This is a genomic window from Tautonia rosea, from assembly GCF_012958305.1.
GTDB lineage: Bacteria > Planctomycetota > Planctomycetia > Isosphaerales > Isosphaeraceae > Tautonia > Tautonia rosea.
The window spans coordinates 288,357-346,027 of record NZ_JABBYO010000004.1 but is presented as its reverse complement, the minus strand read 5'-3'; the positions used below and the strand labels follow the sequence as shown (position 1 = coordinate 346,027).

The 57,671-nt window shown below is 63.9% G+C and carries 47 protein-coding genes (2 of these 47 cut by a window edge); 19 read left to right on the top strand and 28 right to left on the bottom strand.

Annotated features, from left to right (window positions below; translation table 11 throughout):
• Positions 1 to 1,763 carry the 5' portion of a hypothetical protein gene (locus tag HG800_RS08980; RefSeq protein ID WP_169975497.1) on the bottom strand. The gene continues 490 nt to the left of window position 1, outside the view, so the window shows 1,763 of its 2,253 coding nt (coding positions 1–1,763); it begins with the start codon at positions 1,761 to 1,763; the stop codon falls past the left edge of the window.
• Between the two features lie 161 nt (positions 1,764 to 1,924).
• Positions 1,925 to 4,162, bottom strand: coding sequence for a hypothetical protein (locus tag HG800_RS08975; RefSeq protein ID WP_169975989.1), 2,238 nt, complete (start codon positions 4,160 to 4,162; stop codon positions 1,925 to 1,927).
• A gap of 198 nt (positions 4,163 to 4,360) precedes the next feature.
• On the opposite strand from HG800_RS08975, the gene HG800_RS08970 reads away from it, so the two are divergent.
• The 8 genes from HG800_RS08970 to HG800_RS08935 all read left to right on the top strand — a co-directional run bounded on the left by HG800_RS08970 (position 4,361) and on the right by HG800_RS08935 (position 15,794).
• Entirely contained in the window at positions 4,361 to 5,002 is a 642-nt protein-coding gene (locus HG800_RS08970; protein ID WP_169975987.1) for a response regulator, read from the top strand.
• Entirely contained in the window at positions 4,999 to 6,396 is a 1,398-nt protein-coding gene (locus tag HG800_RS08965) for a bifunctional folylpolyglutamate synthase/dihydrofolate synthase (protein ID WP_169975985.1), read from the top strand. The genes HG800_RS08970 and HG800_RS08965 overlap by 4 nt, the downstream gene beginning before the upstream one ends.
• A 147-nt stretch (positions 6,397 to 6,543) precedes the next feature.
• Positions 6,544 to 7,710: a 3-keto-disaccharide hydrolase gene (locus HG800_RS08960; RefSeq protein WP_169975983.1), complete on the top strand. Its 1,167-nt coding sequence runs from the start codon at positions 6,544 to 6,546 to the stop codon at positions 7,708 to 7,710.
• A gap of 159 nt (positions 7,711 to 7,869) precedes the next feature.
• The gene (locus tag HG800_RS08955; RefSeq protein ID WP_169975981.1) at positions 7,870 to 8,325 is read left to right on the top strand and encodes a DUF423 domain-containing protein; all 456 of its coding nucleotides are present in this window, start codon (positions 7,870 to 7,872) and stop codon (positions 8,323 to 8,325) included.
• A 102-nt stretch (positions 8,326 to 8,427) separates the two neighbouring features.
• Entirely contained in the window at positions 8,428 to 9,027 is a 600-nt protein-coding gene (locus tag HG800_RS08950; protein ID WP_169975979.1) for a glycine cleavage system protein R, read from the top strand.
• On the top strand, positions 9,014 to 10,390 hold the full coding sequence (locus HG800_RS08945) for a PFL family protein (protein WP_169975977.1): 1,377 nt from the start codon (positions 9,014 to 9,016) through the stop codon (positions 10,388 to 10,390). The genes HG800_RS08950 and HG800_RS08945 overlap by 14 nt, the downstream gene beginning before the upstream one ends.
• A 117-nt stretch (positions 10,391 to 10,507) precedes the next feature.
• Positions 10,508 to 14,275: a DPP IV N-terminal domain-containing protein gene (locus HG800_RS08940; protein ID WP_169975975.1), complete on the top strand. Its 3,768-nt coding sequence runs from the start codon at positions 10,508 to 10,510 to the stop codon at positions 14,273 to 14,275.
• Between the two features lie 97 nt (positions 14,276 to 14,372).
• On the top strand, positions 14,373 to 15,794 hold the full coding sequence (locus HG800_RS08935) for a DUF1501 domain-containing protein (RefSeq protein WP_169975973.1): 1,422 nt from the start codon (positions 14,373 to 14,375) through the stop codon (positions 15,792 to 15,794).
• On the opposite strand, the gene HG800_RS08930 is transcribed toward HG800_RS08935, so the two are convergent.
• From HG800_RS08930 to ispF, 5 genes are all read right to left on the bottom strand, one after another.
• Positions 15,791 to 18,592 carry a tetratricopeptide repeat protein gene (locus HG800_RS08930; protein WP_169975971.1) on the bottom strand — a complete coding sequence of 934 codons (2,802 nt, stop codon included), beginning with the start codon at positions 18,590 to 18,592 and terminating at the stop codon, positions 15,791 to 15,793. The two genes, HG800_RS08935 and HG800_RS08930, sit on opposite strands and share 4 nt — an antisense overlap.
• Positions 18,593 to 18,756: 164 nt before the next feature.
• On the bottom strand, positions 18,757 to 19,341 hold the full coding sequence (gene ruvC / locus HG800_RS08925) for a crossover junction endodeoxyribonuclease RuvC (RefSeq protein ID WP_169975969.1): 585 nt from the start codon (positions 19,339 to 19,341) through the stop codon (positions 18,757 to 18,759).
• Between the two features lie 172 nt (positions 19,342 to 19,513).
• Positions 19,514 to 21,007, bottom strand: a complete 1,494-nt coding sequence (cysS, locus tag HG800_RS08920; RefSeq protein WP_169975966.1) for a cysteine--tRNA ligase — start codon at positions 21,005 to 21,007, stop codon at positions 19,514 to 19,516.
• 60 nt (positions 21,008 to 21,067) lie between these two features.
• On the bottom strand, positions 21,068 to 21,397 hold the full coding sequence (locus HG800_RS08915) for a hypothetical protein (protein ID WP_169975963.1): 330 nt from the start codon (positions 21,395 to 21,397) through the stop codon (positions 21,068 to 21,070).
• The gene (ispF, locus tag HG800_RS08910) at positions 21,394 to 21,882 is read right to left on the bottom strand and encodes a 2-C-methyl-D-erythritol 2,4-cyclodiphosphate synthase (protein ID WP_315852002.1); all 489 of its coding nucleotides are present in this window, start codon (positions 21,880 to 21,882) and stop codon (positions 21,394 to 21,396) included. The genes HG800_RS08915 and ispF overlap by 4 nt, the downstream gene beginning before the upstream one ends.
• A gap of 204 nt (positions 21,883 to 22,086) precedes the next feature.
• On the opposite strand from ispF, the gene HG800_RS08905 reads away from it, so the two are divergent.
• Positions 22,087 to 24,483: a hypothetical protein gene (locus tag HG800_RS08905; protein ID WP_169975959.1), complete on the top strand. Its 2,397-nt coding sequence runs from the start codon at positions 22,087 to 22,089 to the stop codon at positions 24,481 to 24,483.
• 113 nt (positions 24,484 to 24,596) lie between these two features.
• Here HG800_RS08905 and HG800_RS08900 read toward each other — a convergent pair whose 3' ends face one another.
• Complete coding sequence (locus tag HG800_RS08900; protein ID WP_169975957.1) at positions 24,597 to 25,121, bottom strand: hypothetical protein; 525 nt, start codon at positions 25,119 to 25,121, stop codon at positions 24,597 to 24,599.
• A gap of 250 nt (positions 25,122 to 25,371) precedes the next feature.
• Between HG800_RS08900 and HG800_RS08895 the strand changes: the two genes are divergently transcribed.
• On the top strand, positions 25,372 to 26,154 hold the full coding sequence (locus tag HG800_RS08895) for a dienelactone hydrolase family protein (RefSeq protein ID WP_169975954.1): 783 nt from the start codon (positions 25,372 to 25,374) through the stop codon (positions 26,152 to 26,154).
• 114 nt (positions 26,155 to 26,268) lie between these two features.
• Here the strand turns inward: HG800_RS08895 and HG800_RS08890 are convergent, their stop codons facing one another.
• The 6 genes from HG800_RS08890 to HG800_RS08865 form a co-directional block, all read right to left on the bottom strand.
• Positions 26,269 to 27,612: a di-heme oxidoredictase family protein gene (locus HG800_RS08890; RefSeq protein ID WP_169975952.1), complete on the bottom strand. Its 1,344-nt coding sequence runs from the start codon at positions 27,610 to 27,612 to the stop codon at positions 26,269 to 26,271.
• 232 nt (positions 27,613 to 27,844) lie between these two features.
• Complete coding sequence (locus HG800_RS08885) at positions 27,845 to 28,756, bottom strand: sugar phosphate isomerase/epimerase family protein (protein WP_169975950.1); 912 nt, start codon at positions 28,754 to 28,756, stop codon at positions 27,845 to 27,847.
• A gap of 90 nt (positions 28,757 to 28,846) precedes the next feature.
• Positions 28,847 to 30,415 carry an SDR family oxidoreductase gene (locus HG800_RS08880; RefSeq protein ID WP_169975948.1) on the bottom strand — a complete coding sequence of 523 codons (1,569 nt, stop codon included), beginning with the start codon at positions 30,413 to 30,415 and terminating at the stop codon, positions 28,847 to 28,849.
• Positions 30,416 to 30,461: 46 nt separating this feature from the next.
• Positions 30,462 to 30,890 carry a hypothetical protein gene (locus HG800_RS08875; protein WP_169975946.1) on the bottom strand — a complete coding sequence of 143 codons (429 nt, stop codon included), beginning with the start codon at positions 30,888 to 30,890 and terminating at the stop codon, positions 30,462 to 30,464.
• A gap of 4 nt (positions 30,891 to 30,894) precedes the next feature.
• A complete protein-coding gene (locus tag HG800_RS28395; protein ID WP_169976338.1) occupies positions 30,895 to 31,104 on the bottom strand; it encodes a hypothetical protein in 210 nt (69 codons plus the stop codon).
• A 165-nt stretch (positions 31,105 to 31,269) separates the two neighbouring features.
• Positions 31,270 to 31,776 (bottom strand): FxsA family protein, encoded by a 507-nt coding sequence (locus HG800_RS08865; RefSeq protein WP_169975944.1) that lies wholly within the window; start codon positions 31,774 to 31,776, stop codon positions 31,270 to 31,272.
• Between the two features lie 200 nt (positions 31,777 to 31,976).
• On the opposite strand from HG800_RS08865, the gene HG800_RS08860 reads away from it, so the two are divergent.
• Entirely contained in the window at positions 31,977 to 33,476 is a 1,500-nt protein-coding gene (locus HG800_RS08860; protein ID WP_169975942.1) for a carotenoid oxygenase family protein, read from the top strand.
• Positions 33,477 to 33,484: 8 nt separating this feature from the next.
• Here HG800_RS08860 and HG800_RS08855 read toward each other — a convergent pair whose 3' ends face one another.
• Positions 33,485 to 35,176 carry a potassium channel family protein gene (locus HG800_RS08855; RefSeq protein ID WP_169975940.1) on the bottom strand — a complete coding sequence of 564 codons (1,692 nt, stop codon included), beginning with the start codon at positions 35,174 to 35,176 and terminating at the stop codon, positions 33,485 to 33,487.
• Between the two features lie 109 nt (positions 35,177 to 35,285).
• Positions 35,286 to 36,305 (bottom strand): twin-arginine translocase subunit TatC, encoded by a 1,020-nt coding sequence (tatC, locus tag HG800_RS08850; RefSeq protein WP_169975938.1) that lies wholly within the window; start codon positions 36,303 to 36,305, stop codon positions 35,286 to 35,288.
• 343 nt (positions 36,306 to 36,648) lie between these two features.
• On the opposite strand from tatC, the gene dprA reads away from it, so the two are divergent.
• Positions 36,649 to 37,782 carry a DNA-processing protein DprA gene (gene dprA, locus HG800_RS08845; protein WP_315852001.1) on the top strand — a complete coding sequence of 378 codons (1,134 nt, stop codon included), beginning with the start codon at positions 36,649 to 36,651 and terminating at the stop codon, positions 37,780 to 37,782.
• Here the strand turns inward: dprA and HG800_RS08840 are convergent.
• Positions 37,769 to 38,980 (bottom strand): PEP-CTERM sorting domain-containing protein, encoded by a 1,212-nt coding sequence (locus HG800_RS08840; protein ID WP_169975936.1) that lies wholly within the window; start codon positions 38,978 to 38,980, stop codon positions 37,769 to 37,771. The two genes, dprA and HG800_RS08840, sit on opposite strands and share 14 nt — an antisense overlap.
• Positions 38,981 to 39,395: 415 nt before the next feature.
• Between HG800_RS08840 and HG800_RS08835 the strand changes: the two genes are divergently transcribed.
• The 4 genes from HG800_RS08835 to HG800_RS08820 all read left to right on the top strand — a co-directional run bounded on the left by HG800_RS08835 (position 39,396) and on the right by HG800_RS08820 (position 43,150).
• Positions 39,396 to 40,265 carry a hypothetical protein gene (locus HG800_RS08835; protein ID WP_169975934.1) on the top strand — a complete coding sequence of 290 codons (870 nt, stop codon included), beginning with the start codon at positions 39,396 to 39,398 and terminating at the stop codon, positions 40,263 to 40,265.
• Complete coding sequence (locus HG800_RS08830) at positions 40,265 to 41,068, top strand: ABC transporter ATP-binding protein (protein ID WP_169975932.1); 804 nt, start codon at positions 40,265 to 40,267, stop codon at positions 41,066 to 41,068. Before HG800_RS08835 ends, HG800_RS08830 begins: the two co-directional genes overlap by 1 nt.
• A gap of 50 nt (positions 41,069 to 41,118) precedes the next feature.
• Positions 41,119 to 42,831, top strand: coding sequence for a putative ABC transporter permease subunit (locus tag HG800_RS08825; protein WP_169975930.1), 1,713 nt, complete (start codon positions 41,119 to 41,121; stop codon positions 42,829 to 42,831).
• Positions 42,832 to 43,018: 187 nt separating this feature from the next.
• Positions 43,019 to 43,150, top strand: a complete 132-nt coding sequence (locus HG800_RS08820) for a 30S ribosomal protein THX (RefSeq protein ID WP_169975928.1) — start codon at positions 43,019 to 43,021, stop codon at positions 43,148 to 43,150.
• 55 nt (positions 43,151 to 43,205) lie between these two features.
• Here the strand turns inward: HG800_RS08820 and HG800_RS08815 are convergent, their stop codons facing one another.
• The 8 genes from HG800_RS08815 to HG800_RS08780 form a co-directional block, all read right to left on the bottom strand.
• Positions 43,206 to 43,478, bottom strand: a complete 273-nt coding sequence (locus tag HG800_RS08815) for a hypothetical protein (RefSeq protein WP_169975926.1) — start codon at positions 43,476 to 43,478, stop codon at positions 43,206 to 43,208.
• Between the two features lie 107 nt (positions 43,479 to 43,585).
• Entirely contained in the window at positions 43,586 to 44,884 is a 1,299-nt protein-coding gene (locus HG800_RS08810) for an amidohydrolase family protein (RefSeq protein ID WP_169975924.1), read from the bottom strand.
• Entirely contained in the window at positions 44,884 to 47,109 is a 2,226-nt protein-coding gene (locus tag HG800_RS08805) for an ABC transporter permease subunit/CPBP intramembrane protease (protein WP_169975922.1), read from the bottom strand. The genes HG800_RS08810 and HG800_RS08805 overlap by 1 nt, the downstream gene beginning before the upstream one ends.
• 50 nt (positions 47,110 to 47,159) lie before the next feature.
• Complete coding sequence (locus tag HG800_RS08800) at positions 47,160 to 47,918, bottom strand: ABC transporter ATP-binding protein (RefSeq protein WP_169975920.1); 759 nt, start codon at positions 47,916 to 47,918, stop codon at positions 47,160 to 47,162.
• Between the two features lie 272 nt (positions 47,919 to 48,190).
• Complete coding sequence (gene mqnC / locus HG800_RS08795; RefSeq protein WP_169975918.1) at positions 48,191 to 49,324, bottom strand: cyclic dehypoxanthinyl futalosine synthase; 1,134 nt, start codon at positions 49,322 to 49,324, stop codon at positions 48,191 to 48,193.
• Entirely contained in the window at positions 49,266 to 50,120 is an 855-nt protein-coding gene (locus tag HG800_RS08790; RefSeq protein WP_169975916.1) for a menaquinone biosynthetic enzyme MqnA/MqnD family protein, read from the bottom strand. Before HG800_RS08790 ends, mqnC begins: the two co-directional genes overlap by 59 nt.
• A 146-nt stretch (positions 50,121 to 50,266) precedes the next feature.
• Entirely contained in the window at positions 50,267 to 51,439 is a 1,173-nt protein-coding gene (locus HG800_RS08785; RefSeq protein WP_169975913.1) for a hypothetical protein, read from the bottom strand.
• 74 nt (positions 51,440 to 51,513) lie between these two features.
• Entirely contained in the window at positions 51,514 to 52,512 is a 999-nt protein-coding gene (locus tag HG800_RS08780; protein ID WP_169975911.1) for a type I phosphomannose isomerase catalytic subunit, read from the bottom strand.
• A 234-nt stretch (positions 52,513 to 52,746) separates the two neighbouring features.
• Between HG800_RS08780 and HG800_RS08775 the strand changes: the two genes are divergently transcribed.
• The 3 genes from HG800_RS08775 (at position 52,747) to HG800_RS08765 (ending at position 56,001) form a co-directional block, all read left to right on the top strand.
• Positions 52,747 to 54,285, top strand: a complete 1,539-nt coding sequence (locus HG800_RS08775; protein ID WP_169975909.1) for a c-type cytochrome domain-containing protein — start codon at positions 52,747 to 52,749, stop codon at positions 54,283 to 54,285.
• Positions 54,286 to 54,289: 4 nt separating this feature from the next.
• Positions 54,290 to 54,646, top strand: a complete 357-nt coding sequence (locus HG800_RS08770) for a cupin domain-containing protein (RefSeq protein WP_169975907.1) — start codon at positions 54,290 to 54,292, stop codon at positions 54,644 to 54,646.
• Positions 54,647 to 54,945: 299 nt separating this feature from the next.
• Positions 54,946 to 56,001, top strand: coding sequence for a class I SAM-dependent methyltransferase (locus HG800_RS08765; protein ID WP_169975905.1), 1,056 nt, complete (start codon positions 54,946 to 54,948; stop codon positions 55,999 to 56,001).
• Between the two features lie 182 nt (positions 56,002 to 56,183).
• Here HG800_RS08765 and HG800_RS08760 read toward each other — a convergent pair whose 3' ends face one another.
• The 3 genes from HG800_RS08760 to aroF all read right to left on the bottom strand — a co-directional run.
• Positions 56,184 to 56,645 (bottom strand): universal stress protein, encoded by a 462-nt coding sequence (locus HG800_RS08760; RefSeq protein ID WP_169975903.1) that lies wholly within the window; start codon positions 56,643 to 56,645, stop codon positions 56,184 to 56,186.
• Between the two features lie 190 nt (positions 56,646 to 56,835).
• The gene (locus HG800_RS08755) at positions 56,836 to 57,402 is read right to left on the bottom strand and encodes a DUF421 domain-containing protein (protein WP_206352186.1); all 567 of its coding nucleotides are present in this window, start codon (positions 57,400 to 57,402) and stop codon (positions 56,836 to 56,838) included.
• A 143-nt stretch (positions 57,403 to 57,545) separates the two neighbouring features.
• Positions 57,546 to 57,671, bottom strand: partial view of a 3-deoxy-7-phosphoheptulonate synthase gene (aroF, locus tag HG800_RS08750; RefSeq protein ID WP_169975901.1) — the final stretch only. Its footprint extends 888 nt past the window's final position; 126 of the gene's 1,014 nt are visible here — the last part of the coding sequence; its start codon lies beyond the right edge, outside the window; it ends in the stop codon at positions 57,546 to 57,548.

The window sequence follows — 57,671 nt, the reverse complement described above, 5'->3', positions numbered from 1 at the left end:
CCGGCTCCCGAGCCGATCGGATCGCCCAACGCGGCCCCCGCCTCTCCGTCGGCTCGGCCTTCGGCCTGACCGCCGAAGCCAAGCAGTTCCTCAAGGCCTGGTACCGGAAGGCCCGGCCGACCGGCTCCCGGCTCGCCGTCCTGCCAGCCAAGGCCGGTCCCGCCTCCTCCTCCCGGCACTCCTCGCCCTCCGATCGCCGCAGCCGATCCCCGGCCTCCGATCCCCGGACGACCCGCCAGTCCAGACCCAGCCGCGATGCGGGAATCCACCCCACCCGTCTCGCCTCCCGGCATCCCGTCGAGGCCCGGCACTTCCGGCTCGACGATGCTCGACCAGGTTCCTCGGGAGCGGGTCCCTTCCGCGATCAACTCCTCCAGTTCGGCAGGGCTGATGGACGACTGCCCCCCCGGAGAAGCGGCCCCCGAGCCTCCTGAACCAAACCCTGGATCGCCCGATCGCCCACCGGCCCCGGGTCCTCGACGGCCGAGTCCCGAACCGATCCCAGGATCACCGGGAAGCCCGATCGGCCCCTCCGGCATCAGATCGGCCAGGCTGCGCATGTCCTCGGCGATCGCGGCCCCACCGGGATACGAGGGGACACCCAGGGACCCCGATCGTCCCAGGCCATCCTGATCTCCGAATCCGCCGAAGCCGCCATCTCCTACAAACCCGGCCAGACCAGGATCGCCCCCAGTCGCGGTGTCCTCGATGGGCGGATCGGCCTGAAGCGAGGCATCAAGGGAAGCCCAGATGGTCGGGTCATCCCAGGCCGGATACTCGATCTCCCAGTCCTGATCGACCAGTTCGTACCCATAAGGAATTCCAATTGCGTCGAGCGACGATCGAGCCTCGTAGAACGGCCGGATGCCGTCGGGTCGGACCACGAACAGGACGTACGGCTCGACCCGCTCTCCCCCGGGTGCCCCTTCCCGTTCGAGCAGGAACGCCAGCCGCTTGACCGCCGCGCCGAACGGGCCGGATCGCCCCGGCATCGCGGCCAGCTCGATCATCGAGAAGCTCATGCCTCCCGGCTCCATCACGGCCATGCCGTTGCGGCACTCGACCGGGATCGGCCGCCGCCAGGTGCCCGACGGTCCTCGGTAGGGGAGGATTGCATAACCCGGCCGCTCGATCTTCTGGCGGCGAGCGGCTTCGGCCTGATCTTTCTGCCGTTCGAGCACATCCCGTTCCAGGGCCACCAGTTGCAGTTCGGCCTCCAGCTGCTCGGCCTCGGCCGCCAGCCGAAGTCGACGGCGATCCGCCTCCCTTGCCTCGGCCAGGAACGCCTCGATCTGCCGCCCCGCCTCCTTCAGGCTCCCGCCGATCGCCGCCACCCGCTGCGAGACCCGATCGACCTGCTCGGCCAGCCGGGCTCGTCTCGCGTCCAGCTCTGCCAGAGCTTCGGCCGTCAGATCGACCTGGGGCACGGCGGGTTCTGGCTCCGGCTCGGGTTCCGGGACCGGTTCCGGCTCAGGTTCCGGGACAAGGGCAACCTCAGGGGGTGGTGCCTCCTCGTCTGAGCCGTTCGCGGTGCCAGTGCCGGAGGCGGGCATCGCCACGACGGCCGCAGGCGGCTCGTCCTTCCCAACCCTCCAGTGCGCGGCAATCAGGAGGGCGCACGTCCCCCCCACTCCCAGCACAAACATGAGCAGGCTCAGGACTTCCAGCAGCACGACAGGCACACACCGAGCGCGGCCTTCGCCCTGGCCGACGCCCTCGCCCTGTCTCGGTTTCCGCTCCCTGTCGGGTCCGTCGCGATCCATCGCGCCTCACCCTCCTGGTTCACTCCGACCGGTCGGTCGATCCGGACCGCCCGTCTTCAACGATCGGAAGGTGCGGAGGATACCTTGAGCAGAGAGCCGAGGGAACCACGGGAATATGGCAAGTGCAAGGAAAACCAGAGAGTCTGGGTAGTTTTCCAGTTTCAGGCAAGGCGACGGATCACCGTCGGAACGACCAGGGCCAGGCCCAGAGCCAGGCCGAGGCTCACGCTGATCGGCAGGCCGAAGTCGGGGCCGAAGAGGGCGACAACTGTCGCACCGAGCGAGGCCAGGGCCACGGATCGCCGGGCGGAAAGGCAGGACGACAGAAGGATCAGTGCGGCCAGCCCAGCGCCGACGTGGCGAAAGAGCAGGGCGAGGAGTCCGGGCGCGATCTCGGCTCGAAGCGGTTCGGCCCGCTCGGCCTCCGCCTGGAGGGCCTGGCGGCGAGCGTCGAGCGACTGGCCAAGTTCGGTCAGGTCGAGGTTTTCGGGTGATCGGGCAGCCTCGATCAGCTCGGCAGGGGTTTCCTGAGGAATCAGCCGGTTCTGATGCATCCAGGCCAGGAATCCGGCCAGCAAGGCGAGTCCGACGAGCAGCCGGACCCGAGGGCCGGTGAGGGTGTCGAGCAGGGTGAGCGATCGGCGGCAGAGGCGGTCGAAGGGGTTCTCGGCCTCGACCTCGACCAGGACGGTCTCGGGGTTCCGAATCGCGTCGGCCAGTGAAGCGGCCAGGCTGCCGCCGGACAAGTGATCACCCCGCTCGAAGGCTCGGGCGCGGGCGATCAAGGCCGGGGCGATCCGCCACGACCGCCGCCGGGCGGTCAGCTCCGGCACCCCGGCGGCCTTGAGGCGGATCTCTTCAAGGTCGGTCAGAACTCCCCGGTCGCGTTCATTGCGACGCATTATCAGGCGGGAGTCGAAGAACCGCGTCATCCGGCCGAGCAGCTCGACCCGGAGCCATCGGTCGGGCCAGGGTACCGCCCGTCGCGTCGAGGCGGCCCGGTAGGCGTCCGCTCCGAAGAGGGCGAGGAACAATGGCCCCCAGTGCTCGCCACCGTGGTCGATGGCGAAGGCGCGGACGGCCGGTTCCGTCAGACCGTGGACGCGGAGATCCCGGAGCACGGTCGAGGCCCGATCGAGGGGCTCGCGGCGCTCTTGGGCCAGGCGATCGTCGATCAACACCTCGCGGACCCCGGCCAGAATCGCCGCGACGATCCCGAGCGCGATCATGATGCCGAGCAAGCCCGCCGCCTTCAGGCCGAGCAGGCCCAGCACCACCGCTGCCGCGACCGTCGCCAGATCGCGCCCCCGACCTCCGAGGACGAACCGCCGGACCCGGTCGAACAGGGCTCCCCCGCGCCGGACCCCGCCCACGACGAAGCCGAACAGGGCCGTCAAGAACATCAGGTGGAGCAGGCCCAGGGCCAGGCTTGGAAGGGCGAGCAGCAGGGCGAGCAGGACGAGGGCACCCGTGCCGCCGTAGAAGCCGAGCGTCACCGTTTTCCCAAGGCGATCAGTCGGTGCATTGGCATACGACGAGGCAAACGAGCGGTACGCCTCGACCAGTGATTGCCGGGGAAGAAAGGTCTCTGGGGTCGGAGCGCCGACGATCCGCTCCAGTTCGGCGACGGCCGGGGCGATCGACGCGAAGCCACCGTCCTCGACCGGGAGCCGGAGCCTCCGGATCAGGGTGGAGACACTTGCGGGAACCCGGCGGTTGAGCGACTCGGGCGGGGGGGTCTCGGAGGGATGGGAGGAGGGGCCGGGCGGGGTGCCGGTGAGTCGTTCGTAGAGCACGCAGCCGAGGGCGTTGAGGTCTGATCGCTCGGCCGAAGGGTCGGGAAACGCGGGAGGATCGGTCGCTTCGGGGTCTTCCGGAGGGGGCGGGATACGGCCGAGGCCGGTCAGGATCACCCGACCATCGGCCAGCTCGACCAGCGACTCGGGCCGGAGGTTCCCGTGACTCAGGCCCAAGTCATGGAGGGCCTGAATCGCTCGGCTCGCCTGGAGCGCCTCGCCGACGGCGCGTCGGACCGACGAGGGACCGGGCCGGCGTCCGGGTTCGTGTTCGGAGTCAACCGGCTCCTGCGATTCGGCCCGAACGAGTCCGCCAGGGCGTTCGATGAGTGCCAGCCGGCCGCCGAGCGATTCGAAGCGCAGGACTTCGGCCAGGTTCGGATGACGGACCCGCTCCAGGGCAAACGCCTGTCGGGCAAGGCGCTCGGCCCGGACCGGGTCGTCCTCAACGCGTGCCCCGTCGATCCAAAGGGTTACGGCGTCTCCTTCACCGGGGGACCAGGCGCGGTACGAAACCCCCGAGCCTTCCGGCCCGATCGGCCCGAGCACGGCCAGGCCCGCTCGAGCGGCCGGAATCTGGGTGAATCGAGGAAGGCGGATCATGGCATGAAGGGGCTCACCAATCGGGTTCGATCCGGTCCAGAGACCAGGAACGGAGCCAAGAGCTTCGTCTCGAATTGGCACTGCGTCTGCACCGTTTGACACGATACGAGCACGGAGGCCCGGCGAACAGTCATTGCTCCCATCAATCCACAATCGACCGGAACCGGCATGGCGGCCCAGACGGGAGTCGGGGTATGCTTGAGGCTTAAGAGTCGCCACCGAAGCCATGCCACACCGGACGATCCAAAGGCAGACCGGGGCACGTTCATCGAGCGATCAACCCCGCCGATCGTGAGCGTTGCCGAGCAGAAGGGGGTGACGACCGTGGCCCATTCCGACCGATTTGCGATCGTGGTGGCCGACGACGATCAGGCCTTGCGCACCGTAACCGCCAATTGCCTGCGAGACGCCGGCATGACCGTCTGGGAGGCCGCCGACGGGAATGAGGCCATCGCCCTGGTGCGAAAGCATCACCCGCGCGTCCTTGTCCTCGACCTCTGGATGCCCCACCGAGACGGTTTGCAGGTGCTCGAGGTCTTGCGGTTCGATCCGCTGGCAACCGGCTTGCAGGTCGTGGTACTGACCGGAGACGGCCAGGCGGATGGTCGATTGCTCGCCCTCGCGGGAGGAGCGTCGCGGATCCTGCTCAAAGGCGGACCGTTCGAGGAACTGCTGGAAACCGTCCGCTCGTGTGCCGAGCACACCCTCAGCACACCCTTCGACCTCGACGTGCTCGACGATAACGAGAACGATGACGACGATCGGGAAGGGCCGGGAGCCGTGCCCGTGTCTCACGATCCTCAACGCGACCTTCACCCCACCAGGCCCGACCTGCCTTGAGCACCGACGCCTACCGGGATTGCCTCGACCGCCTTTACGCGCGGCTCGACTACGAACGAGTCGGCATGCCGGCCTCGGCTTCCTCGACCGAGCTTCGCCTCGGCCGAATGCGACGCTTGCTTCGCCGGCTGGGCGACCCGCATCAACGCTTGCGGATCGTCCACGTCGCCGGGACGAAGGGCAAGGGGTCGACCTCGACCATGATTGCCTCGGCTCTTTCGGCCGGCGGGATCAGGACCGGCCTGTTCACGTCGCCGCACCTGCACCGGCTGGAAGAGCGGTTCGTGATTGACGGCGCCATGATGGCTCCGGCGGACTTGATTGACCTGTTCGAAACGGTGCTCCCGAGCGTCGAAGCGGTTGAGCGGCAATGGTCTGCTCCGACCGGCCTGACGTTCTTCGAGGTCACGACGGCGATGGGCCTGCTCCACTTCGCCCGATCCGGCTGCCGAGCCGTGGCGCTGGAGGTAGGCATGGGAGGTCGGCTCGATTCGACCAACGTGGTGCGGCCGGCCGTGTCGGTCATCACGTCGATCTCGCTCGACCACGTCCGGCAGCTCGGGCCGACGCTCGGCCACATTGCGGCCGAGAAGGCGGGCATCCTGAAGCGGCGGACCCCGGCAGTGATCGGCGTGGCTGAGCCGGAGCCCCGAGACGTCATCCACGCCATCGCCAGGGCGAGACGCTGTCCTGTCCATCAGATCGGTCGTGATTTCGATTGCTCGTATGAAACTCCGGCACATCCCCTGATCCGTCCCGATCACGGTCGGGTGTCCGTCCGGACCTGGCGGCGTAACTGGGGATCGCTCCGCTGTCCCTTGCCGGGAGAACACCAGGCGAGGAACCTCGCCGTGGCACTGGCGGCGCTCGATGCCCTCGGCGAGGCGGAGCCGGAGCTTGATCTGTCGGTCGAAGCCGTCGTTCGGGGGCTCTCGAGCCTGAGCTGGCCGGCTCGGGTCGAGGTGGTGAGAGAGGCCCCCTGGCTGGTCATCGACGGGGCGCACAATGTGGCCTCGGCCGGGGCTCTGGCCGAAACGCTCCAATCGTGCTTTCCGAAGGTTCCCCGAACGCTCGTCTTCGGGACCAGTCGAGACAAAGATCTGCCGGGACAGCTTCGGGCCTTGCTGCCGCTGTTCGATGCCGTGGTCGCCACCCGGTTCGTCGAGAACCCCCGCGCAGTTGATCCCGACACTGTGGCCGAGGCCGTAACGCAGCTCGGCGGTCCTCCTTGCGTGATCGCCCATGAACCAACTCTCGCACTGGCCGAAGCGCGGCGGATCACTCCGGCCGAGGGCTTGATCTGCGTGACCGGCTCGTTGTTCCTCGCGGCTGAGGCGAGAGCCTCGGCCCTGGGGCTTCGAGGAGTTCCGGCCGGGCCTCGGCTCGTCCCTTGAGGCGATCGAGGACCGGCGTGAGGGTCGGGACGGACGGCGCGATTCGAGCGAGCAATTCCCGCGCTTCGGAACGCTGGCCGAAGCGGATCATTTGCCGGTATGATGCTGGATGATCTGCTTGACGACGCATCCCTCGGAGCCTGCGCCATGTCCGTGATCCGAAACTCGTGGACCCTTCCCATTGCCTTTGCCTTGGCGGTGCTGCTGGCCGGGTCGGTACCGGGCGTTCGTGCCGCCGAGGAGACCGCCAACACCCTCTCGGACGAGGAAATCGCTGCGGGCTGGATCCAGCTCTTTGACGGCACGACAACCTTTGGCTGGAAGGTGGACGCTGAGGAGCAGGCCGAGGCCGTCGCGGTCGCCGACGGGGCCTTGATCGTCCGGGGGCCGGCGGTCGTGCGGACGACCACCGAGTTCGGTCCATGCACGATCCGCTTTGCCTGCCGCTATATGGGAACGGGCGATGCGCTGATGGCCTTGATCCGTCCCGAGACCCGGCCCGCAGCGCTGGTTACGCTCGATGCCGTCGGTCCGACGGAACCGGAGACCTGGGATCGTTACGAATTGACCGCCGACATGGAGGGGATTGACGGGCAGATGGAAACCCGAGACGGCGGGTTTCTGGCCGCGGGAGTGTTTCAGGAGAAGTATCTCGTCGCAGGTCCGGTGCGTCAAGCGGTTGGCTTCCGCGTTGGTGAAGGGGCCACTTTGATGCTCCGCGACGTTGAGCTGAAGCCCGGGGCAATGACGCCGATCTTTAACGGCAAGGATCTGACCGGCTGGACGGTGCTCGACGGGGGAGAGTCGGTTTACTCGGTGACGGACGAGGGATATCTCAACGTCTCGAATGGCCGGGGAGACATTCAAACCGAAGGCCAGTACGATGACTTCATCCTGCAGCTCGACATCTTCTCGAACGGCGAGCACCTGAACAGCGGCATCTTTTTCCGCGCGCTCCCCGGCCAGTTCTGGAGCGGGTACGAATCGCAGATCCGCAACGAATACGAAGGCGACGACCGTACGAACCCCGTCGATTACGGTACTGGGGCCATCTATCGCCGCGTCGCCGCCCGGAAGGTCGTGGCCGACGATTTTGAATGGTTCACCAAGACGCTCGTCGCCGGCGGCAACCACTTCGCCGTCTGGGTCAACGGCTATCAGGTCACCGATTGGTACGACGACCGGGAACCGGCCGACAACGGGCGCAACGGATTCAAGGCCGCGCCGGGGGTTATCAGCATTCAAGGACATGACCCAACAACCGATCTGAGCTTCCGCAACCTTCGGATCGCCGAACTGCCCCGCGACGAGTGAGCCGGTGACGAGCGGGTACGATTGGCGTTGGTCAGTCTGGGACAACCAGAGACACCTTGCCGGATCGGCGACAATAAAGAGACAGGCCGATCGCGGCGAACGGCACGGAATCAATCCCCGGCCGTTCACGGAAGCAAGCATTCGGAAAGGCATACGTCGATGAACGGAGCAGGCTGGGCACGGATCGGGGCGATTCTCGGCGGCGTGGCGGTGATCGCCGGGACATTCGGGGCTCATGGTCTGGAGGGGAAAGTCGAGCCGAAGGCCCTGGAGACGTTCGAGATCGGCGTGCGCTACCAAATGTACCACGCCCTGGCGCTTCTGGCGGTTGGCCTACTGGCGCTTCGAGCGGGGCCGAGCCGGGCGATCTCGGCAGCAGGCTGGCTGTTCCTGTTCGGGTCGATCGTCTTTCCGGGGAGCCTGTATCTGCTGGTGCTTGCGGGAGGGACGGCCAACTGGCTCGGGATGATCACCCCGATTGGCGGGGTCGCGTTCGTCGCCGGATGGATCACCCTGGCCAATGCCTGCCGCCCCGAACGCCTCGGACCTCCCAAGGTTTCCCTCGACGAGACCTCGACCCGTGTGGCGGCAGGAGACCCGCAACGAGGGCCGTGACTGAAATTAATCACAGGAACAACTGCTGGCGCGTTCAACTGGAACGAAACCATCGCAGGTGTATTGTCACTCTCCACCGGAGAGAGTTCTCTCAGGAGCACCATGCATACTTATATTGTGACGGTTACAGCCGCCGACCGTGTCGGGATCGTCCACTCGGTCACCGGATCGATCTCTGAACAGGGCGGAAACATCATTGAATTGAGCCAGACGGTCCTTCGAGGCTATTTCACCATCATTCTGGCCGTGGCCTTTCCGGAGGCGATCGATCCTCGGGGCCTTCGTGATGTAATTGTCGCCCGAGGAGAGCGATTCGACCTGAAGGTCGCCGTCCTGCCGGATGAAGGCCATCACATCGATCCAGTGCCTGGTGGCGATCGCTTCATCCTCACCGTACTGGGACAGGACAGCCCGGGCAATATCTACCGGATCGCCGGAAAGCTGGCCGACCGAGGCGTGAATATCGTCGACCTGCATGCGCGATCCGACGGACCAAACTTCCGCTTGATCATGGAAGCATTCTTGCCTCCCCATCTGAAACCGGCCGAATTGCGTGCTGATCTGGAACAGTTCGGCGCGGAGTTGGGCATGGAAGTCTACGTGCAGCACGAGGACATTTTCCTGGCCACCAACGAACCGCGTCCGGTCCGGGTCGGTTCAAGCCGCAATCCTGAGGGGAGCGACGTCGTTGTACCGCACTGAGGACGTACTTACCACGCTGGGGATGGTCCGGCAGCATAAACTGGATGTCCGCACCGTCACAATGGGTGTGGACTTGCAGAGCTGTGCGTCTCCTGATGTTGCCACGCTGTGCGATCGCATCCGGACCCGCCTGCTGCATTATGCCGGTCGGCTCCGAGAGGTCTGCCAGGAGGTGCAGGGACGCTACGGCATTCCAATCGTCAACCGACGGATCGCCGTCAGCCCAATTGCTGGGGTCGCTGCCGGACACGATACCGAAGGGCTTATTGCCGTCGCCCGGACCCTCGACGCCACCGCGGCCGAGGTGGGTGTTGACCTCGTCGGCGGCTTCACGGCTCAGGTTCAAAAGGGCTGGACCGAGGCGGAGAAACGCTTGATCGAGGCCTTGCCGCTTGTGTTGTCGACGACGCAGCGCGTTTGTTCGTCGGTGAACGTCGGCACGACGGCGGCCGGCATCAACATGGATGCAATTGCCCTGCTCGGTCATGTGCTCAAGGACACGGCCGAGCGGACGCGATCGCACGACGGTTTTGGCTGCGCCAAGCTGGTGATCTTTGGCAACGCCCCGACCGACAACCCTTTCATGGCCGGCGCCTTCCACGGCGCAGGGGAACCAGACTGCGTGATCAACATCGGCGTGAGCGGTCCCGGCGTGGTCAAGGCCGCGGTTGAGGACCTCGTGGCCAACGCTCAGACCCGCCCCACGCTGGGCGAAATTGCCGAAGAGATCAAGAGCACCGCCTTCCGCGTCACCCGAGTCGGTGAGCTGATCGGCCGGGAAGTGGCCGCTCGGCTCGGAGTCGCATTTGGGATTGTCGATTTGTCGCTTGCGCCGACCCCCGAGGTAGGCGATTCGGTCGGTGAGATTCTTCAGGTGATGGGGGTCAAACGCCTGGGGGCTCCCGGCTCGACCGCAGCGCTGGCCCTGCTTAATGACGCCGTGAAGAAGGGGGGGAGCTTCGCCAGCTCCAGCGTCGGCGGTTTGTCCGGTGCGTTTGTGGCGGTGAGTGAGGATGCCGCCCTGGCCGATGCCGTCGCCTGCGGCGACCTGACCCTGGCGAAGCTCGAAGCCATGACGGCGGTGTGCTCGGTCGGACTCGACATGATTGCCGTCCCGGGCGACACCGACGCCGAGACGCTCGCCGCGCTGATCGCCGACGAGGTCGCCATTGGCGTCATCAACCACAAGACGACCGCCGTGCGGATCATCCCCGTCCCCGGCAAGGGTGCCGGCGACCGCGCCGTCTTTGGCGGCCTGTTCGGCGAGATGGACATCCTGCCCATCCACGCCGCAGGTGGCAGCGGAGACTTCGTTCGCCACGGTGGTCGGATTCCGGCCCCACTGTCCAGCTTGAGAAATTAAAACATCTCGATTTCGTTCCTCGAATTCTCTGTTCTTCAAGGTCAGGATCGGAGCGGGAGTTCTCCACTGTCTTGCTTCGATCCTGACGCCACCGTCTGGTCCCGTCGAGAATTATCCATGCGCATGATCATTCGATCGCTCGCCGTGACGTTCATGCTGGTGATGCCAACCCTCGCGGCAGACCCCCTCCGCACGGTTGCCGAACGCAGCGGGTATCAGGCCACCGCCCGTTACGACGAAGTGGTCGATCTGTGCCGGAACCTCGACGAACGCTCGGATACCGTGCGACTTGATACGCTGGGGACGACCGTCGAGGGGCGATCCATTCCCCTTCTGATCGTTGCGGATCCGCCGGTCGCATCGGCCGAGGACGCACGACGCTCTGGAAAGCTGGTCGTGTTGGCGATCGGGGCCATCCACGGCGGCGAGGTGTGCGGCAAGGAAGCCTTACTCATGCTCGTCCGAGAACTGACGGAAGAGCCTGGACACCCCTTGCTCAAGGACCTGATTCTCTGCGTCGCTCCCGTCTTCAACGCCGATGGGGCCGAGCAATTCTCGACCGAGAACCGCCGGGGTCAGAACGGACCTGCCCAGGGAACGGGAGCCCGAGGGAATGCGAATCGCCTTGATCTGAACCGCGATTTCATCGCCTTGAATGCGCCGGAAACGCAGGGACTGGTGCGGTTTCTCGACCAGTGGAACCCTCATCTGTTCATCGATACGCACACGACCAACGGATCGGCTCACCGCTACCTGATTACCTACGACGGGCCGAAGAATCCGGCAACGCATCCCGACATTCTCGCATTTTCTCGAAACACGTTTCTCCCCGCCATTGCCGAGTCGTTCCATCAGGCCACCGGCGAGCACGCCTTTGATTACGGAAATTTCGAAACCGATCATTCCGAGTGGACGACCTATCCTGCGAATCCGCGGTTTGGGACCACGTATGCAGGCTTACGGAATCGCCTCTCTCTGCTTTCAGAAGCGTATGCGTATGCCTCATTTAAGGATCGCGTGACCGGAACGCTCGCCTTCGTTCGATCGGCACTGGAGCAAACCGTTGAGCATCGAGACACGATTGAATCACTGCTCGATCGGGCCCGATCGGAGACCATTCAGGCGACACATGTTAACGTGCCGATTCGCTCCGAGGCCCAGCCCTTCGAGGATCCGGTGACGATCCTCGGCTTTGAGGAATCGGCTGGGGCCAAACCGATCGAGAGCTACACCAGTGGTCTCCCCAAGGATTACACCGTGACCTTCGTGGCCCGATTCGAGCCGTCGAAGACCGTCCGCCGGCCGTTTGCGTATGTGATTCCTGCCGGGCATAACGCGGCGATCGAAACGCTCGAACGTCATGGGATTGCTCGCGAACTGCTCCGAGAGGACATCGAGGTTGAGGCCGAGGTTGCGACCCTCGACGAGGTTCATCGCAATGGGGGGAGCTACTATGGTCCTGCGTCGATCGATGCCGAGGTCACGGTTCAAACCGCGAGGCGACGCATCCCGGCTGGTTCGGTTCTGGTGCGGACTTCGCAACCGATCGGCACGCTGGCAACCTATCTGCTGGAGCCGGAGTCGGATGACAATTTGCTGACCTGGGGCTTCTTTGGTGATTCGCTCGCGGCGGGAGACGAATTCCCGGTGCTCCGCCTGGTCAACGAGGTCGGTCTGCTGACGACCCCTGTTGGGCAGGATGACGAGGAAGTCGACGAACGTAAACCGATCACCTTCGACGTACTGAGCGGAAGTAACCGGCCAAATTTCAACGGATCTCCTGCCTCGGTGCGCTGGCTCGACGGCGAACATTATCTCCAATCGCGCAACGGACGTCTGATGAAAATCAAGGCGGCCACCGGCGAGGCCGAACCCTATCTCGACGCCGAACCGATCGCCAAAGCCCTGGCCACCCTGCCGACGATCCGCGAGGAGAATTCTCAAGAACTGGCCCGTCGAGCGATTTCGGGTTATTCCGCGAAGGACCCGGGGGTCTTGATCTCGTACGGCGACGACCTGTACTTCGCCACGATTGATGGATCGAAGGCGAAACGGTTGACCAGTTCTCCGGGGGAAGAAGAGCTGGCCGAGTTCAGTCCCGACGGGCGATTTGTCGCCTTTGTTCGTAATAACGATCTTCACGTCGTTGATCTGGAAACGGCCACCGAGCGAGCCCTGACGACCGGCGGCACCGATCGGGTCCGCCACGGGAAAGCGGTCTGGGTCTACTTTGAGGAGCTGTTCAACCGGAGCTGGAAGGCGTTCTGGTGGAGCCCCGACGGGGAGCACATTGCCTTTCTCCGGCTCGACGATCGACCACTTCAAATGCACTCTGTTCTCGATGACACCCGGCCGAGACGTGTGGTGGAAGACACGCCCTATCCCTTCGCAGGGGACCCGAATCCGAGGGTCGCACTCGGAATCGTCGCGGCTCGCGGAGGAGAGCCAAAATATACCGATCTTTCGCGCTATCTTGACGATTCGTTTCTCGTCAGCCACGTCGGCTGGTTCCCGGACGGCAAGTCGGCTCTGGCGTATGTTCAGAATCGGACACAAACGTGGCTGGATGTCCTTCGCGTCCCGATCTCGGGTGAAGCGCCGTCGAAACTCTTCCGGGACCAGACCGAAGCCTGGATCACCAGCCCTGGCGATCCCATTGTCCTGCCCGATGAGACCTTTCTCTGGCTCAGTGAACGCGACGGCTGGCAGCATCTGTATCACTACGAAGGCGACGGCACCTTGATCAAGCAGGTAACGATGGGCGAGTGGGAAGTGCGCAAGGTCGAGCATGTTGACCCGGAAGCCCGCGTGGTCTTCGTGACCGGAACGATGGACAGTCACATTGCGGAGAATTTCTACCGGGTGTCGATCGATGACCTCTGTGTCGATCGTCTCACGAACGAACCGGGCCATCATACGGTGCGGGTCGCCCCCGATGGGAAACACTTCGTGGATACGTGGTCGAGCGTAACGACACCAACCAAGGTGGCGCTCCGATCGACGACGGATGGCTCGCTCGTGCGGATGATCGATGACAACCCGGTCCCCGACCTGGAACGCTATCGCTTCGCTCCGAGAGAACTGGTGCAGATCGAGACGCCTGACGGTTTTCTGCTCGAAGGGGAGGTGATTCTGCCTCCAGACCTGGATGAATCGAAAATGTACCCCGTCTGGTTCCAGACCTACGCAGGCCCGCACTCCCCAACGATTCAGAATTCCTGGGCGGGAGGCCGGGTGCAGGATCAGGCGCTCGCCTCGGAAGGGTTCATCATCTTCCGTGCCGACCCGAGGAGTGCCAGTGGGAAGGGAGCCGTCTCGGCCTGGACGGCGTACAAGAGACTTGGTATTCCAGAGCTGAAGGACATCGAAACGGCGGTCGACTGGATCAAGGAACGTCCTTATGTCGATCCCGAACGCATCGGCATGACCGGCCACAGCTACGGCGGATTCATGACCGCGTTTGCGCTGACCCATAGTGACCGCTTCGCCTCGGGGATCGCCGGTGCTCCCGTCACCGACTGGCGCAATTACGACACGATCTATACCGAGCGATACATGCTCACGCCTCAGGAGAACCCTGTAGGCTATGCTGAGACCTCGGTCGTCGAGGCGGCGAAGAATCTGAAAGGCCGGCTGCTCATTGCCCACGGCGCAAAAGATGACAATGTGTCGTTGCGGAATGCATATCAGCTCATCCACAACCTTCAACAGGCGAGCCAGCCGTTCGAGCTGATGATCTATCCGGAGGCAAGGCACGGAATCTACGGCGAGCACTACGCAAATCTTCGCCTTGAATTCATCCGCCGGACCCTGGGCGGTGGCCCGAAGGATCGCTCGACTGAGATTTCGGAACCCGTCGGTGCAGCGACCGGGGAGGGGCAGTAATCGGTCTAACGGTTGTACACTCGGTCGGCAATTCGGGTACACTGAATCAAGGGCATTCCCGATCGTTGTTTCCGAGGTTGATCCGACGGAGCATGCCGTGATCCGATTCCTCGCCCCAGCTCGAACCCATCGAGAGCCCGCGACGCGCCGGGAATTTCTCAGGATCGGTGGTCTTGCGGGGCTCGGAACCCTCGCCCTGAACCGTGGTGCATCAAGCAGTGATAGTCCGTTGGGACCGGGATTCGGTAAGGCTCGATCGGTGATCCTCGTCTATGCAAATGGCGGGCAAAGCCAGTTCGAAACCTGGGATCCCAAGCCCGAGGCCCCTCGCGAAATTCGGGGGGCGTTTGATCCGATCGCGTCGAGCGTGCCCGGTACGATCGTCTGCGAGCACTTGCCGAAGCTTGCGAGCCTGGCCCATCGCTACTCGATTTTGCGAAGTGTCTCACACGATGATCTCGACCACGGATCGGCCGCCTATCTGACGCTGACGGGGCGGTATCATCCGAGGAAGTCGTCCAACCCCTTGCCGTCGCCAAACGACTTTCCGACGCTCGGCGCGGTCTTGAAGAGGGCTCGGCCGTCGCAGGTTACTCCCTATACGGCGGCGCACATCAACATGCCGGTCGTGGTTCCTGAACTTCCCGCTCCGGGGCAGGACGGCGGGTTTCTCGGCCGGGCTGATGCCCCGCTGGTGGTGGGCGATCCGACCGACCCCGAAGGGTCGTTGCCCGACCTGGAACTGCCCGACGCCGTGCCGACGGTAAGGATGGAGGCCCGCCGTTCGTTGCTGGAGGCGATCGAGCAAGCCCGTCGCGAGGCGTTTGGGCTCCAAGGGACCGACGAACATCAGGCCATGTATCAGAATGCCTATGAGTTGCTGTCGGACCCAAGCGTCCGCCACGCCTTCGATCTGGCGGCCGAATCGGATCGGGTTCGCGAACGCTACGGGCAGTTCCGCTCGGGTCAGGCTTGTTTGTTGGCAAGGCGGCTGGTGGAAGGGGGGGTGCCGTGGATCACCGTCTCCTGGAACCACTCAGCCCGAGGGCAGGATCGGCGGCCTGATGAGTTCGACTGGCTAGGATGGGACACTCATAATGACATCTTTGCTGTCATGAAGCAATTACTCCCGCGATTCGATCAGAGCCTCTCTGCCTTGCTGGAAGACCTTGACGATCGCGGGTTGCTTGACGAAACGCTGGTTGTTTGCATGGGAGAGTTCGGCCGTGCCCCTCGGGTGGCGCTCGAGCCAAGGTTCTCGGGGGCATCGCCGGGGCGGAAGCACTGGGCAAATGCCTATTCGATTCTGGTCGCGGGTGGGGGAACCACTCCGGGAAACGTGGTGGGAGGAACCGACCGGATGGGGGCCTATCCGACCTCGGATCGGGTCGGACCCTGGGACGTGGCGGCAACCATGTTCGCAAGTCTTGGTGTGAATCCGTCGGCCGAGTATCGTGACCCGCTCAACCGCCCGTTTTCCGTAACCACCGGCAAGCCAATCTCGGCGTTGTATCGTTAGCGGCCCGCGTACGGCTCGACGCGCCGGATGATCGCCTCAACGGCAGCCTTCGCTGCGTCGTCCGGGGCACGGCCCAGGGCGTTGCGGGCGGCTTCGAGGGCGAGATCGGCCCGACCGGCGTCGAACTCGACCAGCATCAGGCCGAAGTGGGCATCAAAGAGTTCAGGGTCCTCGATGAGAGCCTGGCGGTAAGCGTCTCGCGCGGTGTCCAGGTCGTCCACGGCGTAAAAGGTGGCGGCCACGCGGGCCTGGCGGATCGCCAAGTTCGGCGGATCGACCACGGCTTGCCACGACTGTCGTGCTCGATCCGGATACCCAAGATGCATTTGCAACGCTGCGATGCGGTCGGTGGTCGGCCAATCGCGCTCGGCCAGGGGATACTGTTCTTCGAGCAATTCCACCGCCGAGGCCACGCGGCCAGAAGCGAGCAAGGCATCGACACTCCGTCGAATGCGTTCACCATTGGAAACGTCGATCCGGGGCTCGCGGCCGAGCTGAGTCTTCAGGCGATCAAGCTGGGTCCGAGACGCATCGCGCGACATCGCCTGCTGTGGAGAGCGAGGAGGGCGGGCGGCCGATCGCTCCAGCAGGGGAATGGCGACCTCGGTCATCCCGCCCTGAAGCGCAAGGCCAAGCAGTGCCGAGAGCGCGATTTGCTCGTCGGGATCACGTTGAAGTGCCTCTCGGGCAAAGGCGGCCACCCGCGCCCGGTGCAGGTCTGCGACAGGGTCGAACGGGCGGAGGTAGCGGCGATCGGCCCCCGCCACGCCGAGCCCGGGGACGCGTCCCAGCTCCAGGGCAGCGGCAAAGGCCCAGGGTTCGGCTGCACCGGGCATGCGCCGTCGCGTTTCGCGAGCGAGGTCGAGGCCGAGCGGAATCAACACGGAGGCCTGATCGGGCCGGCCGCGCTGTTCAAGCAAAACAAGGACGAATTTGCTCAAGCCTTTGGTGGCGGAGAGCCACTCGACATCACGACTCGGTGGCGACGGGTCGAGCTGGGTGCCGAAGTGGCGGCCGAGGAAGTCGACCGCGGGCAGGTCGGCTGTTCGGGCGTCGGGCTCGTGGGCAAAGACGGAGGCCACCTCGTCGAACCAGATGCATCGCCAGGAGGGTTCCAGCAGAAGCGAAACGCCGACCCCGGTCGCCAGGCTGTGATCGGCGAGCAAGACCGGGTTGCCTGCCTGTTCGAGTCCCGGCCGCCAGGGGGCTCGGGGGTCGTCGGTGGCAATGGCCCGGCTCAGCTTCGAGTAAGCGCGGTACTGGTCGGAGCCCATGACTTCGAGCCTTGGGTCGACAAAGACCTTTCGCTCCGGACCATGATGATAAATGAACAAGGCATCATGTCCGATATGAAACCCGAGGAAGCGCGGGGGGAGCCCTTCGCTCCCGGCGAACTCGACAGCGCGGTGTGGGAACCAGGCGGGTTCCTCACCGAGTCCGATCGTCCGGCCTTCTTCGGCCAGGGCATAGAGCTGGCCCGAGGCCACGGTGGCGAAGAGGCCGACCGTAACACACAGCGTCACCAGCCTTGGCCAGAGGCGAGGAATCGCTGTCTTTCCTTGTTCGGCCCGTCGGCGGAGCACCGCGGCAGCCCACTCTCCGAAGTTCCAGGCAGTGATGGTCCCAACAATCGCCGCGAACTGGTGGCTGTTGCGGGTCGCCTGCCAGCTCAGGGCTGTGAAGGCGAGGTAGAGCAGCAGTCGGAAGGGTCGAAGCGACCAGGAGGGCTCGACCGCCGGCTTGCGATTCGTCTCACGCCTCGTCGAGGCTTTGGTTTTTTTCCCCTTTGTTTTTCTGGAGCGCTCGGCCGGCTCGGGAGTGGTGGGAGAGAGCCGAAGATCGCCGAGCCTGGCCGTGCCTTGCCAGAGTAGCGGAATGACGAAGCTCAGGCCACCGAGAGCGACGACCGTCAGGTGGACGATCAGCATGAAATGCGGATAACCCGCCGACTCGGCGATCAGCCGGGGAATCGAACTTAATTCAGCAATTTCTTGCTTGAAGATTGGATCATTCAGGGTGCCGAACAACAGATCGGTCAAGGGAAACAAGGCCCCTCGAATACCGTAGGGGTTCATCAAACAGGCCAGACCAACCAGAACCGACACCCCGAGAGCGATTTTCCACCACCGGCGGCGGTCGGGACCAAACGCATTGGGACGCAAGGCGGCGTCGATAAGAGCAAAGGTGAGCAGAATCGGCCCGAAGACGAACAACCCTTGCGTGTTGACCCAGCAGACCTGAGTCAAGGGTAGCACCAATCCGAGCCAAGGCTGCCGATCCCAGCGAAAGAGCACCGCCAGAAAAATCGAAATATACAGAAGCGTGAGCGTTTCCGGCCGAATGTACATCCGGCCTCCCAGCAGGACCAGGGCCGGGAGCCAGGTCAGGACCATCACCCAGAGCGGCCATTCCCGACGCTTCGCAGTCACGAGGAGCAGGACGGCGATGGTCGTGATGACGCACTTGGCCAGGTTGAGGAAGACAACCCCGCCGCGCTCGAAACCGTAGCTCAGAAGGATCTGAAATCCCCAGTGCAAGTCGATCCAGGAACGATCGGGCACGGTGTAGGTGTAAAGGTCGGTGCGGGGGATCTCGCCTGTTTCTCGAATCAGGTCGCCGGTTCGAAGGTGCCACCAGAAATCGACGTCCTTTAGCGGAAAGACTCCGAGCAGGAACGTGACGGCGGCGAAGGCAAGCAGGATGGCCCCATCCGTCAGGCGAAGCCGAGCCGGATCGGCGGCGGGGACGGGGGGCTCACCGGAAGTGCTGGCCCGCGACGGAACGGGAATCGTGGGCACGGACGAACCTCGACTCGAACGATGGGGCGATCATGCGGGCGATGCAAAGGAGCGACGATGACGTTATCCTAACGCGCCAAACGGCGGCGGGGGAGATGGGATGAGGGCATCGGATCTCCGGAACCACTCGACTGGTTCATCCCCGTTCGATCGCCTTGAGCAACTTACCCGTTCGAGCCTCGGAGCAGGGCTCCTTGGTTGCGTTCGTTCTGGAAATGGCAAAGCGCGACGGCGCAGGCGTCGGCGACGTCGTGCGGTTCGGGAAGGCGGTCGAGGCCGAGTTCGGTCCGGATGGCGTGCTGCATCTGTTCCTTCGGCGCCCGGCCGTGGCCGGTGAGGGTCTTCTTGATCCGGGAGGCGGCGTAACCGATCACCGGCACCCCGCGTTGCGCAGCGGCGAGCATGATCACCCCTCGGGCGTGGGCCATAAGAATGGCGGTCCTTGGATGTGCCGGGCGGCTGTGAACCTGCTCCAGGGCCAGGGCACCGGGGGGGAAGGCGTCGAGAACTTCGAGAATCCCCTGGTAGATGGTGTCGAGCCGGCTCGCGAGCGTTCCGTCTCGCTTTGCGCGGATGACCCCGGCCTCGACCACGAGAGGGGGCGGCCCGATCAGCCCGGATGTCGGCCGAGGGGCCGGTTCGATCACGGCGTAACCCGTGACCCCCAGGCCGGGATCGATGCCGACGACCCGACCGGGAACCGGCCGCGACGGTTGCTCTGAGCCGGATTCCACCACTGTCAATGCCATCAAACCCCTCCTCCGTCCCTGGACCTTGATCATCGCCAAGGCGGATGCATCCGTCCACCCCAACCGGGGCGAACGGCACCGGGGATTCTGAAGAAGGGGGAGGGATTCGGCGCAGAGTGTGCCTACACCGCCGTGGGCAGGCGTCCCAGTCGCTAGAGACGGGTGGCCGCGATCAGCGATCGTTCTCGATCTTCCAGCCGGTGCCGTCGCGACGGTCTTCCAGAATCACGCCGAGATCGGCGAGGCGGTCGCGGATCTGGTCGGCGAGGGCAAAGTTGCGGTCCTTGCGGGACTGAGCGCGGAGTTCGATGAATAGCTCGATCAAGGGGCCGGTCAGGCCGCCGGCATCGGCCTCGGTGTGGGTCGGAGGGCGGAGGAACAGGCCGAGCAATCGGGACAGTTCGCGGAGGACGATCACCCCATTGGTCCAGGAGTCGAGGGCAGGGGAGGGTTCCCCCTTGCGTTCGTCGAGGTGTTCAGTGTCGGCAAAGCGGTTGAGTGCCCGGACGAGTTCGAACAGCTCGCCGACCGCGCCTCCGGTATTGAAGTCGTCGTCCATCGCTTCGAGGAATCGGGAGCGATGGTCTCGGACGTCGGGCGGCAGGTCGCCAGACGCGTGGCGGTCGCCATCCTCTCGCGAGGCAGGAGCGTCAAGGCCATAGAACGATCGCCCGGTCAGGCGATCGACGCGATCGAAGAGGGACCGGAAGGCGCGCAGGCCTCGCTCGACTTCTTGCAAGCGGGCCGGGCTGAAGTCGATCGGGCGTCGGTAGTGGCTGGAGAGGAGCAAGGCTCGGATCGTGTCGGGCTCGTACTGGTCGAGCAGATCGACCATGAGCACGACGGTATCAGGATCGGACTTGCTGATCTTCCGACCTTTATTGGTGAGCAACCCATGATGCATCCAGCAGGATGCGAAGGTCTTGCCCGAGAAGCACTCGGACTGTACCACCTCGTTCTCGTGGTGGGGGAAGACGAGGTCGAGGCCTCCGCCGTGGATATCGAAGTGTTCGCCGAGTAATTTCATGCTCATGGCCGAGCATTCGATATGCCAACCGGGCCGGCCGGGCCCCCAGGGGCTTTCCCAGGCGGGCTCGCCGGGCTTCGAGGCTTTCCAGAGAGCGAAGTCGCCGGGGTGCTTCTTCTTTTCGGTCGGTTCGATCCGGGCGCCGGCCTGGAGTTCCTCGGGGTTCCGGTGGCTGAGCTTGCCGTACTCGGCGGCCTTGCTCACGTCGAAGTAAACGTCGCCGCCGGACGGATAGGCAAAGCCCTTGTCGATGAGACCCTGAGTGATGCCGAGAATGCCCTCAATGTGCTCGGTTGCTCGGGGCATGTGGTCGATGCCCGTTACGCCCAGAGCGTCGAGGCAGGCGAGGTAGTCGGCCGTCACACGTTCGGCCAGGTTCTTGACGGTTGTGCCTTCGGCGTTGGCCTGAACGATAAGCTTGTCGTCGACGTCGGTGATGTTCACCACCCAGGTTACGCCGTAGCCGCTGTGGACGAGGAACCGCTTGATCGTGTCAAAGATTACCGGCCCGACCATGTGGCCGATGTGGCTGTTCGAGTAAACCGTCGGCCCACAGACGTACATGCCCACCTTGCCGGGGACGACGGTCTGAAGCGGTTCCTTGGTCTGGGTCAAGGTGTTGTAAACGCGGATGGGCATGGTCGTGGTCGTTCCGATCGGGGTTCGCTTGGCGGGCCAGTCGGTCGCCGCGGGAGGTTCTCAGAGCGGATCTTCGGTATCGGCTCGCAGGGAAGGTATCAGCCAGAGGATGATATTGAGCAGGACGCGGGGGATCATAACCAAGAGCAGGTAGGCCGCTCCGTACATCCCGGCGATCAGCAAGCCACCCAACACCAGGATACCGAACGCGCTGAGAACGGAGATCTCCTGTTCCCCGGCCAGGGTCTTACTGTCTCTCGAACGATCGCCAGTGCGAGGGCAAGCAATGCGATGGCAACCATCAGCCGGCCGATGGAGCGCTGGGAGCGTCGCCTTGATTCGCCGACCCGGGAGGCCATGGGGATGTTGCTCGCTCCGGTCCTCGGTCACGGACCCCGGCCCTCGGCTCGCTCGACCAGCACGATCGCCTCACAACTCATCGCCTCGCTCCGACCGATCGGGCCGACGTGCTCGCCGGTTTTGGCCTTCACGTTCACGGCGTCTTCGGGCAGGCCAAGCAACCGGGCGACATTGGCGCGAATGGCGGGCTTGTGGTCGAGCAGCTTCGGGCGCTGGGCGTGGATCACGAGGTCGCAGTTGACCGCCTGCCAGCCTGACAACGCCACTCGGGAAACGACCTCGGCCAGGAGTTTGCCGCTGTCGAGCCCTTCGTGCTGGGGGTCGGTGTCGGGGAAGATCTCGCCGATGTCGCCCAGCGCCGCGGCCCCGAGCAAGGCGTCAGCCACGGCATGCAAGACGATGTCGGCGTCGGAATGCCCGGCCAGGCCACGGTCGAAGTCGATCCGCACGCCTCCGAGGATCAAGGGCCGCCCCTCGACCAGGCGATGAGTGTCGTGACCGATCCCGACTCGCACGGCTGAGCCTCCTTCGACAAAAGAATTATCGTACCTCACGAGGCAAGGCCTCGCCATCCCGGCCGTGCGGAAGCCCGCTCAACTTCATCCTCGAACTCGGCCCGCGCCGATCCCGGCTTGCAGTCGCTCGTACAATGTGCGGAGATCAGGTCACGTCTCGACCTCTTTGAATCGGACGGAATCCGCCACCCCCGGAGCGAGCCCATGACACTCGGCACCCTCGTGCTCGCGGTTTTCTTGCTGGGGCAGACCCCGGGCGATCCGGAACCGCTCAGCGATCGAGAGATCGAGGAACTGGTTGCATCGGCCCGAACACGGTTCAAGCAGGCGACGATCGACCGCGAGGAACGGGGGAAGTATGCTCTCGACGTGGCCGATCGGATCGACTCGGCCGCCCGCGCCGAACCGACCGCCGGCCTTCGGTCAACGCGATGGAACCAGGCCGTCGCCTTGCTCGACGAGTTTCTCAAAGGGGATCCGAGCCACCCGCTGGCCCTCTCGATTGCCCTTCAAGCCGGAGTCTACCGATGGGCCGAGGGGCACACCTGGGCCTTGCAGTTTGAGCGATCACCAGGAAACTCGGGGGCGAAGGTCGAGGGAATCAAGGCGCTCGACGACGCCATCGCCCGACTTCGACGTCTCTGGACCGAGACGAACCGCCTGCCTGAGAGCGAGCTGATGGCCCAGAACATTCGCTTCCGGTACGCTCAGGCGCTGGTCGATCGGGCAAACCTGGAGGACGATCCCGGCATGGCCCTCGACCTTCGTCAGCAGGCACTCGGCCGGCTGCGAGGCCTGCCGATTGTCCCACCCCTGGGAGGCCATGTGGCGTTGTTGAAAGCCCGGCTGCTGGTCGAGGCCGGGCAGATTCGCGAGGCGGAGCAAGCGTTTGCCGAAGCGGAAGAACAAGACGGCCCAGGCGAGGCCGACCGGGTCGATACCAAGGTCGCCATCCTCCTGGCCGACAAGCAGTTTGACGAGGCGATCGCGTTCATTGATCGCTCCGAGCTGGATCGGCCGTCGAAGGATTTCCGAGCGGTCCGGGTCCGGGCTCGACAGTGGATCGACCTCTTTCCCGGCCGCGAGCGTTCGGAAGCCGAGACCGACGCCATCACCCGAGTTCGTCGGCTTCGCCTGGCCGAACATCCCGACGCCAACGCCGCCCTGGCAAGCCTGGCCGCCACGATCTTCGAACCGGACGATCGGGACGACCCCGGCCTCTGGGAGTTGATGGCCGAAGGACACCTGGCCCTGGGCGACGTGGATCAGGCCGTCCGGCTCAATCAGGCTGGGGCGGACCACGCCGAACGCCTGGGGGACCTGGAACGGGCCTGGCTGATGCGATACCGGGCCGCGGCCACGCTCGTCCGAGCCGGTCGCACGGCCGAAGCAGTGCAAGCCCTTGCACCGATCGCAGCCACGGCCCAGTCCTCCGAGAGTCCTGCCCCGGCCGATCAGCGGGCCAACGGCAGCCTCCTGTACGCGTTGGCGCTGGGGCGGCTCGCCTCGACTCCCGGTCAGGATGGAACGGTCCGAGCCTCGTACGAAGCCGCGCTGGAAGACCACATTGCCGCTTTCCCAGACGACCCGACCGCCTCGGAAGCCCGCTGGATTCTCGGGCAGCTTCGGGCGTCGGTCGGCAGAGATCGCGACGCCATTGCACTCTGGTCCGAGGTACCAGCCGGTCATGCTCGGTGGCGAGAGTCTCGGCTTGCCCTGGTCGAGACGCATCGCAAGACGATTGAGTCCTTGCTCCTCGCCGATCGGACCCGAGAGGCCCGTGATCGCCTGATCGAGGCCCGCACCGCCCTCGACGACGCCCGGTCCGAGGCCACCGATCCGATCGACCGCAACGCCCTCGACCTGTCGAGGGCGGAGTTGGAGCTGACCCCCGGACTTGGCTCGGTCGAAGACGCGCTGGTGATCCTCGACCGCCTGGTCGCCACCGAGGTCCTTGCCGACCGTCGCGACCACGCTCGACGGCTTCGGATCGTCGCTCAGGCCGTTGCGGCTCGAGAAACCGACGCGGAGCGGAACGCCCGGGCAGAACTGGAGCAATCCGAACCCGAGCAGATCGTCGATCTGGCCGCCCGACTCGACCGCGCAGCTTCCTCGCTGTCTGATCCGGCTCGGCGTCGTGTCTCGGCCATCTCCCGGCTCCTCACCGAGCGGGTGCTTTCGCAGTCGAACACGCTCGATCCCAGCCTCCGGGCACGAGCCCGGGTCATCCGCATCCGAGGTCAGATCGACATGGGTGACCTCGACGGGGCCCGGAGAGCGGCCGAGTCGTGGTCGGGCGACCTCGACGCGTCCCGACTCCCGGCCGAATTGATCGCTCCGCTGGCCGATGCCCTCGACCGGCTCGGGCTCTATCATCAGGCGGCCGACGCCCATCGCGCCGTCATTGCCGCCAGCACCCCCGGCTCATCCCGATGGCTCGAAGCCCGCTATGGCCTGGCCGTGGCCTATTATCGGACCAGCCGACCGACCGAGGCTCGTCGCCTGATCGACGGCACAATGGCCCTTCACCCCGACCTTGGCGGCAACAATGACCTCCGCGACCGCTTCCTGCGCCTCCGCCGCCGCCTGGCAACTCCTTGAGGCACCAGTCTTGCGGGAGCATGCTGTACGAACCGATTATCAGATCAATCCTGAAGATCAGTCCGCACAACACGTTCCAGCCGACAACCAAACATGGTCGATTCGCCTGGGAGTTATTGCTGGCCGAGCAGATAGCGGCCAAAGCCCGATCGCACCCGAGAGCCGTTCGACGGATCGATTGTCATCCGGGTCGGAACCAAGGTCGTATCAGGATAGAGCGCCGGATTGGTGTATTCGTACGAGATGCCCGACGAGGTGGGCCGGAGCACCCCATCGTAGCCTCGGGAGTAAGTCACCACCTCGGTCGGCACCGAGCGAAGCCTCGAAAACGGTCCATAGAGCGACATACTTCCGTAGGAGGTCGGCAGGTCGCCAGGGCTGTATCCTCCTCCGGTGTTGTACCCGGAGCGGATGACCAGGGTCGGGTCGGGCCGGAAGGTGCCCAGGTAGGGCGATCGGGCTACGGTCGGCACAGGCACGGACGGCACAATGACCGCCGAGGTCGGCGAGGCGACTGGCACCCCCGTCACGACCGGAACCGACGAGCGCACACGACGCCCACCTGCCTCGGCATTGGTGCTCATTCCGATCAGGAGGAGCGCAGCCCCGATCGGAAGCAAGAGGTTGGTCCGAATCATGATGGAAGCTCCGAGATGCAGTCGCAGGGGTGAAGACAGTCGTCAGCTTGAGGAACTTTACCACGCAAAATGACTCGACCCCGGAATGATCGGCACGATCGATGCCGGTGTTTCCCCTCCAACCGGCCCGTTGACCCGATCGTCCGGGGCCGGTTCAATCAATCAGAGGAACCGTTCGGGAATCCGAGGCACTATCCCATCCTGAACCCCTCACATTGCACCCATGACCGAGCCAGGGGGACCTGATCCAATGCCCACGCAATCGCACATCGGCGGCTCTGGCCGCATGCTGGCCGTCGCCTTACTCCTGATCGGCGCGGCCTCGACCCCGGCCGTTGCCGGAGAGATGGTCGAGTTCAAGAATCCGATGGGAACATCAACCAAAGGCTACCTCGCTCTCCCCGAAGGAGACGCCAAGGCCCCGGCGATCCTGGTCATTCAGGAGTGGTGGGGCCTAACAGACTGGATCAAGGAGAACGCCGACCGCATGGCCGATCTCGGCTACGTCGCGTTGGCGGTCGACCTCTACGACGGCAAGGCCACCGACGACCCCGGCGAGGCTCATGAGCTGATGCGTGCCCTCGACCCGAGCGAAGGGGTCGGCCACCTCAAGGGAGCGATCGAGTACCTTCAGACGCTCGACCGCGTCGACCAGGACCGAAAGATTGCCGCCGTGGGCTGGTGCATGGGCGGAATGTACTCACGCATGATTGCCCAGCAGTCCGACGCCATCGGCCCGACGATCATCTGCTACGGCAGCGTCTCGATTGAGCCCGATCAAATCGACGCCCTCGCCGGCCGCCCTGTACTCGGCATCTTCGGGGCGCAGGATCGAGGCATCCCCGCCGACCGCGTCCGACAGGTCTTCGACGCTCTGAAGAAGGCCGGCTCCACCGTTGACCTGCACCTTTACGACAGCGCCGGGCACGCCTTCATGCGCCCCGGCGGCAACCAGTACGTGGAAGATGCCGCCGACGACGCCTGGAAACAGATCACCACATTCCTGGCCGAACATCTGCTTGCGGAAGGTTGATCCTCCCTTGCAGGATTCGTAAATCCACGAACCGGGAGCCGAGGAGCTTCGTTCCGATCCTCGATTCCCGGTCGTTGGGAAACGCTCGCTTCGGAGTATGCCGCGTCGGGGCACCTACTCGGCCCGAGCGACGGCAAGACCGTTCTCGGGGACTGACGGCTCGGGAACGGGCATTGCATCCGAGGGAGCCCGGAGCGATTCGAGGAACCGGATCAAGGCCTGCTTGTCCTCGTCCGAAAGCCTCTTGAACGCCTTCGACACCGGCAGCGCATCCCCCTTGTGCCGCTCGATCGCGTGGAGGAGGGTCGGGCTGGTGCCGTCGTGGAAGTAAGGGGCTGAATCGGCCACCCCCCAAAGCGGAGGCGTGCGCCATTCCTCGGCATCCGGGTGTTCTCGGGGAATCGGGACGCCGGTCAAGACATCGGTAAACGCATATCCGGCCTTGCGATCGACGAGCCGATGCAGCAGGAAATCGCTATACACCCCCGTCACGCCGCCCAGATTCGGCACGTGACAGATGGCGCATCCGACTCGCTCAAACACCAACCGGCCATGCTCGACCTCGGCCTGACCCTTCGGATCGTCCGGGACGATTTCCTCAGGGCGGGGCAAGGTCTCGACGAACGCCACGAGCGAACCGAACTGTGTGTGGTCAAGGTCGGCCGGCATGTCGGGGTAAGGAATGTCGACCCTCGGCTTGGCTTGCTCCATGTGTGGGTTGCCCAGACCCAGCTCGTTGGCACAGGCAGCGGCCACGAATTCTTCGAGTGTGGCGAACTGCGCCTTCCAGCCGAACTTGCCGACCCGGCCATCAGGCAAGATGCGGTAACGACCAGGGGGCATGGTCTTGAAATCGGAACTCAGCTCACGTCCCATCGTCTGCAGCGATGCCGCCAGGTTACGCCGGGTGATGCTTCGGCTTGAGATGCGATCAATCCAGCCCGCTCCGAACAGGGCGGTCGAATTCACGTGCTCGGTCTTCACCGGATCGAAATCGCGGACGAGCACATAGCAACCGTTGGTGATCCGGATCGCATCGGGGACGATCGGGAACAGGGTTCGAAGATGCGAGACGTCTTCAAGAAAGTGGTTCTCAACGGCGAACTTGTGAACGAGCCCTCCCTCGATCTCGGGCCGGGTGTGGGTCGGCTTCGCCTCGAACGCCAGCACGTTGAACTCGTTCGATCCCCCCCCGCCGACTCCTCCTTGAAAGTGGCACTCGACGCACGAGCGTGCATTGAAGACCGGCCCCAGCCCGTCGGCCTGGGCAATCGGGTCGTGCGGCAGCCACTCGTGAACGAACAGTGCGTGGCCAGCCTCCATCCGCTCGGCACTCGCCCGAGGGCCCCACATCACCGGCACCCCCGGCGCGGCGATCCAGCCGATCACCCCAACCACCATCATCGCCAATCCCAGGCCGACCCGCCGCCTCCCCCTCGCCAGATCGTTCCGTTGCATCGCGGCTCCTCCCTCGCGGCTCTTGGCGCGATCCGCACCGCGGGACCACTCCCACGGCAACCTCGGACAAGTGTAGAACGACGTCGCGTGGGAATCAAGTCTGATTTCGTTCCCTCTGATCGGGCCAAGATCGACGCATCAATTCAGTGCCGATCGGGACGCGGAGCGAGTTCCCTCATCCTACCGCCCGATCGGCGCTCAAGAGTCGTCACGGTGTCGCGGGTCCGGCTGCTCAGGCCATCAGTTCGCGGAGCCGTTTGACATGCCGGGGGATGGCGGTCATCGGATCTTCGGCGGCCTCGTACTCCAGCACGACGTAGCCGGAGTATTTCACGTCGCGGAGGATCTGGATCAGGCGGGGGAGGTCGGCCTCCTCTTTGGATTCTCCATTGCGGGAGATCTCCGTCTTCACCTGCACATTGACCGCATAGGGAGCGATCCGGGCCAGGTCACCGTAGGGGTCCTCGGTCCGGAAATTCCCGGTGTCGAGGTTTACGGCGAAGTACGGGTGATCGATCGCTTCGATCAGCGTCATCATCTGATCACTTGTTGCGGTAATTCCGCCGTGATTTTCGAGGGCCAGAAACACGCCCTTTTCGGCCGCGTAGGGAAGCACTTCCTTGAACCCTTCTATTGCACGGGCCACGGCGACTTCCTCGGACTCTCCTCGCGGGGTCCGCCCGGCGAAGACGCGGATCATCGGTGCGTTGAGCACCGCCGCGCGGTCGATCCAGGTCCGGGTCAGGGCGAGCTGCGCCTCCCGATCCGGACCGGGGGCGACGCAAAAATCGTTGCCGATCGCTGTCCCGGAGATATCCAACCCTCGCAGGAACGCGTGGCGGCGCAGGTTCCTCAGCATTTCTCCCGAGACATCACTCGGGAAGTAGTACGAGGTCGGCTCGATGGCATCGAGTGCCATGTCGGCGGCCAGATCGGCGAAGTCGAACAGATCCATCGTCGGCGAGTCCCCCGAGAGGAACTGCCGATACGAGTAGGCAGCAATACTCAACTTCAGGTGGCTGGGCCGCGTGCGTCGGATCGGATCCATCGCCCGAGTGGTGGGCAACCGAACTGAGCCAAGGGCCGAGGCAGCCGCGGCCATCGCGGCACCGCCGAGCAAGGAGCGTCGGGTGATTGAGGTCATGGAAAGCCTCTCGTTCGGAAAGCCGTTTTCGATCGCCGATCCAGGGGGGCGATCCACGTCTTCCAGGGTAGAGACTCATCCCGCCCAACGCTACCGGCTCACGCCGCCGGCCGGAACGTCATCCGCCGATGGCTCTCGCACCATCGGGACTCCCGGCGATCCGGTGAGCGACGCAGACCCTTCCTGACGGTGACCCGCTTCAGAATGATCCGACGACGCCTCGGCCGATCGGACAATGCTCTGAGCCATTCCCGAGAAAATGAACAGGTGAGCCGGTAGGCACGCATACCAGTAAAGCCTTCCGAGCACTCCCGATGGCTTGAAATAGGCCGTCTGGGTCAATACCGACCGCTGCGACTCACGCGGTTCCACCCGAAATTCGAGCCAGGCATCGCCCGGCACCCGCATCTCGGCATGAAGCAAGAGCCGATGACCAGGCACAAAATCTTCCACTCGCCAGAAGTCGAGTGCGTCTCCGATGTAAATCTCGACCGGATCCCGCCGCCCTCGTCGCAGGCCAACGCCGCCGACGATCCGGTCCATCGCGCCTCGGATCCACCAGAGAAAGTTGCCGTAGTAGTAGCCGGTCGATCCCCCGATGCGCTGCACGCGATCGAACAGAACCGACGACGACGTCTCAGCCTCAACCCGCTGGACATCGCGCAGAGGAAAGCGATCAGGATCGAATTGAGGACGACGGAGCAGGGCGGCCCGACTGGGCAAGGCTGCATTGGACCATCGGGTCGAGACGTTGTTCTCGTGGACCTTGTCCATCGCGCGCTGAACCGCCTCGCCGAACGGAGTCAGAGGGATGGGGACGAGGTCTCGAATGCGATTGTTGTGGCAAATGACCTCAGCCCGTAATCCTTCGACGAGCGGGAATGCCAGGGATGCCGGAATGGGTGTGACCAGGTTAATCCAGTAAGCCGAAAGCCTGGGCGTGAGAACCGGAACCACGATGATCCGCCGCCGAAGCCCCTGCATAGCCGCATATCGGATCATCATGTCCTTGTACGTCAAAACATCGGGACCGCCGATGTCGAAAATCCCGTACGCGGTTTTCGGCTGTTCCAGGCACCCGACGAGATAGCCGAGGACATCGCGCACCGCAATCGGTTGGTTCCGCGTTCGGACCCACTTGGGGCAGATCATCACCGGAAGACGCTTGACCAGGGATCGCATCATCTCGAACGAGGCGCTTCCCGATCCAATGATCATGGCTGCCCGCAGTTCGGTCACAGGAACTGCCCCCCCGCGGAGAATATCGCCCACTTCCTGACGACTCGCGAGGTGATCGGACAGGTGATCGGCCCGTCTTCCCAGCCCTCCCAGGTAAATAATGCGCTCCAGGCCCACCTGCTCGGCAGCCTCGGCGAAATTGCTGGCAGCAGTCCGGTCGCGGTCGACGAAGGAACGCTCGCCAGCCATCATCGCATGAACGAGATAGTATGCGACCGCGCATCCATCCAGGGCTCGGCGGAGCGACTCGGGATCGAGCACATCTCCGGCGACGATCTCGACCTGATGGGTCCACGGCCTCCCTTCCAGCTTCTTCGGATCGCGAGCCAGGCAGCGAACCGAATACCCCCGATCCAGAAGCATCGGGATCAATCGTCCGCCAATGTAACCCGAGGCGCCTGTCACAAGTATTCGTTTCATGAACGCCTCTTGAACACGATGGTTCGACAAAGACATTTCAAAACGATCAGCCGTCCGATGACGAATCTGGGCCGTCCGTCCGAGACGATCGATCGAGGGAAATGTCTGGACCTGGGGGTGTGTCGGCCGTTCGATTCCGGCCGAGCCATGCACCCAGGACTGAGAACAATTTCAGGGCCAAGGGATCCACTTTCAACATGCGAGCGATCAATCCCGCCCTGACCGTACCGCCGAGCTGAGCGATCGACCGACCTCCCACGCGAACGTGGCCCACCAGTCCAACCGCTCGGAGCTGAGCATCGGCATGTCGCAATGCGTTGCGCCGGGTTGAAGGGGAAACTTGCCGCATGGCCGCCAGCGCCGACTGAGCATTCGGGAAGTGAAGATCAACGACCTCGTCCCGAATCTCTAGTCGTGCCTGCCCGCCCTCAAATTCGAGAAGGAAGTCCCCCTCAATGTCCAGGGGTCGATCCATGGGATCAGCCTTGTTCGCGGTCTCGGGTGCGAATCTTCAAGGTGCCGTTCATCTTCCATCGGGCGTGGGTCGCCTGATCCGAGGCGCTGCTGGGCACAAACAACTCGAAATTCTCGAAGTCGTAGATGATCTCCGCCCCTCGGCCGGTCAGCCGATCATACAGCCCGATCGCCAGGTCCGGCCAGGTCCGGGTATCGTCAAGTCCGGTCGCCATGAGTAAATCCCTCAAGGGTTCGAACATCTCTGGAATTGGCGGGATGACATCCATCCCGTTCTCTCCCTGGCTACTGTAGGCGCGCTTCCAGGGTGTCAACCGAGAAAACAAAGCGGGAACCGGCATCGAGCGTCCATTGACGGGCCGCCGATGGCTCGATCCGGTTCAATCGTGATCCTCGGGTGTCACGTCAATGACCGGCCCGCGAGGCGTGCCCGATTCGCGTCTTACCCGATCCGGACCCGGTACGAACTCCGACTGAAATCGCACACGGGTCGCCCCTCGTCGAACGGAGTGAAGAAACCATGAGTTGAGCATGCGGCGATAGAGGTTCCGGGTCACCGGCACAAGCAAACTCAGACCGACCAGGTCGGTCAGAAATCCGGGAGTCAACAGCATGGCTCCTCCCGCGAGGATCATCGCCCCATCAATCAGCGATCGCGCCGGGAACTGCCCTGAGGCCATCGACCGCTGAAGTTCTCGGATCACCCCGAGGCCTTGCGATCGGGCCAACGTCGCGCCCAGGAGCCCCGTGATCAGAATCGCTCCGACGGTCACGAGCAACCCCGTCTGGAAGCCGTAGCGCTCGGAAATCGCCCCGTGGACGGCCAGCAAGACGAACAGTTCGACAATCGGAACGATGGTCAAGAGCAACAACAATCGGACAAACATCGTGGCGCGACTCCCCGGAGATTGGTTCCCCTCTCAAGGCATCGTCGCCACCCGGATCGCCAAGTCAAGCCGAGAGTTCCGAGGGACAGGCCCCATGCCTCACAATACAATGGACCGGACGGCGAACCACTCTCGTTCCTCAATACGCCAAGTGTTTCGGGTTTGAAACGCACTCGATCCCGTCGGGAAGGATGGTCTTGATGTCGATCAATCGCAGGGAACTTCTCAGATCGCTCTCCCTTGCCGGAGCGCTCGGCCTCCCCTGGAATCGCGTCACCCAAGCTCAGGCCGACGACGGAACGGAGTGGCCCGACTCTCCGTTTCTGATCGGGAATTATGCCCCCGTCTTCGAAGAAGTGGAGGCCGAGAATCTCCGGGTGATCGGCCGCATCCCCGAAGCGTTGGAGGGAATGTTCGTACGAAACGGGCCGAATCCGCAGTTCCCTCCCATCGGAAATTATCACTGGTTCGACGGCGACGGCATGCTCCACGGCGTTTTGCTGCGAGGCGGCAAGGCAAGCTACCGCAACCGATGGATCCGCACTCGCGGATGGGCCGAGGAACATGAGGCCGGACGAGCGATCTGGGGAGGCTTGAGCGATCGGCCCAATCCTGCGCTACTGGCCCAGGGCAAGCCGATGTTCAAGAACGCGGCGAACACGTCGCTCGTCTGGCACGATGGCAAGCTGCTCGCGCTTTGGGAAGGGGGAGAACCGCACATCATCTCGGTACCGGACCTTGGCACGATCGGGCCGCATGACTTCGCAGGAAGGCTCAAACACGCCTTCACCGCGCATCCAAAAATCGACCCCCAGACGGGGGAGATGTTCTGCTTCGGCTACCAGCCCGTGCGACCGTACTTGCAATACAGCGTGGTCGATGCTGAGGGAACGATTCGTTCCACCACCCCCATCGATCTCCCCAAACCTGTGATGATGCACGATTTCGCCATCACGGAACATCATGCCATTTTCATGGATCTGCCCGCGACCTTCAATTTCGTCCGGATGCTCTCGGGAGGTCCCTTCCTGAGCTTCGAACCCGACCGCGGAGCCCGGTTCGGCATCCTTCCCCGCCAGGGAGACGGCGCGGAGATCCGTTGGTTTGATTCCCCCTCATGCTACGTTTTCCACACGCTCAATGCCTACGAGGAAGGGGATGAGATCGTTCTGATTGCCTGTCGCTACGAGCAATTCCCCGGATCGCTCGGCATGGGAAGCCCCCCGATCGAAGGACGACCGGACGCTCCCGGCCCCATCGACGAGGTTCCTCGCCTCCATCGCTGGCGGTTCAACCTCGCCACCGGCCAGACGACGGAGGAGACGCTCGACGACCTCCCGTGCGAGTTCCCCCGCATCAACGACACCCTGATGGGCCGCCCCACCCGGTTCGGTTACGTCATGGACGGCGCGATGAACGGCTTCCTCAAGGTCGACTTGCAAGGCGGCCCGACGCTCCAACACCGTCACGGCCCCGGACGGCTCGGCGGGGAAGGGGTCTTCGTGCCCCGACCCGACGCTACCGCCGAGGACGACGGCTGGCTGATCACCTTCCTGTTCGATCACGCTCAGGAAACCAGCGAGATGGTCATCATCAACACGCTCGCGTTTGATGACGAACCAGTCGCCCGCATCTTGATCCCAAGCCGCATTCCCTACGGCTTCCACGGTACCTGGCTCCCTGGATCGGTCCTCGGTTAACCCTTCATTCAGGTCGAGGGAGCGAACTCGTCGAGAAACCGGCGCTCCGACTCGGACTCTCCGACCACAATCAACTCCGCGTCTTCCGGTAACGGCTTGCTGGCGTCAGGATTGATCTCCAGCGAGCCGTTTGTGCTCACACCAATCACGTTACAGCCGGTTGCCTGACGCACCGCACACTCCCGCAACGATCGTCCGATCATCGACGGCGGAATCGGCAACTGAAACACGCTGAGGCCCTCGGAAAGCATCAAGGTGTCCATCTTCTGGAGCAGGTTGAAGATCGAATTCGCTCCCATCGACGCATACGAAAGGACGAAATCGGCCCCCGCACGGTGCAAGGTCGAGACGTTTCGCTCCAGGTTCGACCGGGCAAGGATCTGAATCGTCGGCCGCAAGCGACGACAATAAATGGTCAAAAAGACATTCACGTCGTCATCTCTTGTGGTAATTACCACTGACGACGCCTTGTCAATCCCAGCCTTTTTCAGAACTTTCAACTCCGCGGCGTTTCCGTACACAAATTGAGGAGCGTTGCGCACCTTGCGTTGTTGTCGCTCGACGATTCGGTAGTCGATTCCCTCGGCGCTCAGGGCCCGAGCCACGGCCAGGCCCACGCGACCACCGCCGATGATCAAGACCGGATCATCATGCGATCGGTAAATACAAAACAGCGCGTCATAATCGTCAAGCTGGGCTCGAGAACCGGCCAGCAACAGGACCGACGTCTTTTGCACCAGAGTTTCGGGACTGGCAATCTGAAACCGCCCCCGGTCCCACACGCCTACCACGCTGACGTTCGCATGGTCGCGCAAGCGGATGTCCCTCAGGGTCCGGCCCACCAGGGGCGTATCTCTGACCAGGGACTGCGCAATCAGCAAATCGCCCACCGTGCCAACCACGTGGCTTCTCGCATCCCGTCCCAGGACGCAGAGCGCCAGTTGCCGACCAAGCAACTCCGCCAGCCGCAGCACTCGGTTACAGCCCGCCAACTCAAGAATATCGACCGAAGCCGACGACGAGGCGGTCGCCACAATCGGAACGGTCTCGGATATTTCTCGAACGGTGAACGCTACGTTCGTATTGCTCATATCACTGCGAGTGGTAGCAACCAGTGCCGCCTGATCCACACGGACCTGACGATACGTTTCCGGATCATCCAGATCTCCGAGCATGACCCGGTAGCCCTGATCGTGCAGTTGCAACGCCTCGGCCAGCTCAGAAACAATGATGACATATTCAAGGTGAGATTGGTTCAGCTTTCGGATCAAGGGCCCTTCAATCCCACCCAGCGTCGTCAGGACCACATGGCCCTTCGTCTGAGGGGGCAGGGCCCTCGGCGCTCGGGCCGCGGCCTGTGCCTCCATCCAGGGAACAAAGAAAAACTGGATGAACGTAAAGGGAATCAGGATCAGCATGAAGACCGTGCCGCTGAGCAACACCACAACCGAGAACACCCGCCCCAGGTCCGACTCGAACGTGATGTCGCCAAAGCCAAGCGTCGACATCGTGACCAGGGTCCAGTAGAACCCCGTCACCCAGGTATGTGCCTTTCCTTCGTACTCGCTGATCCAATGAAACCCGACGGTGAAGCCCAGCACCAACAGGATGAAGACCAGGAGCAACTGCACCAATACCTGAAGATTCCGACGCCCCTTCCGCGCGACGAGGTTGTGCAGAATGACGATCAGCGATTTCATCGGCAGAACCTGAAATTCAACGATGTCCGGTCACGCAGACCATCGGGGGCGGTCTCGGCCAGGCGGCCAGACCGCCCCAGCGCGGTGCGGTCGGCTCGCGGAACTTGGGTCAATACGCCTCGGCCTTGGCCGCCGCGATCTCACCCCGATCCACCAGGAGAATCCCCAGTTCGTACAGCGCGACCATCGGCGCGGCGAGCATCAGCATGCTGACAATGTCCGCCGGCGTGAGCATCGACGCAACAATGGTGATGCCCAGCAACGCGAATTTCCGCTTCTCACGGAACGTCTGCGCCGAGACGATTCCCAGCTTGCCGACAAAGAGCATCACCAGGGGCAACTGGAAGCCAAGCCCAAACACCAATGGCAAGAGCGTGGCAAAGCTCATCCAGGCAGTGAGCTGGAGACTCGGCTCGACGTTCAACCAGATGTTGAACTGAAGCAAAAACTGCAAGGTCAGGGGCAAGACCCCGAAGTAGCAGAGGAACACGCCACCCAGGAACAGTCCCAGGGAAAAGGGCAGGTAGCGGTAGACCGTGGCCCGCTCGTGTCGGTAAAGACCCGCGGCCACGAACGCCCAGAGCTGATAAAAGACCCAGGGGCTGGCAATCACCAGCCCGGTGATGATGCAAACCGTGAAGAAAATGACAGCTGTTTCCAGCGGCCTCAGCGCGATCAGGGCTTTCTGACGCTGAACGTTGGTGTTGACCAGATCAATCGCGGCAGCGTCTCGAACCTGCATGGGCAGTTCGACATAACGCCCCTCCAGCGAGCCAGGATCTTCCTCGGGCAGCGTGACATTGGGGGCCACCTCTCGCAAGGCGGCCACCAGCGCCGCGGCCGAAATCCGAGCGGGCATCTCGGTATACGTCGCCTTGAGTTCCGCGGCGGCCACCCGACTCTCGGTCTGTCTGAGGTGGTAGGCCTCCAGCGCCTCCTGAGCCGGGTCCTGCATGCCTTGCATGACGTGGTAGCCGAGATTCAGGGGCGGGATCAACGATAGAATCACGCCCACGGCCAGCCCGAGCAGAGCCAGCACAAGGCGCAGTCTGAGTTCTTCAATGTGGTCGCCGAAACTCATGGCGACCATCTCTTGTTCTTCTTCGAAAAGATCGCGTTCGACAGGCATGGCGATCAACCCCCGCGGGCATCAAGGCCGCTCGGGCGAAAGGGACGCTCGAGCGATGGACGGAGTCCGGGGAGGAGACGCGGGTCGCTCCGATCGGTCACTCGACCGGGGACCACTCCTTCGGCGCCGCCGTGAGCCTCGCGGGGACGGCTAAATCGGGCGGGGGCGTTCCTGCAAGGTTGAAGATACCAGGGATCGCCCTCCCTTGGCCAGCCCCAGTAGCTCCTCAGCGTACGATTGCCTCAACAGCTCGGCCCCGGCTACAATTCCGACCGGCGTGTGTCCACCCGAGTGTGTCGCGCGTTCAGCTCCCTCGTTCCTGCCGTTCTGCCAGAGATCGCCCGTGCCCGACCCCGATTCCGGCGACGATCGCTCCCTGCTTGATCTGCTCTGCCTGGCGATGATTCCCGGCATCGGCCCCCTGACCAGCCGCGCCCTGCTCGAACATTTCGGCAGCGCTGCTAAGGTTCTCTCGGCCTCCCTGTCCGACTTGAAACGGGTGCCCGGCGTCGGCCCGAAGCTGGCCGAGAAAATCGTCTCGGCCCGTCGGGAACTCGATCCCGAGGTCGAACTCGAACGCTGCCGGCAACGAGGGGTTCGGCCCATTCCGTTCGATGACCCCGAGTACCCGGAGCCGTTGAGGTCAATCGCCGATCCCCCCGCCTTGCTCTACGTTCGGGGAACCTTGCTGCCGACCGATTCGCTCGCGATCGCCCTGGTCGGCGCCCGGAAGGCAACCCCCTACGGCATGAGGATCGCCGAGCGTCTGGCCGGATCGCTCGCCCGGGTCGGCCTGACGGTTGTTTCGGGACTGGCGAGAGGTATCGACGCCGCCGCCCACCGGGGGGCGCTGCGTGCCGGGGGCCGAACGATCGGCGTGCTCGGCAACGGCCTGGGATCGATCTATCCTCCCGAGCACGCCGAACTCGCCGCCGAGGTCGCCGCCTCGGGAGCGGTGGTCAGCGAACAGCCGATGGAGCAGAAGCCGCTCGCCGGCCTCTTCCCCCAGCGCAACCGCCTGATTGCCGGGCTTTGCCTCGGGGTGGTGGTGGTCGAGGCAGCTCCTCGGAGCGGCTCCCTCTCCTCAGCTCACCACGCGATGGAACAGAACCGCGAGGTTTTCGCCGTCCCTGGCCCGATTGACAGCATCACGAGCCGAGGCTGCCATGCCTTGATTCGAGACGGTGCCCGGCTCGTCGAAACCGTGGACGACATCCTTGAAGAACTTGGTCCACTGGCTCGGGCCGTTTCCGTATCCCAGGAGCCCGAAGCTCCCGAGGTCCGCCACCCGGCCGAGCTGTCCCTGACCGACCACGAGCGCGCGGTGCTCGGCCACCTCGACGACCTTCCCCGAGGGATTGATGAGTTGATTGTCCGGACCGGCCTCGCCCCGTCTCAGGTCATGGCCACGATGGCGATTCTGGAGATGCGTCGCCTGATCCGACGCAACGCAGGCAACCAGTTCACCCGGATCTAATCCGTCGGCTGATTGACCGCCGCCGACGGAGCCAGGTCCACGCTCCGGCACCTGAGGCACCCAACAACACCATGACCAGCGATCCCGGTTCCGGAGTTGCTCGGAGCGTCGTTCCTCCAGACGGATCGGGTGGTCCCGCCGTCTTCAGTTTGAGCAAAAAGGCCCGGGTAATGCCGTCCTTCAAGCCAGTCCCGACGATCATCCCCGCGTCGTTGATGCCCGAGGCCGCTTGCAGGAGCCATCCCGAATTGGGGTCGATCAGGTGGTTCAGGTCCACCATGCCTTCAGTCGCGTCCCACAAGAAGGCCCGCGAGCCAAGGCTTCCCGCCACGTGGCCAACCACGTCTCCGAGGTTGTTGATCCCCAGGCCATAGCTCGATCGTCCACCGGGCAATAGCCCGAGTGCCACCAGGGCTCCGGGACGACCGAGAAAGGCCATGTCGCGTCCTGAGGCATCGGTGGCATGCCCGGTGATCAGGCCGTCGTCGTTGATCGCGCGGGCCACGCTGCCACCACCTCCGGGAAGCGTCCCCACGGCGTGCATGCCCTGATCATCCGCCACAAAGGCCCGACGCACGCCAAACCAATCGACCGACTCTCCCACGACGTGCCCGAGAGCGTTGATCCCGTAGGCCCGGCTCGACAGACCCCCTTCCAGACTTCCCAGCTCGACAAACGTTCCTTCGCTCGTGATTCGGAACGCCACAGTCCGGCCATCCTCGCGGTTGCCGTGACCGGCGATCTCACCCCCCGCGTTGATGGCGACCGCCTCACTCCAGGACCCGCCAGAGAGCGTTCCCAGATTCACCATGCCTCCGCCATTCGATCGAAACGCGCGTCGCGAGCCATGACCAAAGTCGCTGACCCCGACCACAACCCCACCGTCGCCGATCCCCAGTCCCTGACTCTTACCAGACTCTCCGGCGAGCGAGCCGAGAATCTGAACCGAGCCACCCGGCGATCCCAGGAATGCCTGCGATGACCCCGGAGTCTGCGCCGTCCCGGCCACCTGACCCGTCGCGTTGATCGCCAGGCCCTTGCTCCAGGCCAAGCCGTCCATCGGACCCAGATCCACCACCGAGTAAATCGGCAACGACTCCGCCCGAGCGCGTGGAAAGACACCTCCCAGCACCAGAGCCAGGATGCCCAGGACCAGCCGCATCCGCCGGGTCAGCGGTGCAAACGTAAGGGGTCGCATCAGAAGCGAGCCTAGTGAAGTCGATGTGCACAAAAGAATCCAGTGTCAACGCTGCTGTCATCCAGAATAGCCAAGGCCCCCCTCTTCCCACCACGACATTTCGCGTGATTCCGCGAAATTTACCATGCAATCATGCAATTTCTGATCCCGTGGTCGTGTCAACGTGTTTGCCTCAAGCAACGTCGAGGGAACTTCCCGAGTTCACCGGGTCCGACGGATCGAGGCCAACGGTCTCGGGAGATCATCGGGAGGCCCGTTCCCTGTGCTTCGGAGTGGCCAGATGCTCGCCGAGGGCAGGGGTGAAGGGGCTCCCTTGTTCGGGGGGGCCGGGGGTTCGTATGATGCAAAAGGTCGTCTTTCCGCCATGTCCCATGCCCCTCGAAACGATCGCGGGCGGAGCCGGAGCCCCTTCACCATGCCCCCTCGACTCGTCTCGCTCGGCATGCTCGTCTTCTGGTCGGTCGCCGCTTCGGCCTTGCTGGTCCGGGATGTCTTGCCCAACTTGCTCGTCGGTCCACCCCCGGACATGCGAGACATCGCCCAGGCCGACGACACCAAGGGGCCGACCCGATGGAACCTGATGGTCCCCGACCTCGAGAGTGACGGACCGGACGACCTGACGGCCGTCGGTCAGGCTGTGACCGAGACGAAGCGTCAGCGAGACGGCCATGTCCGCTTTGAAAGTGTCGTGACGCTTGACGCTGGGGCCTTGCTCGATCGGACTCCCCTGGAGTCGGCCGGCAACGAGCGACTGGAGATTCGGAGCGTAATCGGGGTCGATTCGGCCGGGAATCTCAACGTCCTGCGATCCTCAGTCCGGATCGAGGGAGACGAGACCGAGTTGCTGGTCCTTGAGGGCCACGTGGCCAGCGATGAGATTGTCATTACCGCTCGTGGGCCGCTCCTGATCTTCGGCAAGAAAACCTTCACCTTCCCCTATCAAGCCCGGGGCATGGTCCAGAATTCGCTCTCGCCCCTGGAACGCCTCCCCGGATTGCATGTCGGCCAGCGGTGGAAGAGCCCGGTCGTCAGCCCCCTGACCGGCCGTGTGGAGGAGGTTTCCGTTGAGGTCACCCAACGCAACGTCATGATCCCGTGGCAGGACAATCTCGTGCCGACCTATCTGGTCGTGACCCGAATGCGAGGCCTGACGGCCCGCACCTGGGCCAGGGCTTCCGATGGCCTTGTAATCCGCCAGGAGGTCCCCTTGATGATCGTCAACCTCGTCATGGAACGCGTCCCTCCGACTCCCGACTCCCTCGGCAATCTCCCGGGGGGCCGGTGATGATCGAGCTGATTGGCGTAACCAAGAGTTTTGGACGCAAGAAAGCCGTCGATGGGCTCGATCTCCAGGTCCGTCCTGGAGAGCTGTTCGCCTTCCTCGGACCCAACGGCGCGGGCAAGACCACGACCATCAAGATGCTCTGCGGCCTCTTGACTCCCTCGTCCGGAACGGTCCGTATCGGCGGCTTTCCCAGCAGCAGCCGAGAGGCCCGGCAACTGATCGCCTACGTCCCCGACCAGCCCTATCTGTACGAGAAGCTCACCGGCCGCGAGTTCCTTCGGTTCGTCGTCGAGATGTACGGGCTCGACCGTCGCCACGCCTCGGCGAAGATCGAGGAATTGATCGACATCTTCGAGATGCGCGATTACATCGACGAACTCTGCGAGAACTACTCGCACGGCATGAAGCAGCGCGTCGTCTTCGCCTCGGCGCTGGTCCACGAGCCGAAGGTCCTGATCGTCGACGAGCCCCTGGTCGGGCTCGATCCCCGCAGCGGCCGGATCGTCAAGGACCTGTTCGTCTCTCAAGCCCGTTCCGGCGTGGCCGTCCTGATGTCGACCCATCTCCTGGCGATTGCTGAGGAACTCGCCGACACCATCGGCATCATCGACCGTGGCAAGATGCTCATGACCGGCTCCCTGGACGAGATTCGCGAGCGAGCCCAGATGCACGGCCCTCTCGAAGACCTGTTCTTGAAGCTCACCAGCGGCGACCGGCCAAGGCTCTCGGCCCCGATCGTTTCACGAGAATCCGAATCCGAACCCAACTCCGAGGCCATCGAGCTGGGGGATCGTCTCCCATGATCCGAGGCCGACTCCGAAGGTCCTCTGCCCCCCTTCCCGACCCTCCGCCGATGGCGACTGATCTGCGCGTTTCGCGAGGCTTTGGGTTCCTCCGGCGCCGGTTGTTGATCAACCTGCTCGACTCACTCGTGGCCGAGTCTCGGCTGAGGGTCATCACCATCCTCATCTGCTCGGCGATCTTCTGGTCGGGCCTGTTCCTGCTCTTTTTCGAGGGCTTCGGCTTTCTCAAGGAGTATTTGAAGGTCACTGGAGAGATCGTCGAGTACCTGTTCAGCCTGTTCTTCCTCTCGCTCCTGATCATGCTGCTCGTCTCGACGGGCATCATTCTCTACGCCGCCCTGTTCCGCAGCCGAGAGGCAGGATTCTTGCTTGCGACCCCGGCGACCGAGGACCGGGTCTTCGCCCACAAGTTCCTGGAGGCAATGGCCTTCTCCAGCTGGGGATTCCTCCTGCTCGGCAGCCCGATGATGGTGGCCTACGGGATCACCTCGATGGCCCCCTGGCCGTTCTATCTGATTGCGCTGGCCTACCACCTGGCCTTCGTGGTCATTCCGGGTGGAGTCGGGGCAATCGGCGCAATCTTGCTGGCCAATCTGTTGCCCCGGCAACGCAGGTCGGTCTTGATCGGCACGGTCGCGCTGATGCTCGGCGGCCTCGCCTACACCGCCGCTCGGGTCTGGACGACCCCCGGATCGACCCTCTCTTACGAGTGGATGAACGCCTTGCTCGGTCGGCTCGAATTCAGCACCAACAGCCTCTTGCCCAGCCGATGGATGGCCGCCGGTCTGCTCCGATCGGCCGAGGGAGCGTGGCGCGACGGGCTCTTTTACCTCATGGTCATCTGCTCCCATGCCGGTTTGGCCTACCTGGCCGCCGCCGTCGTCGCCCGAGACCTCTACCGAACCGGCTACAGTCGGGTTCTCGGAGGCCGATCGGCCCGCCGCCACTTCGGCTGGTACGGCATCGATGCCGCTTTCCACCGCCTCTTTGGCTTCATCCGCGAACCGATCCGCCTGTTGATCCTCAAGGACCTGCGCACCTTCCGCCGAGACCCGACCCAGTGGTCGCAGTTCCTCATCTTCTTCGGCCTGCTCGCGTTCTATTTCATCAACATTCGTCGGCTCGGCTACGACGTACAAAGCCCCTACTTCCGCAACCTCCTGAGCTTCCTGAACCTGGCGGTTACGGCCCTGATCCTCTCCACCTTCACCAGTCGGTTCATTTTCCCGATGCTCTCGCTCGAAGGGCGGAACCTCTGGCTTCTGGGGCTCTTTCCGGTCCGACGGTCGTCGATCATCTGGGGCAAGTTCGCCTTTGCCGCCGGAATTTCCCTGGTGGCAACCGAGATTCTGATCCTCCTGAGCGGCCTGATGCTCAAGGTCGGCCCGATGATGCTCATCTTGCAAGCGGCCATTGTGGCCGTGCTTTGCTTCGGGCTCTCGGCCATTAGCGTCGGCCTGGGGGCCCGCTTGCCGAACCTCCGCGAGGATGACCCCTCGAAGATCGCCGCCGGGTTCGGCGGCACGCTCAACCTGCTCGTCAGCCTCGCCTTCATCGCTCTGGTCATCGCCCCCCCGGCCATCCTCAGCCATCTCTATTTCGCTGGGATCGGCAGTGAGGTCGCCATGATGTTCGGCGGATCGAACGAGGTCCTGTACCGACGACTTCTCCTTGCAGTTTCGTTCAGCCTCGTCGTGGGGGCCATCGCCACGATCGTCCCCATGCGGATCGGCATCCGGGCCTTCGAACGGATGGAATTCTGAGCCGATCTGCCCCTGCGGCCTCCCTCTCCCCAATTTCCGCCACCGAGCGGCCTGGAATCGCTCGCGACCTGCCGGTATGATTGGGACTTCGAATTCTCCATGAGGATGTTCGACGCTCCTCCGCCACCAACAATCCGGCGGGCGCGTCGATCGTTTGAGCATAGATCCCCGAAAGGACGACCCGCCGATGGGTAAGGGTGATAAGCGTTCCAAGCGCGGCAAGCTGTTCCGGAAGTCTTACGGCAAGAGCCGCCCCAAACCCCGCAAGATCCGCCAGGACAAGGCCGCCGCTGCCGCCGCCTCCTCCAGCGAGTCCTGATTCTCCCCCGTTGCACAGACCATTCGAACGGCTTGAACCGCACGCCCGCGCCCACCTAGGCAAGCGTTCTCGGTCCGAACTGACCCGGCTCGTCGAGCAGGCCGTCGCCGATGTCTGCTGCCTCCCTCGGCCCGGCCTCTGGTTCTGCGTCGACGCCGTCGAGCCCTTCGGCCGCCCTCTGCATCGGATCAACGTCTGCGCAACCCTCCATCTCCTTCCCGAAGGCTCGCCCTTCTGCTGCGGTGAGCCGGGTTGCCATCTCGGGCTCATGGGCGAGCGTCTTCTCGCGGTCGGAGACCACATCCGGCGAGCCTTGGGGGTCCGCCATCAAATTGAGGTCAACTTCGAGAATCGCATCGCCGTGCAGGTTCACCAGGGCGTGATTCTCAACGTTCGACGTGATCCGCCACGTTGCTCACAACGATCCTGAGCGATTCACCCGGACCTTGACCCAGGCAACTCCTTGCCGGGTCGCCAGCCGGGATCGGCTCGAAATCGCCCTTCGAAGGCCGAGGCGACCACCGGCAAGTCCGAATCGAGCAAGAGGGCGTACGGGTCGTCGGCCTCTCGATCCGGCAGCGAGACGATCGCCAGATCACCCGATTTCCCCGGCTTCAGGCTGCCCGTCACCGTTTCTGCGCGCAGGGCCCAGGCCCCGAACAACGTCCCCATCGTCAGCAGCAAGGGGCCGCCGAGGCTGGCGTCAAGTCGGTGCAGGAAGCGCATCTCGTCCAGAATGCTGAGGCTCGGGGTCGAGGCCAGGCTGTCGGTCCCGAGGCAAACCACCACTCCGCGCTCCAGCATCTCCCGGAACGGGTGCGGCTGATGCCCGAAGCGCGCGTGGGTCCGGGGGCAAAACGCCACGGCAACCCGGTGGCCGTCGGCCCCGGCCTCAGGACGCAGTTGCCAGAAGTCGTCGGCATCAAGATACGTACCATGTGCCACGATCCAGTCGGCATCACGTAGGGCCCCGCGACGGATGTAATCGGCCGGCTCGGGGCTGATCGGCTCCCAATCGTCGTCCCAGGCGCCCATGCTCTCAAGGAATTCGCGGAGCCGGCCCCGACGATGCCGGAGCAACTCCCGTTCCTCGGGAAGCTCCGCCAGATGGGTCGAGAGCGGCATCTGCGTGCTGGCGGCCCGGTGGTAGAGCCAGCCTGCCGTGCTGTACGGCGCATGGGGGCTGAGCCCCGGCTTCGCGTTGGCGAACACCTGATCGGCGGGCTGGATCGAGGAAATCCAGTCCCACGCCTGCCGGTTGGTCTCCAACCCTCGCATCCGCTTCAAGCCAATCAGCTCGGCAAACACGACCGCCCGAACTGGCGACCCGGCAATCGCCTCCCAGCTCAATCCGGCGCTCGTCGTATCGGCCAGCATCGTCGTTCCGGCGCGCAGGGCCTCGTCGAGGTTGCGATCCACCGCGTCACGGAGCGACCCCAACGAGTTCTCCCGACGATGGGCGATCACCCGACCCAACCACTCGATCTCGTCCTCGGGCCACGAGGACGGATCATCCCTCGCAGGATCAATCGACGACAGTTCCAGATGCGTGTGAGCGTTGACCAGCCCCGGGATAATCGCGACGTTCCCCAGATCGACATCCGGCAAACGATTCCCGGCAGGCCCCACCGCCGCAATCCGGCCCTCCCGAATCGTCACGCGACCCTCGGCAATCGGATCTCCCTCGACCGGGAAGACATAGCGAGCGCCGAGGATCAAGTCGGTCGTGCTCATCAGTTCTCACGATCGGGGTCTCGAACCTCTCCGACTCCTACCGGAACCGCCCTCTCGGCCACGATCGTCGGCTCATCCTCAACGGTCGAGGGCCGATCTCCGCCGATCCGAGAAAGCACCACGAGCAAGGCCGCTGATCCGACCGCGCCCAGGGCCACCCAGTGCCATTGATACAAGAACAGCGTCTGATCGCGATAGAGCCAGCCCACTGCCAGCGACGGCCCGACCACCGCCAACGCATTGTTCGTCAGATGAAATGCAATGGCCGGCAGCAGGCTCCGCGTCTGAATCGCCAGCCAGCCAAGCACCACCCCGAGCAAGGTCGCGTTGAAAAATTGCTGAAACAAGCTAATCAAAACATGCAAAAATCCAAACAAGAATGCTGAAAGCAAGATCGCCGACCATTTCCCCAGCGTCGATTCCAGCCCTGAGAGAATGTGGCCCCGGAAGGCCACTTCCTCGCAGATGGCCGGGATGATCGCAAAGAGCAAGAGCGCCGTGGCCAGGTTCGGAATCGCCTCCTGCAATCCCTGAAGTGCCTGCTCCATTGCCTTCGGCATCGGAAACAGTTCCATCACAATCGACCGCAGCTCGGCCGTCAGCGGGTTCAGGGTCAACGCCAGGCCAACCCCCAGCACCACGGCTCCCCAGCCCGGCCAGTGCAGCCGAAGCGTTCGTTTCGGGCTCGACGTGAACAGAATTGTCATCACCAGCGGCGGCACCAGGATGAACCCAAGCTGACCAATCGCCAGAGCCACCAGGGGGTTTGCCCCGAACAGCAGCATCGACGTATACCAGGCACACGCCTGGATGATGACAAAGCAGGCAATCGCCTGGCCCGCGGTCGGGGTCGGGCCGCGGTCCCGAATCAGGTGGCGGAACCAGGAGACCAGGTCGAACCGCTCCGCCTCTCGGAACAGAACCTCCTCCGATCGGAACTGACCAACCGCCCACCGTAACGCGAGCAATCCATAAATAATCGTCGACAACATCACCGGTAAGAAGTACTGAAACGCCTCGTTATACTGTTCCAGCATCAGCGTTTTCAGCAACAGCGAGACACCCGTAATCGGCACCAGGCTGTAAAACGGTGTCAGCTCGACCCCTGGCATCAACGTCAAGAAAATCAAAGGCAGGGCAATGAGGTAAAGAGGGGTCATGTAGTACTGCCCCTCTTTCATGCTCCTCGCCAGCACCGCCAGCGCCAGGCAAATGGCGCTGAAGAAGCCGGAAAGCGGGATCAAGAGCACGATGATCCAGCCCAGCGCCAGAATCGAAGGCGGGCTCAGCTCGTCCATCGGCGAGCCAATCCCCGAGCCTCCCTCGCCTCCGAGCCCCGCGCCAAGCTGTCGCGCCAGGAAGCCCATCGTCACGCCCATGCTCGCCAAGTTCAGCAGGGCCGTGGCCACGCTGGCGGCCATGATCGTCAGAAACTTGCCGACCACGATCTCACTGCGAAAGGCCGGGCTGATGAGCAAGGTTTCCATCGTCCCCCGCTCTTTTTCACCGGCACACAGGTCCACTGCCGGGTAAAACGCCCCCGTCAAGGCCATCATCACCAGCAAGAACGGAAAGAGCCGCGCCCAAACACTCGCCCCCGAGGTGGACGAGCCAAGCACCTGCCGCGCCAGGTCCACCCCTTGCACATCAATCGGCGCGATGTATTCGGCCGGTTTTGCATCGGCGGCCAGTCGCTGAGCGACAATCGCGTCTTGCCACCCTGCAATGATCTCCTCGACCGTCTGATAGGTCGCCAGACTCTGCTCGTCGGCCCGCAGGAAGGCGATCCGAAACGTCGGTTGCTGAAGTTGTTCAATCTGTTCTCGAACGTCGGAGGGAATCTCGACGATCACATCGGCCGACCCCTGCCTCATGGCTTCAAGCTGCGCCGAGGGATCAGCCAGGTACGAGTCCGAGGGCACCTGTTCAACGATCAACAGCCCCTGAGACACCCCTTCGGAAAAGACCGGATTGAACTGGACGATCTCCCCCTCGTCCGTCTCGATCGTCACCAGCAGCGGCGGTTCTGCGGGCAAATGCTCCGCGCCGACGACCACCACCCGGCGTGGCCGCTGCTCGAAGGCCGCCGTCAGCTCCTTCACCGTATAGCCGAGGATCGGATAAAGAAGGACCGGAAGCCCGAAGATCATGAAGAGGGTCCGGCGGTCGCGGAGCTGATCACGCAGCTCTCGGCCGAAAATCAAACGGATGCGGGACCATCGCATGGGATGTCGGGCTCGGGGCCTGAGGGGTCAATGACGTGAGACTTTGCCGTTCAAGCCGAGGCCACCGCCTCGGCATCGGCTCGTTCGACGAGGTGGAAGAACAGCTCCTCCAGGTCGGGCTGCCCAAAGCGTTCCAGTAATTCGTCGGGCTGTCCGTCGGCCTGAAGACGCCCTTTGTAGATGATCGCAACCCGATCGCAGAGTTTGGTCACTTCCTGCATCGAGTGGGTCGAGAAGATGATCGTTTTCCCCCGGTCTCGCAGCTCCAGAATCTTCAACAAGACGGCGCGAGCCACCAGGACATCGAGGCCCGAGGTGGGCTCGTCGAAAATCAAGACCGGCGGGTCGTGGATGATCGTCCGGGCGATTGAGACTTTCTGCTTCATGCCGGTCGACATCTTCGAGCCGAGCACGTCGCGGAAGTCGTTCATCTGGAGCCAGTCGAAGATCTGCTCCATCCGGTCGTTCAGGGTCGCCCCCTCGATCCCGTACAGCCCGCCGAAGTACGCCACCAGTTCCCAGGCGGTCATCCGGTCGTAGACGCCCGTGCCCGAGGACATGAAGCCGATCTTTGTGCGAACCGCCTCCGGTTCCGTCACGACGTCGTGGCCGGCCACGATCGCCCGGCCACTGGTCGGCCGAAGCACCGTGCTCAGAATACGGAGCGTGGTCGTCTTCCCGGCTCCGTTCGGACCCAGAAGGCCGAAGATCTGACCCGGAACGCACTCGAAGCTCACGTTCTGCACCGCCGGGACCCAGCCCCGCCGGTAGTCGAGGAACGCCTTGCAAAGCTGCTCGACCTGGATCATCGGGACGGCTCGACCTGGGCCGGCGAGAACAACCAGAAAAGGCGCGGTACAAGACCACCCACTCCTGACAATCTAGGCCATTCTAGCCAGACCGGGCAGGGCGGGGAAGGAGATGATCGGATCCGGATGCCCAGCCCGCTCCGGCGCGAAAGGGTGCAGGCATTGAATGTCCGCCTACCTCTCCCCTTGAGCGGGGAGAGGGGCCTGGGGCCAAAACGCCCAGCCCCTGCGATCGAACTCCGGTCCGCGAGGCCGAGCGCGATCCAGTATCCTCAGACCACCGTCAACGGCGATCCCGCCAGCTCCGTCTGCGGGTCGGCGTCGATGTAGTCGTAATACACGTTCCGCTGCCGGGGGATGTAACCGGCTTCTCGGATCGCCCGCTTGATCTCGTCGACCGAAAGCTGAAAGACGGTGCCGGCCTGCGAGACGACATTCTCCTCGATCATCAGGCTCCCCATGTCGTTGGCGCCGAAATAGAGCGCCAGGCCGCCGATCGCCGGCCCTTGCGTCACCCACGACGACTGAATGTTGGGGATCGAGTCGAGATACAACCGGGTCACGGCCTGCACGCGAAGGTATTCGAACGCCCCCTGCGCGGGCACGTCGGCCATGTCGGTGTTGTCCGGCTGGAAGGTCCAGGAGATGAACGCCGTCAGGCCGCCCGTCTCATCCTGAAGCTGTCGGCAGCGCTCCAGGTGCTCGATCCGTTCCTCCAGCGTCTCGACGTGACCGAACATCATCGTGGCCGTCGAAATGCCCCCGAGTTCGTGCCAGGCCCGATGGACCGCCAGCCAGTCGTCGCTCAGCACCTTTCCCTTGGTCAGAATCTTCCGGACCCGGTCGACCAGAATCTCGCCGCCTCCTCCCGGCAGACTTCCCAGACCGGCCTCCTTGAACCGGCGCAGGACCTCGATCACCGGCATCTTGAACTTCTTGGCCAGGAAGTGAATCTCGGGCGGACTGAAGCCGTGCACGTTGACCTGCGGATAGGCCGCCTTGATGTCGTGCAAGAGGTCAATGTACCAGTCGAACGGCAGCTCGGGATGCAGGCCTCCTTGCATCAAGATCTGATCGCCGCCCAGCTCCACCGTTTCCCGGATCTTGTCGAGCAAGACCTCGCGATCGAGCACATAGGCGTCGGTATCGCCAACCTTCCGGTAGAAGGCGCAGAAGTGGCAGATCGCCGCGCAGACGTTCGAATAGTTGATGTTTCGGTCGATGTTGTAGGTGCGGTACGGCTCGGGGTGCAGCCGTTTGCAGACGGCATCGGCGGCGCGGCCGAGCGACAGCAGGTCCCCCTCCTTCAAGAGGGTGACCCCGTCATCGAACGAGAGACGCTCGCCGTCAACGGCGCGCTGCAAGATCCGGGAGACGTCGGGTGTTGGCGAAGGCAAGATCCACATCCTCCGGGGCGAGCCCCAGCGCAGCGGCTTTCCGGGCAAACAGGCGGAGAGCGGCGACCTCCGGCTCACCCAGATCGTACGAAATATTCCGGGTCAGGTAATCAATGCACTCGTCACGCGTCAGGCCGAGTCCGGGACCAATCTGCTCGGCAATCTGATCCACGTGCACCAGCCCTTCGGCCCGGGCGTGGTGCAACGCCTCGGGCAGGTCGCCCAGGTCGATCCCCGATCGGGCGACCCACAACGCGAAGACAAACGGCAGGCCGGTCAACGATCGCCAGGCCGAGGCCAGGTCGACGACCGCATGGAACCGCTCGTCAGGGTCTCTCATGGCGCGATCGCCGATCAAGAGCACCGCATCGGCCGTACTTTCCTGAACCGGCACGCCCATCGGCAAGGACTCTACAATCGACGGACGCACCCCGTGCGCCTCATCCAGCCAGACGCGGGCCAGGGCCTGACTCGTGCGTGACCCCTCATCCAGGGCGAGCCGATCAATCCGGGCAAACGGCACCCGACTGTACAGCTTGACGCTGCGAACCGGCCCTCCCGAGGCAATCGCCAGGCCCGGAATGATTCGGTAGCCCAGTTTCGCCCCGCGCAGGTACTCGACCGACGGAATCAAGGCCACGTCCAGCGACCCTCCCGCCAGACGATCCGCCAGCAGGCTCGGCAAGTCCATCTCCAGCCGAATCCCGGGCGCGAGGCGATCGAGCCCGAAATATAAGGGCTTCGCGTTCAGGTACCTCACGGCACCCACCCGAAGCGAACCAGGGCTGGAATCGTCGCGGTCCATCAACCCACCATTCCGAGCATGCCACCCCTGTCCTGGGAGGGGTTTCAGAAACTTCTGAACGGATTATAGGCACGATCGCGACCGTGAACAAGGTCGGTCGCCTGCCGCTCATCGGGGCCGATCGGCATGGGGAAGGCCCCACCGGATCAGCCCGACCTGGCTGGAGAACGGGTCGGCTCCGGGGCGAACGGCTCCGCGTCTTCCTCGGGCCGATAGAGGTCGGGCCAGGGGGTACCGTCCACCTCGTGACGCAGGACGACATAAATCCGGGCGAACGCCGACCAGACGTAACCGAACGCCCAGCCATGCAAGACGAGGCCGATCCCCGCCAGCCACCCTTCCAACCTCGAAGGCCAGAGGCCCTCTCCGGCCCCCGACCACGCAAACCCCGGCCCGATCGGATCGCTCGGCCCACCGATCGCCAATCCCCAACCCGCCAGATGCACCACCAGGCGAGCCAACTGCGACACCAGGATCAGGCCTAAGGCTCCCGCTGTCCCGCTGATCGCGAGTGATCCCAGAAACACCCCCGGGCGTTGTCTCAGGTAGCTGACCGTTCGGCTCAACGCCTCGAAACCGTCTTCCCCTTCCACTGCCACCGTCAAGACCATCAGCGGCCAGCCGATCATCAGCACGATCACCAGCACCGCTGAGGGAATTGCCAGTGCCAGGGAAACCAAGAGCCCCCCGTTCACGATCGCCTCGGCTCCCGCTCCTCCCAGTGAACCGATCAGACCGAGCACGGCCGACGGGATCGCCAGCAGGCCGACCACCACCAGCACCCCCAGCGGAGCGGCCAGGACACTCCTCAGGCGAGTCCCCATGAACCGAACGGCAGACCAGACCCCGATCTCCTCGCCCACCGGGTCCAGATGCCTCACCGCCAGCCGGCCGATTGCCCCGCCGATCACCCCCCAGACCCCCAGCGCCCAGATCGCCGCGAGACTCAACCGACCTGGCCCGATCCCGCCTCGATCTATCGCCAGCAGTCCTCCGACCGGCCCCGAAACCACCCGCACCGGGTCGACAATCGTCAACGCCGATCGAGCCAGAGCCTCCTGAACCGCATTTTGCCCCTTGAACCGCTCGATCTCCGGCCGAGGACCGAGCATCGTGCGCCGGATGGTCCCCACGTCATCGCGGCTCATCCCGTCAATCGCCGCCCAGCCGACCATCGTCAGTTGCAGCCCGACGATTGCCAGGACCAAGGCCCGAATCGAACCGGCCGCGCCGATCCCCCCAAGCAAGAATCTCCAGACCGGCAGCCGATCAACCAGGGCAGGGGGGATCGATCCGGAACCTTCAGGCAAGGCAGACACGATCGCGTCACTCCACTCCCGTCGAACCCCATCTCCTTCCATTCCGCCGATTCTCGATCCGCTCGGTGGCGTGCTCAAGGGACCGTGCAGGTCAGGACGATCGCCTCACCCTCGCCGCTTGGCTCGATCGGACAGGCCCCGATCACCGCCGGCAAGAGTAACGTCTGTCCCAGCTCGACCGGATACGATTGCCCCTCATGCGAGACCTTGACCTTCCCCCCCAGTCCGATCAGGGCCGTGAACCGCCCTTGCTGGGGATCTCCGATCCGCGTCGGCCCGGTCAATACGTACCGATCGAGGGCAAAGTACGGACACCGGATCAGATGCTCCTGCGTCCCCCCGTCGATCATGTCCAGCCGCGATCGCACCGGATCGACCGGGCCTCGCTCGTAGTCGGTCACCTCCAGCGCCTCGGCCTGGTGCAACGTCCGAGGCGCACCGTCTGGCCCGACGCGCCCCCAATCATCGACTCGGAACGTCGCGTCAGACATCTGCTGCACCTCGGTCAGCAAGACCCCGGCGCCGATCGCGTGAACCGTCCCGGCCGGAATAAAGATGCAGTCCCCCGCCCTCGGCTCGAAGGCATGCAAGACCTCCTCGATCCGGCCGGTTCGCAGTGCCTCGGCAAATCGAGAGCGATCGACCCCCGGCTTCAGGCCCGAATAAATCCGGCTGCCCGGTTCGGCGTCGATCACGACCCACGCTTCGGTTTTGCCGTTGTCGTCGGCCAGACGACGGCCTTGCTCGTCGTCCGGGTGGACCTGCACCGAGAGCACCTGATGCGCGTCGAGAAATTTCACCAGCAGTGGAAACTGCTTCCGAAGCCCCACCGCTTCGCCCAGCAGTTCCGGCCCTCGCCGAATGACCAGATCGTGCAGGGTCGATCCGGCGAACGGTCCCTCGGCCACCTCGCTCTGACCGTGCCGGTGATCCGAGAGCTCCCACGATTCGGCGTAGTCGTCTTCCGGACCGAGGTCCTTGTGCAGCTTCGACGCCAGGCGACGCCCCCCCCAGATCAAGCGCTTCAAGATCGGAGTGAATCGGAGCGGGGTCAACGGTCCATCGGCGTCCATCGCGGTCTGCCTCGGTTTGCAAGCCGATCAGCGGGCTCGATCGCCCGGCACGAGAGAAGGGTTCAATGCCCAACTCATACGCCAGCCGCCTCACTTTGTCTAGCAACCGCCGCAAAGGATCGGTCGATCACGAAACCCCGGACCGTCCTGGGTCGGCCTTGCGTTGGCATGATGGATGGGCCAAAATCAAATGCAATCATTCCCGACCCGTCGGCCTTGCTGGAGCGTGCGCAAATGCGGCGACGACTCCCCAATCTCGCGATCGCACTTTGCCCGATCGCCGCCGTCCTCCTGCTGTTGATGATCAACGGCCCGAATCCGAAGCTTCGGGCGCAAAACGTCGGCGGCCTGGTCGTCGGATCAAAGAACTCAAAGGTCTATCACGAGCCTGATTGCTCCTCGGCCCGGCGGCTCTCGCCCGGCAACCGCCTCGCCTTCCGCTCTCCCGGCGCGGCCGAGGCCGGCGGCTTCCGAGCCTGTCAGACCTGCAAGCCCAACCAGGCGATTCGCACCGTCTCCCTCTTCTCGCCCGAACCGGCTCCGGTCCCCGCCCCCGTCGCCCAAAACCCCGACGACGGCCCAAAGTTCTCCACCGACGTGGCCCCGGTCCTCGTGGCCAACTGCGTCCGATGCCATAACGCTCGGGATCGCCGCGGCGGTTTCGACCTCAGCACCTTCCGCGCCTTGATGACCGGGGCCGAGTCCGGCGCCGTCATCGAAGCCCGCAATCCCGACGCCAGCGAGCTGATCCTCCGCGTCAAGGGGGAAAGCACCCCCAAAATGCCCCCCGGAAATACGAACCTCGCCCCCGAAACCATAGCCCGGATCGAAGCCTGGATCGCCGCCGGAGCCTTGCTCGACGCCGGGGCCAATCCCAGCGCTCCGCTGGCCGAGGTCGCCGTCTCTCCCGATCAGCTCCGAGCCGCCGCCCTCGCCCGCCTCTCACCCGAAGAACGCCGCACGCAACTGACCGAGGCCGCCACCCTCCGCTGGGCCCAGGCCGGCGCCGGCAACCCCCCCGAGCCGACCGCCGGCAAGCGTGTTCTCCTGTTTGGCAATCTGCCCGAATCCCGCGCCAGTGCCACCGTCAAGACCCTCGACAAGGCCGCCGACACCCTCCAGACCATGCTGACCCGCCCTGGTCAGACCGCCCCCTTCGGCCCGCTCCAGATCAGCGTCTACGTCTTCACCGATCGCAACCATTACGCCGAGTTCGTCCGCACCGTCGCCCGCCAGGAACCGCTCGACGGCGAACAGGGCCGCGCCGATCTGGCCGACGACACCCCTTACCTCGTCGCCCTCGACCCCTTCGGCGGCGGCGAGGCCAGCGATGCCGCTGTCGATCGCAGCCTCGATTTCCTCCTCGTCGAGCAGCTCGGCGCCGGTGCCGTCTCCCGAAGCGATGCCAACGCCCCGCAATGGCTTGCCCTCGGCTACGGAGCCTTCCTCGCCTCGAAGCTCGAACCACGAAGCCCCTACGTCGCTCGGCTCCGCACAGCGACCGTCCGGGCCTCGCAGCTCGGCTGGACCACCAAGTCGGCCGAGGCCCTCGGCGATCAACTCCCGCCCGACGACACCCGAGCACTCGGCTTCAGCCTCCTGGAATGGCTCTCGACCGCCAACCCGCGCGCCTTCGGCCCCTTCGTCCGAGGGATGCTCGGCGGTCGCCAGCAGCTCGACGCCGGTGTGCAACAACTCTTCGGCGTCGACCGCAACCAGTTCCTCACGGCCTGGGGCCAGTGGGTCATGGCCCGATACCCCCGAGGACGTTGATCCCATGCCCGATGCCCCCCCCGAACCGACCGCCGACGACTATTTCATCTCCGCTGGCTCCGGCAAGCACCTCCCCTTGTTCCCCGGTGTCGACCTCCGCGTGACCGCCGGCCAGGGCATCATGCTCTCGGTCGTCGAATTCCAGCCCGGCGGCATCGTCCCCGAGCACTTCCACCCGCACGAGCAAATGGGCTACCTCGTCAAAGGCCGACTCGAATTCACCGTCGGCGGCATCACGCGCATCCTCGAACCCGGCGACCTCTGGCGCATCCCCGGAGGTGTTCCCCATCGCGTCGTCGCCCTCGACGGCCCCGCCCTCGCCCTCGACGTCTTTCATCCCGTCCGCGAAGATTACCTCTGATTTCTGCTTTATTCATCCTCCGCATCCTCTCCATTTGCTGAGCCGATCGGTCACAATCCCTCTCGTCCCGTTCACTTTGCCTGGTCAAATCCGCCATTGACCCCCGTTCGGGGTCCGTTTATGGTCTGCCCATCCATCCAGAAACCGGCACCACGTCACCTGTTCAACCTCGGGCTCAACGAGCCAAGGGCTCGATGGTGAGCGAAGATTCTGCTGCTCCGGTGTGAAGCGTCATCTTCCCGGCCCGAATTGCAGCCTCAAGTCCCGTCTTCTCTCACGAACCTGACGAGGTGAGACCCATGACCGCCCCAGCCACCGAACGCTCCCATCCGGTTGACTCACTGTTCCCGGACGACCTGCCGCTTGAGTCTTCGATCGCCGAGACTTTCGGATTGCTCGCCGCTTACCAACTTCCCGCACAAACCCCCGCAACCAACCGCCTCTTTGCTCGGCTCAACCCGACCGACCTCCAGCTCGTCCGGGAATCCCTTCGCGACCGGCTCGACCCCGAGACCTTCCGCCAGGTCTTCGAAGGCTACGCCACCTCCGATCCCAAGCATTTCCGACGGGAAATCCTCCGCTACGGAACCCACTTCCTCCCACATCTCGTCGGTGCCAAAACGGGGCTCTGCGATGCCAACCCCCCCGCGCACATCCATTGCATGATGCGTAAGCCGATCTTCATCGGCGACCAGTACAGCGGCGACCTATTCATCGAAGAACTGGAACAGTGCGGCGGCCAGGTCGAATCAGACGGCCATTATCTCGACTTCGGCTGCTCCTCCGGCGCCGCGGTCCGCTACCTCGCAGCCGCCTACCCCGAAGCCCAATGGTACGGGTGCGATCCCGTCAAGGAGTCCATCGCCTGGGCCTCAGACCACCTGCCCGGCATCGACTTCCAGATCAGCCCCCAGTGGCCCCCACTGCCGTATCCCTCGCAGCACTTCAACGGCGTCTATGCCATCTCCATCTGGTCTCACTTCTCCGAACGCGCCGCCCTGGCCTGGTTCGATGAGATGGCCCGGATCATTAAGCCCGATGGCGTCTTGATGTTCACTACCCACGGGGCCGCTACCCTGGGCTATTCGCTTCGGACCGGCTGGCGATCCGACGAAGGGATTCGCGCCATCGCCGCCGACCTCGCCCAGAACCGCTACCGATTTGAAGACGTTTACCGTCACAATGATGAAGTTCAGTCACAACTCGACTCGATCTCGGACTGGGGAGACGCCTTCCTCCCGCTTTCCTGGGTAATTCTTCACCTCCATCATCAATGGGATCTAATGGGCTTCCGCCCCGGACGCAATCAGGCCAATCAAGACCTCTACCTCCTGCGCCGAAAGTCCGTCGGCTAACCTCACGACCATCCCATCACACCCCGATCCGCCCGTCCAGTCGGCCCGCGGAATCACCTTCGGCAGGAAAAAGCGGAATTCTCGGCTCCGAGCACCCAGGGACTGGTCGAATCGTCGCTTCCACGTCAACAGAGGAAGGTCCCCGAAACCCGAGGGACCTTTCCTCGTCTTTTCGAATCACGTCACCCGACCTTCGTCTCAGCCCGCTTTCGCACAATTTGTACCGAACAGGGTGCATGCATGGCCACCGCATGCGAAACCGAACCGAGGAAGAATCGACCGACCGGCCCATGCCCGTGCGATCCTAGCACAATCAGGTCGGCACCCCAGTATTCGGCCTGCCCGACAATTTCTTCCTTCGGCACCCCTTCGAGCACCTCGTAGGTGACCTTCACGTCTTTCGTCCGCTCCATGATTGTCTGGGCCGCCCCTTCCACCAGCTTCGGGGCGTGCTTCCTGGCCTCGGCGAGCAGGTCGAAGTGAAACGACGACGCCATCATCATGGGATCGAAAACTTCCGGTCCTCCCACGTGGATGACCGTGATGACCTTGATCTCACTGTTCGCCGGCCAGGTGTGACGGCAAAGCTCCTCAATCGTCGCCCGGCTGCAGGGCGATCCATCAATTGGAACGAGAATCTTCATTTCAAATCTCCTCTGCGCATGCATAGGAGAACAGCTTAAGGCTCCACACAAGCCCCAATCAGACTCAAAGGACTGACTGTCCTCTCTCTTAATTATCCCTCCGTGCAACCAACGTGGTCAATGCGCCAGCACAATTCGAATCGGTCGGGCACTCGCCACAGGCATCATCCTTCGAACCTCTCCCATCGAGTCACACCCTCGAATCATTCAACCGCCTCGCCACGACATCTCGATCCACGTTCGCCAGCACCGTCGGCTCACCGTCGATCGGTTTCGAAATCACTGAGAACGAACCATCCGTCTCCAGCACCAGGGCCGACACGTCTCGGATCGACCCGTTCCCCTGCTGACGAACGGCCTGAAGAATGTCCGCCTCAATCACGCGAGAGCGGTCCATCGACTGCCGAAGCATCTGACCGTCCCGGACCAGCAGCACCGGCTCGGCCTTGATCAATCGGGTCACCTGTTCCGATCGGGTCGCCAGCCAGGTGATCAGCCATTGAAGCATGATCAACAACGCCAGCGCCACCACCCCGTCGATCAGCGCCACCTCCTTCGACAGCAAGACGGTCGCCAGGGTCGAGCCAATCGCCACCGTCACCACGAAGTCAAAGGCGTTCATTTTTGACAGGGTTCGCGGCCCCGTGATCCTCATCAGCACAATCAGCGCCAGATACGCGGCCGAGCCCACCACCAGCACCCGAAGCGGTCCCTCCCACCCCTGAAACACCCAGTTGACCATTTGAAGCGTTTTCATCACTGCAAGCCCTCCGCCTCAGAGACCGCTCCGGCCCAAGTCGCCCCTTCCCTCATCGTTGGCACCTTGCCGAGGGGTTGAACGCTCAGGCCGAGATCGGTCTCCAGGCATGGAATAACGTAGGGAGGGCCTCAGCCCTCGACTCAAAGACCGCGATCGACCGCCTCGGCCACCCGTCGGCAATCCGCCATCATCCGGGAGAAGACCTCGGGGGTAATCGTCTGGGCGCCGTCGCTCATGGCGTGTTCCGGGTCATCGTGCACCTCGAC

Excerpts from the sequence above, each read along its gene's own strand:
- HG800_RS08975 (WP_169975989.1), bottom strand. The coding sequence starts at position 4,162 with ATGATCCGCCTTCCTCGATTCACCCAGATTCCGGCCGCTCGAGCGGGC.
- HG800_RS08960 (WP_169975983.1), top strand. The coding sequence starts at position 6,544 with ATGTCCGTGATCCGAAACTCGTGGACCCTTCCCATTGCCTTTGCCTTG.
- HG800_RS08955 (WP_169975981.1), top strand. The coding sequence starts at position 7,870 with ATGAACGGAGCAGGCTGGGCACGGATCGGGGCGATTCTCGGCGGCGTG.
- HG800_RS08950 (WP_169975979.1), top strand. The coding sequence starts at position 8,428 with ATGCATACTTATATTGTGACGGTTACAGCCGCCGACCGTGTCGGGATC.
- HG800_RS08940 (WP_169975975.1), top strand. The coding sequence starts at position 10,508 with ATGCGCATGATCATTCGATCGCTCGCCGTGACGTTCATGCTGGTGATG.
- ruvC (WP_169975969.1), bottom strand. The coding sequence starts at position 19,341 with ATGGCATTGACAGTGGTGGAATCCGGCTCAGAGCAACCGTCGCGGCCG.
- cysS (WP_169975966.1), bottom strand. The coding sequence starts at position 21,007 with ATGCCCATCCGCGTTTACAACACCTTGACCCAGACCAAGGAACCGCTT.
- HG800_RS08905 (WP_169975959.1), top strand. The coding sequence starts at position 22,087 with ATGACACTCGGCACCCTCGTGCTCGCGGTTTTCTTGCTGGGGCAGACC.
- HG800_RS08900 (WP_169975957.1), bottom strand. The coding sequence starts at position 25,121 with ATGATTCGGACCAACCTCTTGCTTCCGATCGGGGCTGCGCTCCTCCTG.
- HG800_RS08895 (WP_169975954.1), top strand. The coding sequence starts at position 25,372 with ATGCCCACGCAATCGCACATCGGCGGCTCTGGCCGCATGCTGGCCGTC.
- HG800_RS08890 (WP_169975952.1), bottom strand. The coding sequence starts at position 27,612 with ATGCAACGGAACGATCTGGCGAGGGGGAGGCGGCGGGTCGGCCTGGGA.
- HG800_RS08885 (WP_169975950.1), bottom strand. The coding sequence starts at position 28,756 with ATGACCTCAATCACCCGACGCTCCTTGCTCGGCGGTGCCGCGATGGCC.
- HG800_RS08880 (WP_169975948.1), bottom strand. The coding sequence starts at position 30,415 with ATGAAACGAATACTTGTGACAGGCGCCTCGGGTTACATTGGCGGACGA.
- HG800_RS08875 (WP_169975946.1), bottom strand. The coding sequence starts at position 30,890 with ATGGATCGACCCCTGGACATTGAGGGGGACTTCCTTCTCGAATTTGAG.
- HG800_RS28395 (WP_169976338.1), bottom strand. The coding sequence starts at position 31,104 with ATGGCGACCGGACTTGACGATACCCGGACCTGGCCGGACCTGGCGATC.
- HG800_RS08865 (WP_169975944.1), bottom strand. The coding sequence starts at position 31,776 with ATGTTTGTCCGATTGTTGTTGCTCTTGACCATCGTTCCGATTGTCGAA.
- HG800_RS08860 (WP_169975942.1), top strand. The coding sequence starts at position 31,977 with ATGTCGATCAATCGCAGGGAACTTCTCAGATCGCTCTCCCTTGCCGGA.
- HG800_RS08855 (WP_169975940.1), bottom strand. The coding sequence starts at position 35,176 with ATGAAATCGCTGATCGTCATTCTGCACAACCTCGTCGCGCGGAAGGGG.
- tatC (WP_169975938.1), bottom strand. The coding sequence starts at position 36,305 with ATGCCTGTCGAACGCGATCTTTTCGAAGAAGAACAAGAGATGGTCGCC.
- HG800_RS08840 (WP_169975936.1), bottom strand. The coding sequence starts at position 38,980 with ATGCGACCCCTTACGTTTGCACCGCTGACCCGGCGGATGCGGCTGGTC.
- HG800_RS08835 (WP_169975934.1), top strand. The coding sequence starts at position 39,396 with ATGCCCCCTCGACTCGTCTCGCTCGGCATGCTCGTCTTCTGGTCGGTC.
- HG800_RS08830 (WP_169975932.1), top strand. The coding sequence starts at position 40,265 with ATGATCGAGCTGATTGGCGTAACCAAGAGTTTTGGACGCAAGAAAGCC.
- HG800_RS08825 (WP_169975930.1), top strand. The coding sequence starts at position 41,119 with ATGGCGACTGATCTGCGCGTTTCGCGAGGCTTTGGGTTCCTCCGGCGC.
- HG800_RS08820 (WP_169975928.1), top strand. The coding sequence starts at position 43,019 with ATGGGTAAGGGTGATAAGCGTTCCAAGCGCGGCAAGCTGTTCCGGAAG.
- HG800_RS08815 (WP_169975926.1), bottom strand. The coding sequence starts at position 43,478 with ATGGCGGACCCCCAAGGCTCGCCGGATGTGGTCTCCGACCGCGAGAAG.
- HG800_RS08810 (WP_169975924.1), bottom strand. The coding sequence starts at position 44,884 with ATGAGCACGACCGACTTGATCCTCGGCGCTCGCTATGTCTTCCCGGTC.
- HG800_RS08805 (WP_169975922.1), bottom strand. The coding sequence starts at position 47,109 with ATGCGATGGTCCCGCATCCGTTTGATTTTCGGCCGAGAGCTGCGTGAT.
- HG800_RS08800 (WP_169975920.1), bottom strand. The coding sequence starts at position 47,918 with ATGATCCAGGTCGAGCAGCTTTGCAAGGCGTTCCTCGACTACCGGCGG.
- mqnC (WP_169975918.1), bottom strand. The coding sequence starts at position 49,324 with ATGTGGATCTTGCCTTCGCCAACACCCGACGTCTCCCGGATCTTGCAG.
- HG800_RS08790 (WP_169975916.1), bottom strand. The coding sequence starts at position 50,120 with ATGGACCGCGACGATTCCAGCCCTGGTTCGCTTCGGGTGGGTGCCGTG.
- HG800_RS08780 (WP_169975911.1), bottom strand. The coding sequence starts at position 52,512 with ATGGACGCCGATGGACCGTTGACCCCGCTCCGATTCACTCCGATCTTG.
- HG800_RS08775 (WP_169975909.1), top strand. The coding sequence starts at position 52,747 with ATGCGGCGACGACTCCCCAATCTCGCGATCGCACTTTGCCCGATCGCC.
- HG800_RS08770 (WP_169975907.1), top strand. The coding sequence starts at position 54,290 with ATGCCCGATGCCCCCCCCGAACCGACCGCCGACGACTATTTCATCTCC.
- HG800_RS08765 (WP_169975905.1), top strand. The coding sequence starts at position 54,946 with ATGACCGCCCCAGCCACCGAACGCTCCCATCCGGTTGACTCACTGTTC.
- HG800_RS08760 (WP_169975903.1), bottom strand. The coding sequence starts at position 56,645 with ATGAAGATTCTCGTTCCAATTGATGGATCGCCCTGCAGCCGGGCGACG.
- HG800_RS08755 (WP_206352186.1), bottom strand. The coding sequence starts at position 57,402 with ATGAAAACGCTTCAAATGGTCAACTGGGTGTTTCAGGGGTGGGAGGGA.